The 57,160-nt window shown below is 66.7% G+C and carries 48 protein-coding genes and 2 pseudogenes (1 of these 50 cut by a window edge); 29 read left to right on the forward strand and 21 right to left on the reverse strand.

The features are described 5' to 3' along the window. Positions 1-115 precede the first annotated feature (115 nt). The 4 genes from KY572_RS21055 (at position 116) to KY572_RS21070 (ending at position 4,387) form a co-directional block, all read left to right on the forward strand. Complete coding sequence (locus KY572_RS21055) at positions 116-1,279, forward strand: serine/threonine protein kinase (protein ID WP_224244707.1); 1,164 nt, start codon at positions 116-118, stop codon at positions 1,277-1,279. Between the two features lie 321 nt (positions 1,280-1,600). Further along, a complete protein-coding gene (locus KY572_RS21060; protein WP_224244708.1) occupies positions 1,601-1,945 on the forward strand; it encodes a helix-turn-helix transcriptional regulator in 345 nt (114 codons plus the stop codon). Positions 1,946-2,561: 616 nt separating this feature from the next. Next, positions 2,562-3,209, forward strand: coding sequence for an HNH endonuclease (locus KY572_RS48145; protein ID WP_224245012.1), 648 nt, complete (start codon positions 2,562-2,564; stop codon positions 3,207-3,209). Next, positions 3,206-4,387: a DGQHR domain-containing protein gene (locus KY572_RS21070; protein ID WP_224244709.1), complete on the forward strand. Its 1,182-nt coding sequence runs from the start codon at positions 3,206-3,208 to the stop codon at positions 4,385-4,387. Before KY572_RS48145 ends, KY572_RS21070 begins: the two co-directional genes overlap by 4 nt. Positions 4,388-4,487: 100 nt before the next feature. Here KY572_RS21070 and KY572_RS21075 read toward each other — a convergent pair whose 3' ends face one another. After that, on the reverse strand, positions 4,488-7,049 hold the full coding sequence (locus tag KY572_RS21075) for a type I restriction enzyme HsdR N-terminal domain-containing protein (protein WP_224244710.1): 2,562 nt from the start codon (positions 7,047-7,049) through the stop codon (positions 4,488-4,490). Positions 7,050-7,358: 309 nt separating this feature from the next. On the opposite strand from KY572_RS21075, the pseudogene KY572_RS21080 reads away from it, so the two are divergent. Next, positions 7,359-7,595: pseudogene (locus tag KY572_RS21080) on the forward strand (ATP-binding protein); the annotation flags it as partial. 375 nt (positions 7,596-7,970) lie between these two features. Here KY572_RS21080 and KY572_RS21085 read toward each other — a convergent pair. After that, positions 7,971-9,203, reverse strand: coding sequence for a PIN-like domain-containing protein (locus tag KY572_RS21085; RefSeq protein ID WP_224244711.1), 1,233 nt, complete (start codon positions 9,201-9,203; stop codon positions 7,971-7,973). Positions 9,204-10,303: 1,100 nt separating this feature from the next. On the opposite strand from KY572_RS21085, the gene KY572_RS21090 reads away from it, so the two are divergent. Both KY572_RS21090 and KY572_RS21095 read left to right on the forward strand, forming a co-directional pair. Further along, positions 10,304-11,410, forward strand: coding sequence for a PAAR-like domain-containing protein (locus KY572_RS21090; protein ID WP_224244712.1), 1,107 nt, complete (start codon positions 10,304-10,306; stop codon positions 11,408-11,410). A gap of 52 nt (positions 11,411-11,462) precedes the next feature. Next, the gene (locus KY572_RS21095; RefSeq protein WP_224244713.1) at positions 11,463-12,206 is read left to right on the forward strand and encodes an SMI1/KNR4 family protein; all 744 of its coding nucleotides are present in this window, start codon (positions 11,463-11,465) and stop codon (positions 12,204-12,206) included. Between the two features lie 17 nt (positions 12,207-12,223). On the opposite strand, the gene KY572_RS21100 is transcribed toward KY572_RS21095, so the two are convergent. Beyond that, entirely contained in the window at positions 12,224-12,790 is a 567-nt protein-coding gene (locus tag KY572_RS21100; protein WP_224245013.1) for a LysR substrate-binding domain-containing protein, read from the reverse strand. Positions 12,791-12,908: 118 nt separating this feature from the next. Then, positions 12,909-13,034: pseudogene (locus KY572_RS48150) on the reverse strand (LysR family transcriptional regulator); the annotation flags it as partial. Positions 13,035-13,066: 32 nt separating this feature from the next. Between KY572_RS48150 and KY572_RS21110 the strand changes: the two are divergent. From KY572_RS21110 to KY572_RS21125, 4 genes are all read left to right on the forward strand, one after another. Continuing rightward, the gene (locus KY572_RS21110; RefSeq protein WP_224244714.1) at positions 13,067-13,330 is read left to right on the forward strand and encodes a hypothetical protein; all 264 of its coding nucleotides are present in this window, start codon (positions 13,067-13,069) and stop codon (positions 13,328-13,330) included. A 134-nt stretch (positions 13,331-13,464) separates the two neighbouring features. Then, positions 13,465-14,622: an acyl-CoA dehydrogenase family protein gene (locus KY572_RS21115; protein WP_224244715.1), complete on the forward strand. Its 1,158-nt coding sequence runs from the start codon at positions 13,465-13,467 to the stop codon at positions 14,620-14,622. A 347-nt stretch (positions 14,623-14,969) separates the two neighbouring features. Beyond that, on the forward strand, positions 14,970-17,672 hold the full coding sequence (locus KY572_RS21120) for a hypothetical protein (RefSeq protein ID WP_224244716.1): 2,703 nt from the start codon (positions 14,970-14,972) through the stop codon (positions 17,670-17,672). Between the two features lie 269 nt (positions 17,673-17,941). Continuing rightward, a complete protein-coding gene (locus KY572_RS21125) occupies positions 17,942-19,768 on the forward strand; it encodes a M4 family metallopeptidase (protein ID WP_224244717.1) in 1,827 nt (608 codons plus the stop codon). 53 nt (positions 19,769-19,821) lie between these two features. Here the strand turns inward: KY572_RS21125 and KY572_RS21130 are convergent, their stop codons facing one another. After that, entirely contained in the window at positions 19,822-20,253 is a 432-nt protein-coding gene (locus KY572_RS21130; protein ID WP_224244718.1) for a sensor histidine kinase, read from the reverse strand. 198 nt (positions 20,254-20,451) lie between these two features. On the opposite strand from KY572_RS21130, the gene KY572_RS21135 reads away from it, so the two are divergent. Beyond that, positions 20,452-21,099 (forward strand): hypothetical protein, encoded by a 648-nt coding sequence (locus KY572_RS21135; protein WP_224244719.1) that lies wholly within the window; start codon positions 20,452-20,454, stop codon positions 21,097-21,099. A 131-nt stretch (positions 21,100-21,230) separates the two neighbouring features. Here KY572_RS21135 and KY572_RS21140 read toward each other — a convergent pair whose 3' ends face one another. Next, positions 21,231-22,358: an ankyrin repeat domain-containing protein gene (locus KY572_RS21140; protein WP_224244720.1), complete on the reverse strand. Its 1,128-nt coding sequence runs from the start codon at positions 22,356-22,358 to the stop codon at positions 21,231-21,233. A gap of 110 nt (positions 22,359-22,468) precedes the next feature. Here KY572_RS21140 and KY572_RS21145 point away from each other — a divergent pair, with 110 nt between their 5' ends. After that, positions 22,469-23,548, forward strand: coding sequence for an SMP-30/gluconolactonase/LRE family protein (locus tag KY572_RS21145; RefSeq protein ID WP_224244721.1), 1,080 nt, complete (start codon positions 22,469-22,471; stop codon positions 23,546-23,548). Between the two features lie 65 nt (positions 23,549-23,613). Beyond that, positions 23,614-25,311, forward strand: a complete 1,698-nt coding sequence (locus tag KY572_RS21150) for an acyclic terpene utilization AtuA family protein (protein WP_224244722.1) — start codon at positions 23,614-23,616, stop codon at positions 25,309-25,311. Positions 25,312-25,335: 24 nt separating this feature from the next. Here KY572_RS21150 and KY572_RS21155 read toward each other — a convergent pair whose 3' ends face one another. Both KY572_RS21155 and KY572_RS21160 read right to left on the reverse strand, forming a co-directional pair. Then, entirely contained in the window at positions 25,336-26,178 is an 843-nt protein-coding gene (locus KY572_RS21155; protein ID WP_224244723.1) for an AraC family transcriptional regulator, read from the reverse strand. Positions 26,179-26,341: 163 nt separating this feature from the next. Continuing rightward, positions 26,342-27,163, reverse strand: coding sequence for an alpha/beta fold hydrolase (locus KY572_RS21160; RefSeq protein WP_224244724.1), 822 nt, complete (start codon positions 27,161-27,163; stop codon positions 26,342-26,344). A gap of 314 nt (positions 27,164-27,477) precedes the next feature. Between KY572_RS21160 and KY572_RS21165 the strand changes: the two genes are divergently transcribed. Both KY572_RS21165 and KY572_RS21170 read left to right on the forward strand, forming a co-directional pair. Then, entirely contained in the window at positions 27,478-28,692 is a 1,215-nt protein-coding gene (locus KY572_RS21165) for a serine hydrolase domain-containing protein (RefSeq protein ID WP_224244725.1), read from the forward strand. A 116-nt stretch (positions 28,693-28,808) separates the two neighbouring features. Next, a complete protein-coding gene (locus KY572_RS21170) occupies positions 28,809-29,657 on the forward strand; it encodes an NAD(P)H-binding protein (protein ID WP_224244726.1) in 849 nt (282 codons plus the stop codon). A 308-nt stretch (positions 29,658-29,965) separates the two neighbouring features. Here the strand turns inward: KY572_RS21170 and KY572_RS21175 are convergent, their stop codons facing one another. The 3 genes from KY572_RS21175 to KY572_RS21185 form a co-directional block, all read right to left on the reverse strand. Then, positions 29,966-30,904, reverse strand: coding sequence for a hypothetical protein (locus KY572_RS21175; protein ID WP_224244727.1), 939 nt, complete (start codon positions 30,902-30,904; stop codon positions 29,966-29,968). A gap of 301 nt (positions 30,905-31,205) precedes the next feature. Next, positions 31,206-31,640, reverse strand: a complete 435-nt coding sequence (locus KY572_RS21180; protein ID WP_224244728.1) for a YciI family protein — start codon at positions 31,638-31,640, stop codon at positions 31,206-31,208. 251 nt (positions 31,641-31,891) lie between these two features. After that, the gene (locus KY572_RS21185; RefSeq protein WP_224244729.1) at positions 31,892-32,299 is read right to left on the reverse strand and encodes a type II secretion system protein GspG; all 408 of its coding nucleotides are present in this window, start codon (positions 32,297-32,299) and stop codon (positions 31,892-31,894) included. Between the two features lie 220 nt (positions 32,300-32,519). Between KY572_RS21185 and KY572_RS21190 the strand changes: the two genes are divergently transcribed. After that, entirely contained in the window at positions 32,520-33,920 is a 1,401-nt protein-coding gene (locus tag KY572_RS21190) for a serine/threonine-protein kinase (RefSeq protein WP_224244730.1), read from the forward strand. A gap of 103 nt (positions 33,921-34,023) precedes the next feature. On the opposite strand, the gene KY572_RS21195 is transcribed toward KY572_RS21190, so the two are convergent. The 5 genes from KY572_RS21195 to KY572_RS21215 all read right to left on the reverse strand — a co-directional run bounded on the left by KY572_RS21195 (position 34,024) and on the right by KY572_RS21215 (position 39,515). Next, entirely contained in the window at positions 34,024-34,551 is a 528-nt protein-coding gene (locus KY572_RS21195; RefSeq protein WP_224244731.1) for a GNAT family N-acetyltransferase, read from the reverse strand. Then, positions 34,548-34,886, reverse strand: a complete 339-nt coding sequence (locus KY572_RS21200) for a DUF3817 domain-containing protein (RefSeq protein ID WP_224244732.1) — start codon at positions 34,884-34,886, stop codon at positions 34,548-34,550. The genes KY572_RS21195 and KY572_RS21200 overlap by 4 nt, the downstream gene beginning before the upstream one ends. A 54-nt stretch (positions 34,887-34,940) precedes the next feature. Further along, positions 34,941-35,954, reverse strand: a complete 1,014-nt coding sequence (locus KY572_RS21205) for a cyclase family protein (protein WP_224244733.1) — start codon at positions 35,952-35,954, stop codon at positions 34,941-34,943. 262 nt (positions 35,955-36,216) lie between these two features. Beyond that, positions 36,217-37,845, reverse strand: a complete 1,629-nt coding sequence (locus KY572_RS21210; RefSeq protein WP_224244734.1) for a methyl-accepting chemotaxis protein — start codon at positions 37,843-37,845, stop codon at positions 36,217-36,219. A gap of 221 nt (positions 37,846-38,066) precedes the next feature. Beyond that, a complete protein-coding gene (locus KY572_RS21215) occupies positions 38,067-39,515 on the reverse strand; it encodes a S28 family serine protease (protein WP_224244735.1) in 1,449 nt (482 codons plus the stop codon). 226 nt (positions 39,516-39,741) lie between these two features. Here KY572_RS21215 and KY572_RS21220 point away from each other — a divergent pair, with 226 nt between their 5' ends. The 10 genes from KY572_RS21220 to KY572_RS21265 all read left to right on the forward strand — a co-directional run bounded on the left by KY572_RS21220 (position 39,742) and on the right by KY572_RS21265 (position 50,457). Further along, positions 39,742-40,611 (forward strand): alpha/beta fold hydrolase, encoded by an 870-nt coding sequence (locus tag KY572_RS21220; RefSeq protein ID WP_224245014.1) that lies wholly within the window; start codon positions 39,742-39,744, stop codon positions 40,609-40,611. Between the two features lie 74 nt (positions 40,612-40,685). Then, on the forward strand, positions 40,686-41,816 hold the full coding sequence (locus KY572_RS21225) for a sensor histidine kinase (protein ID WP_224244736.1): 1,131 nt from the start codon (positions 40,686-40,688) through the stop codon (positions 41,814-41,816). Between the two features lie 178 nt (positions 41,817-41,994). Then, a complete protein-coding gene (gene allB / locus KY572_RS21230) occupies positions 41,995-43,347 on the forward strand; it encodes an allantoinase AllB (protein ID WP_224244737.1) in 1,353 nt (450 codons plus the stop codon). A 36-nt stretch (positions 43,348-43,383) separates the two neighbouring features. Beyond that, positions 43,384-44,400: an allantoicase gene (gene alc, locus KY572_RS21235; RefSeq protein ID WP_224244738.1), complete on the forward strand. Its 1,017-nt coding sequence runs from the start codon at positions 43,384-43,386 to the stop codon at positions 44,398-44,400. Further along, positions 44,397-44,909: a 2-oxo-4-hydroxy-4-carboxy-5-ureidoimidazoline decarboxylase gene (gene uraD / locus KY572_RS21240; RefSeq protein ID WP_224244739.1), complete on the forward strand. Its 513-nt coding sequence runs from the start codon at positions 44,397-44,399 to the stop codon at positions 44,907-44,909. Before alc ends, uraD begins: the two co-directional genes overlap by 4 nt. Beyond that, positions 44,906-45,253, forward strand: a complete 348-nt coding sequence (gene uraH, locus KY572_RS21245) for a hydroxyisourate hydrolase (protein ID WP_224244740.1) — start codon at positions 44,906-44,908, stop codon at positions 45,251-45,253. Before uraD ends, uraH begins: the two co-directional genes overlap by 4 nt. 12 nt (positions 45,254-45,265) lie before the next feature. Then, complete coding sequence (locus tag KY572_RS21250; protein ID WP_224244741.1) at positions 45,266-46,627, forward strand: DUF6986 family protein; 1,362 nt, start codon at positions 45,266-45,268, stop codon at positions 46,625-46,627. A 114-nt stretch (positions 46,628-46,741) separates the two neighbouring features. Beyond that, on the forward strand, positions 46,742-47,686 hold the full coding sequence (locus KY572_RS21255) for a trypsin-like serine protease (RefSeq protein WP_224244742.1): 945 nt from the start codon (positions 46,742-46,744) through the stop codon (positions 47,684-47,686). A 34-nt stretch (positions 47,687-47,720) separates the two neighbouring features. Beyond that, complete coding sequence (locus tag KY572_RS21260) at positions 47,721-48,758, forward strand: trypsin-like serine protease (protein WP_224244743.1); 1,038 nt, start codon at positions 47,721-47,723, stop codon at positions 48,756-48,758. A gap of 154 nt (positions 48,759-48,912) precedes the next feature. After that, the gene (locus KY572_RS21265) at positions 48,913-50,457 is read left to right on the forward strand and encodes a urate hydroxylase PuuD (RefSeq protein WP_224244744.1); all 1,545 of its coding nucleotides are present in this window, start codon (positions 48,913-48,915) and stop codon (positions 50,455-50,457) included. Between the two features lie 31 nt (positions 50,458-50,488). On the opposite strand, the gene KY572_RS21270 is transcribed toward KY572_RS21265, so the two are convergent. The 5 genes from KY572_RS21270 to KY572_RS21290 all read right to left on the reverse strand — a co-directional run bounded on the left by KY572_RS21270 (position 50,489) and on the right by KY572_RS21290 (position 55,651). Further along, entirely contained in the window at positions 50,489-51,553 is a 1,065-nt protein-coding gene (locus KY572_RS21270; RefSeq protein ID WP_224244745.1) for a DUF2804 domain-containing protein, read from the reverse strand. A gap of 85 nt (positions 51,554-51,638) precedes the next feature. Then, on the reverse strand, positions 51,639-52,208 hold the full coding sequence (locus KY572_RS21275) for a DUF2378 family protein (protein WP_224244746.1): 570 nt from the start codon (positions 52,206-52,208) through the stop codon (positions 51,639-51,641). Positions 52,209-52,288: 80 nt separating this feature from the next. After that, positions 52,289-53,461 (reverse strand): ABC transporter permease, encoded by a 1,173-nt coding sequence (locus tag KY572_RS21280; RefSeq protein ID WP_224244747.1) that lies wholly within the window; start codon positions 53,459-53,461, stop codon positions 52,289-52,291. Further along, complete coding sequence (locus KY572_RS21285; protein WP_224244748.1) at positions 53,458-54,192, reverse strand: ABC transporter ATP-binding protein; 735 nt, start codon at positions 54,190-54,192, stop codon at positions 53,458-53,460. The genes KY572_RS21280 and KY572_RS21285 overlap by 4 nt, the downstream gene beginning before the upstream one ends. 13 nt (positions 54,193-54,205) lie before the next feature. Then, positions 54,206-55,651, reverse strand: coding sequence for an alpha/beta hydrolase (locus tag KY572_RS21290; RefSeq protein ID WP_224245015.1), 1,446 nt, complete (start codon positions 55,649-55,651; stop codon positions 54,206-54,208). Between the two features lie 191 nt (positions 55,652-55,842). Between KY572_RS21290 and KY572_RS21295 the strand changes: the two genes are divergently transcribed. Next, positions 55,843-56,670: an LEA type 2 family protein gene (locus KY572_RS21295; protein ID WP_224244749.1), complete on the forward strand. Its 828-nt coding sequence runs from the start codon at positions 55,843-55,845 to the stop codon at positions 56,668-56,670. A gap of 104 nt (positions 56,671-56,774) precedes the next feature. Further along, positions 56,775-57,160, forward strand: partial view of a hypothetical protein gene (locus tag KY572_RS21300; RefSeq protein WP_224244750.1) — the 5' portion only. 55 nt of this gene lie beyond the right edge of the window; 386 of the gene's 441 nt are visible here — the first part of the coding sequence; it begins with the start codon at positions 56,775-56,777; the stop codon falls past the right edge of the window.

Consider the following 57,160-nt stretch of genomic DNA (forward strand, 5'->3'; position numbering starts at 1 on the left):
CCACTCCGGGCGCCCGGGGAGTGGGGCCGTCGTGCGACCGATGACCCGATTTCCGCGCTCCACGATGACCGCCAACAACATGGCTACTTCTCGCCAACCCTGGAGCGTCCCGGGGGTGATTCTCTTCTCTCACGGCGATCTCTCGTATGAGGTAGATCTGTCGTGTCCGTTGGTCGAAGAGTTGGCGCAATCCAGGCTCGGGGAAATGACCGTCCCAGCCTGGGAGCGCACCGAGAAGAAGCGCCTGCGGGAAGTCATCGTCCGCAGTTTGCCGCCTAGCTCGTCAGACGATCCCGAAACGCTGGAGAGGATGCGCGCACGGCTCCGGGAAGAGGCGCACCTCGCCACGTACCTGCAACACCCGAGAATCGCCCGCACCCTCGGGCCCTACGAAGTCCAAGGCGTTCTCTTCATCGTGTCCGACCGTGTGGAGGGCACCTCGATCAACACCCTGATCACCTACTCGCAGATGCGCGAACAACTCCTCTCCCCGGCGTTCTGCCTCTACGTGGGCGCAGAGGTTGCGGGCGCCCTGCACTACGCGCACACCTGCAAGGACGAGAACGGCGCCCTGCTGGGCATCGTTCATCGGGACTTGAACCCCGCCCGCATCTTCCTGGAGCCAGAGGGAGGGGTGATACTGACGGACTTCGCCCGTGCGCGCTCCCTGCTGCCGGGCCGAGTGGCATCGACGCTGCCGCGCCCTCATGGCGACGTGTTCTATTGCTCCCCCGAGGCGTTGCTATGCGAGGAGACGGATCCGCGCTCGGATCTGTTCTCACTGGGGCTGGTGCTGCTGGAACTGGCCACGTGGCGACACCTCTACAGCACTGCCACCGTGCGGCCCGATGACTTGGAGGAGGCGCTAACGGAGAAGGTAAAGGGGAAGGTTCTGGACGCGGCGATTACGGCCATGGAGGCAGACCTACCGGATCATGCGGACGACTGCATCCTGCGGGCCGCCACGTTCACCCGGGAAGAAGTGGACGAGATCACCCAACCGCTAGCGCATCCGCTGCGCTCCGTCGTTCGCAAGCTGATCCAGCGGGACCCGGAAGATCGCTATCAGTCGGCGGCTGAGGTGGAGGCCGATCTGCGGGCGGGCCTTGCTGCGCTGGGAGCCCCCTACGGAGCCAAGGCGGCGCTAGACGAGGTGCTGCTCTCTCTGGCGGGGGCCAGCATGAGCCGCAGCGTTCTCGGGCCCACGAGCGAGAGCCAGCTACCGCCCAACATGGTGACGGAACAGGACATCATCAACGAGCGGGACAGCACTCCCTAGCTACCCGCCGCGCCCTCTCTCACGCTCCCCGTAGGCTCTGCTTCGGCGTCGTGTCGAGGAGGGGAGCGGCTTGTCTTCGAGGTGGACGAGAGACATGCCCCCCTGTGCGCGTCTCCCTTTTGACCGTAGCCGTCCGCCGCTGGCCCCTTGGGTCCTTCACCCGTCCGACAGGACAACGCCTGCAGGTTCCGTATGCCAAGAGCCCCCGCGAAACCTCCCGCCGCTGCACGCTCCCGGCGCCCCACGGAGCGCAACCGCAAACCCTCCCCACTGCCGCGACATATCGAGATCCGGCAGCGCCGATTACCCGCCACCCTGAGTGTGGCCTTGAAGCAGGCACGCAAGCGAGCGGGCATGACTCAAGCAGAAGCAGCCGAGGGCATCGGCATCGCTCCCGAGGTGTACGGGCGCATGGAGCGGGGGGGCGTGCTGCCGAGCGTTCCAACGCTGTTGCGCATGTGCCTGATTCTCGGCAGCGGCCCCCATGAACTGATGGGGTTTGCCGAGGTGGAGCCGAGGCAGAGCGCCCCCGGGGTAAACACGGTGCCCCCCGGCCCGAGTGACACGCCCGAGAAGCGCCGCCTCTTGCACCGCCTCGCTCGCCTAGACAGTCCGAAGCTCAAGGCACTGGCGCGGTTGGTCACCTTACTTCTGCCGGGGCGCTGAACGCCAAGGGCTGCGGGGCCGCCATCCTCGTGGGCTTCTACCGAGCCAGCAGCCCAGGTGCGCACTCGCCGTGCGCAACCCCAGGTGCTTCAGAATCGCGCGCACCCCTCGTGTTCCCTTCACGTACGCCAACACTCGGCGCCTGCCTCCACACCTCACGCAGGCGAACACGTCGAAGTCGAACGTCCTCCTCAGCAACTCGGCAAAAGCCCACTCGCGGCGTCCTCTGCTTCATCCGCTCCGTTGTGGCCGCTGACTCCTTCCCCGCTCTCGCCTCCTCCTCACCTGCTTGGGGGAGCACAGGGCGGCCCGTCTTTCCTACGTCTACACACATCCTCAGACAGAGAGCTTGTGCAAGTCGTACAGAATCATCCCTCTGCACAGAAATCGTCGTCACCAACCCTTTAAAATCGTAACCTGCTGCGGATACCTCCGCATGCCTTCTCACAGACTACGGCCCAACCGGATTCCAACACCAGGCGAAGCCCTCTACAAATGGCTACTGGAGCGCTACAACCCTAAGCGAAGCCAAACCCCGACCTGGGTGACAAAAATCTCAGACGAATTCAATGCACTTGAATTAGAGCAGCTGATATATCAAAGCACCATACTAATGATGCTGCGCCGACTGCTCGCAAACGCGCACTGGTACGAGCACAAGTACGACCAACCGGACATACCAATACACGAAGAGAAATTTGAGAACGAATACCTTCGTTATCATCTCTCATTCGAGTCGCGCGACGCAAGACAATTAGCCGCTCTGACATACAAGGCTCTAGATGCTTCAAAAGCAAACTACACAAATCACACATTCAAGACAATTAAAGAGCGGAGTGCACGCCAATCCCTTCGTTGTGAGTTGTGCGGAGGCGAAATCGACTACGCCACCGCAGACTCTAAAGATCCCAAGCGATTCTCACTGGACCATATCTGGCCGCGCTCACTAGGGGGAACGAGCGACGAAGACAACTTGAGAGTCACTTGTGGCGGATGCAATGAATTTAGGCAGAATTACACCAGCGCGGCCGACATGCACTATGAGCACTGGCACGTAAAGGTCCCAGAAGCATCAGAGTCATTCCTCAAAGAGGCCGATAGAAAATTTCGGCTAGCGGTCAATCTCCGCTCGAATTTCGCATGTCAGCGATGCGACCGGCCAGTCTCAGCACTCCCCGACGGACTTCGTCTCGAAGCACGATCCCGAGAAGAGAACCATAACATATTCAACAGCATCTCCGTTTGTATCGACTGCAAGCCATGACGAAACGCTCCACTCGACAGAAACTCGAAAGCAGAACCTTCTACGGCTTTCGCGTCCATCAAAGAGACGAAGGCGGAAAAGCCTTTTTTGTTTTTGCAACCACCGCAAGAGACGTCCTTGCATGGTCATACGTTGCGCGCGTTTCAGAAAAAGAAGGAGGAATTCAACGCCGACTAAATGAGGCAAAGGTCACCTCGATCGCTCGATACTTTGAGTCAGACACGGAAAACACAATCCCCACAAGCACAATTGTGGCCTTCAAGCCAAATGTAACAAAGTTCAAGCGAATTCGGCCGCAACCGCCACAGCCAACGAATGGCGTAGAGTGGGGCTATCTAACATTTGAGTTCAATCCTCTCTCCGCCGAGGACAAGCGACCAGCATTCGTTGTTGATGGCCAGCACAGACTGCACGGCATGAGCAGAATAGAGAACGAGGAACTGCCAGTTCTGATCTCAGCTCTGCTGGACGCAGATCCCAATGAACAAGCGTTTCAGTTCATTGTCATTAACAACAAGGCATCAAAGGTGCCGCCAGATCTTGTCAAGTCTCTAATTGTGGATTTCGATGAGAGCAACCTCAATGAACGCCTTAAGACAGCCAGGGTCTCGTTACAAGGACGGGCTTCTCTTGTGGCCATCATCGATGATGATCCAGAGAGCCCACTCCATCAAATGGTCGATTGGGAACGACGTCGCGGCGAAGGCAATCCTTGCATAAAGCCAGTAGCGCTTGAGGGCGGACTACACTATGCACGGCGGCGCCTGCTGGCACTCGAAGATGACGACGACGCAGTAATTGAGTTCTTTTTCTCCCTTTGGCATGGGGTTCGCGACGCATATCCCCGCCTATGGAAAAAGACGGACAACAATCTCTTCTCAAATGCAGGATTCAGGGCATTTACAGAGCATCTGGTTGACGAACTAGACACGCTCGATCGTGCCGAGTTCGTCAACATCTCCAATCCACGGGATGTTCGCCAGACCGCAACGAAACTCTCATCCCAGATTACACCTGAATTCTGGACCACTGAGTGGACACTCAAAAGCCTAGATACTTCAGCTGGCCGCGAAATCATCCGCAAGGATCTCCGCAGGATTAGGCAGAACTTGAAAGACAAGGAAGATTGGTCCGCTGGCCTCGCAGTGCTTGCACGTCAAGCTGTGGCGTCCGAGTAGGCTCTTACTCAATTCCTTGATGAGCGCCTGTCCCAAGTCTAGGAGTTCACAAGCAATGCAGAGTGCGCGTTCTTCTTCGAGAATCGTCGGTTGACTACTCCTACGCGCGTTTGGGGCGGGATTTTGGAGTCCGAGCCTTGCGCTTGTCTTCTTCTGGTTCGAGATCGTCCAGGAACTGTTGGAGTTCCTGGCAGTCGAAATTCTTGATAATGGGGGAATATATCTGCCGAAGCCTCTGGAACCATTCCCTGTGGCTCTCAAGGTCTTTCTTACGCTCGCGTCGATTACTGCTTCGCTCTTTCAAAGCATCCAGCATGCCGCCTTCTCGCTCGTGCATTGTGTATAGGAACTCATGGATGCGGTCAGTAGCATTGCCCAGCGCATCTAGGATTGCGTCGGTATACTCCTGAGCCAGTTTTCCATCAGATGGCAATTGGGGCGTGAGCCACTCAAAGAAGGCATGAGGTGCGATATACGCAAAGGCCTTCATGGCGATGGCCCGGTATTCCGGAGTGCCTGCCAAGTCTGCCAGGACTCTGGTGACGCTGGAGCCATGATCGAAGTCCCATTCATCAAAGTCTTCCGGTTCAGCACCTTCGGAATGCAGCGCCAAGAATGCTCTTAGCGCGATTTCTCCTGTCGTTCTCGGCTCAAGCGGGAATTGGGAGTCAACCATCAGCAGGTTCTGGATGGATTGGCGATCTTTCGCCAGGGTTGACAAGGGAGAGCGTTCCTCTCCTTCAATGCGCAATCTATCTAAAAATTCTGCTGCCTCGAGTCTAACCTCCATGCTGCCATCCTTGAGTCCGGCACGGATGGCGTAGACTTGCCAGTCTGGATCAATTGGTTCCGCCCAGAAGTTGGAAGCAGCACAGGACATCAGGAGTCGGCGGACAGTTGGGTTGTCGTGACAGGCGAGGTCTCCGAAAACCTTCTTCAGCAGTTCATTGTTGGTGCTCTCCGTCAGGAACCATTCGAGTGAACTGCGCCCGACCTCGGTCTGGACAATATCAGCCAGTTCGGACTTGATTGTACTTACTTCCGTATCCATCCAACGGTCCCAATTTCGTGTCCAGTACGCGATCACGAAGTCACGTTCGCGCTCGTAGTAGAAATCCACTCCGGTTGACTTCCCTGTGCCCGCACGGCGAATCAAGATCGCGGCTTCGAAGAGGCCATCGGGCACTCCTTCTGACAGAGGTATGCCCCACCGCGCGGTCAAACGGTCTTCCCGGATGGGGCTGCCATGCGCGAGCAATTCTTCTGCTGCGGTCGTGAGTAGCGATCGACCTGCCTGAGGAGTGCGCAAGCGAGCACGTCCAAGCTTTGCCTCAATGAGCCTGCCCAGCCAGAGCGGCTCCTCCAGGCTTTCGGGCAGGACTCCTCCCTGGCAGCTCAGCATGGCAGTACGTAGGAGGAGGGGATCGCTTACCTTTCGATGACGGTAAGGGACTTGGACATTCAGGAGGTTGGCGTAATGCTGATACGCCAATTCTGTTTCTTCGTAGTTGTAGTTCTCCAGGCGAACGATGTCCCAATTCCTGTTTTGGAATGATGATCTTAGTTCCAACTGGAGCAGGTCTTGTTGATTGACTCCAGCGGAGTCAGCGATGAACGAGGGATCGCCCGTCTGGTCGGTCAGCAATCGTCGCGCCGCGACTGTCGTCATGCTGATGATGAACGAGATTTGAGACGATACAATCCGTTCGACGTCCTGATCGATGGACCTCGCGGCATCGATCGTGGCCTCGTTCCATCCATCAATGAATACAGCAAGTTGCTTGCCGCTTGCCCTGGCGATGTTTGACAGCCTCTCGGCCAATATCGATTGGGAGGCAACTCCTTGTTTCAGGATCCACTCGAAGTCATCCTGCAACTCCTCAGAAAGGCCGCCGATGGCACTTGCGGGATAGAAGAGCGTAGGTAGCCCCTCGTTCAAGCGTTGCTCAACGGTGTGGCACATCAGGTTCGTCTTCCCGACCTGGGGCGGCCCAATCAGGAGGATGACACGACGACCGCGAGCAATCAGTTCGTGGAGGCGTTTTTGGGCCTCGGGGCGATTAATGTATAGGTCCGGAACGTACTTGCGTCCGCTGAGAAGATTGATGTCGCGGAGTTTCCGCATACGAAGGGCGACCTGCTCCCTACAGAAGAGCATCAGGTTGGCGGGATTCAGGCTGACCAATATCTCCAGTGCTGTGGCGCGAAGTTCCTGGATGTCGCCTGTCGCCACAAAGCCCGCCTTGACATGGCCGTGCTCGGGAGGGATGCCCTCGCTCCCAAGTTCCTTTCCCGAGATCGAATCGAAGATCCGAGTGTTCACTCCGTTCGTCAGAACGACGAATGGGGCGATGCCTCCATTGCGGAGGAGGCGTGCATAGGCAAGGCCTTGCTCTCGTGCATTGTCGTCCAGCGGCTCGCTCGGGGCTTTAACCTCGACGATAAGGAGATTGCGGCCGTCGACGTGACGCACGAGGACATCGGCGCGAGGGTTGAATTTACCAGGATCCCGCTGAGAGCGTGAGTCGGCTTTCAGGACACTGCGGCCGAGTCGCACCTCGAAGGTGGGTTCTACAAGGATGTCTTCAGGAGAAAATCCAAGTCCCGCCAGCCATGTCATGACCACCTTGCTGCGGATCTCTTCTTCCGAGCGTAGCTGCATGAAGGGATTTTATACGGCGGGCTTGCATTGGGAAGGCGCGTCGGGACTGTGACGAGTCCGAGTTCGCTCTCGTGCCATCAGTCGCCGCCGCTGGTCCCGCGCGCGGACCGCCCCAGCAGGGGCTGTGGGACTGAGGCAGCAGTGCGCTAAGAAGTAGCGCGAGCCGGACCTACGGCCCGCCGACAGCAGCGGTGCGCCTGAAGACTGGGGGCAGGCCTTCTTGTCGCCACTCCGCCTCGTGCATGGCATGTCGTCCCGCACTCCTGGCGCCCGCCCCAACCCCACTGCCGCCCCCACCAGGGGCCCAGTCCTTCCTATGTGCCCAACGAGGTACTGGGCCTGCACAACAACTTCATCGTCCACCAAATCACGGACAGCACGGTCATCTCGCGGATGCAGAAGACGGCGGGCAGCATCGACGAGAGCCTGTGGAGCCGGGTGGCGAGGCTCGCGCCGGGCCAGGCGCTCGTCTCGTTCAGCAGATTCACCCGCCCGCTGATAGTCGCGGTGGACCCGGCGCCTGTGGAGCGGTTGCTCGTGGACTGAGCCCGTAGCTCAGTTGGGCAGAGCGGCGGTTTCCTGAACCGCAGGCCACTGGTTCGATTCCAGCTGTGGACACTCGCCCTGCTTTCCAACCCCACGGAAGCAGGGCGGTTTTCTGTCCGATGGCGTTCAGGCGCGTTCGCCCGATTTGGTACCCGTTTGGTACCGGGTTCGCCCCTCATGACGCGCTGTCCCGGTCGCGCCTCGAACCCCCGAGCAGCCAGGGGCCCAAGGAAGGCCGTGGGAGCCCATCCGTAGCATGTGCCCTAACGAGCAGGGCGACCCCACGCGACTGCCGCGTGCCTCCCTTCGTCGGTGACAGACCGTATTAGAGTGCCCCCCTCCGGCAGGCCAGTTCTAAAGTGCGTAACTGCATTTTTACGTTGAGCCTGCCTCGTCGGTGAACGGAATGTCTTGTTCGGAATCAGCGGAACGGAGTTCTCGAATGGTAAAACCCAACTCTTGGACACGCCTGTTTGCTTGATGTCCTCCGGAAAATTCGTAGGTCGGAATTCCAGTGGCAAGAGATATCACCTGCTTCACTGGATAAAGCTTGTTATCATGCTCAATCGCGTATTTATGGGAATGGAAATTTTCGAAGCCTTCCCACTCTTTGCGCCCTCGGAGATTTTCGTCGAATTTTGCTAAAGCCAGCATAAATTCGTCCCGCTGAAGTGGAGGGAGCCCCCGGCGCTTTACCTCGGCAATATCTCGCACCTGCCGGATGGACTCTTTGCTTACCTTCGTGTTGAAAATCCGGCCGGCATGCTCAAGGAATTGCAGGGTGTTATACATGTGAAAATGCGTAACGCCAGCGCATCTATATATCTCCTCGACGAGTTCCGGGCGGGGCCCGATCCTTTGCCCGCTGACGACTCTCCACCAGTCTTCCTTTTCATCATTCGTAATATAGATGACGGCTTTCGGCTTGGCATGCTCCGCATAATCCAAGACCTGTCTCCATAAAATATAATCCCCAAACTCATTACTGTACAGCAGTCCGTTATGAATTACCCTATCTGTCTTTCTCCCCTCTCCATCCAGGTAGCCGGGAGGCTCTTTGCGTTCGTACCTTCGGGCTGCATCTTTCTGGATAGCGTCCAGTACAACTTGCGATTCGGGTGGGGGACCGATCCTGCCGCTCAGGATTTCTCCAATCTGATCTCTAATTGCGTCGGACATGAATTCCATAGGATGATTGCTTCGAAGTTCCTCAATCTCCGCAATGAAATTGTCCGAATGCCTCTCGATCTCCTTTAAAAACTTGCTCGGATTTATAGAGGCGTGCCGTCGGCTAAGCTGAAGTTCCCCGATCTTTTTGCTAAGATTTGCTTTACTCTCAGCAACGATTTTAAGAACATCTTGAAATCGGCGGATTTGATCTTGAATAACGCCGAGACGATTTGCCTCGTACTCCAAGGCCGCCTGAAATGGGACCCATAGCCGGTCTTTGATTTTCGTAAAAATTAAAAGCAATTCTTCTCGGGGCTTTTCAGGGTATCGGTGCAAATCTAGCAAGACATTTGCGTCGAGGACAAAAGTGCAGTCTGCCCAAGATGAATTTAATTCGGTGGTGCTTAGCCGATAGTAGCCCCGGAACAGGTCGCGCATCTGGCTTGACATGAATTGACGGTAGCAGTTCTTGCTCTTGGATTCTAGAGATGAGTCCGGTGAGTTACTCTGGATTTCCCTGCGTCTTTCGCTCGTCATGGCCGGGTTCCCTCAAGCAAGGGCGAAGCCGGAGGCGGGGAGCCTGCCCTGTGCCGCGACGGTGGAGCCGAAGAAGGAGCACACACCACGATGGGACTGGGCCGGGTTGCTACGCAGGACGTTCGCCCTGGACTTGTTGGCTTGCTTGAGGTGTAGAGGCAGGCGGGGGGTCTTGGCGGGCCGTGAAGGGAGCAGGAGGGGTGAGAGCGAGTCTGGAGCACCGAAGCCGTGCGCCAGCACTCCGCACTCCAGGTACCGGGCGTGCGTCCCGCTCCACGTACCGGGGCAGTCCGCGCCCCACCTCGCTCGCCTCCTCCAGCTGCGTGGCCAGGTTGTCCTTCACCACCTCGTACAGCACCGTCCCTTCCGGCTGCCTCCGCCGGTACGCCCACCCGCGCTCCTCCACCTGCTCCTCCCCTGCCACACCTTGCCAGGGCACACGTTCCTGTCCGCCTCCCACGGGGTTCTCGTGAGCCCTGGGCGACCGGGGAGCTCAGGCCGCTGGCGTCCAAGCAGATTGCCCCTGTTGTGCCGCATGTGCCCCCAGTGTGACCCTCCAGCGGGGGATTGAACGGGACGAGACGGGACGAGACGGGACGGAGCAGAGGAACGAGCCGAAGTGAGATCAAGGCGTTAGCCGGTAACAGCGCGACCTGCTTGGGGTTTTGCTTCCGCCTTGACGCGGGTTCGATTCCCGCCGCCTCCATCCCGAGAAGCCCAGCGATCCACCGGGAAATGGGACCTGTGGACGACGAGAGGTCGCATCCACGGTCGAGACGTCCGCGCACACCTTCCCAGCGGGCGCACCGTGCCGATCTGCCTCGAACTGGGCAACCAGGGCGACTTGGGCTCGCCAACGGAACGGTGAAGGGGCCATGATGGGGCACTCTAGAACCGACTCATTCATCCACACGCCATCCACCATCCCCTTCCCGCGATTCTCACTCCCTGTGGCAGTGGGCGTTAACCTGGCCTGGTGACGTTGTGGCTTGGAGAGCCATATGAGCAAAGTCTACGTGAATGGCCGGACTGCCGCGCACAAGGGCGATAATCAGGTCAACACGGGGGCGGTCCCAGACGTATGCAAGACGCCCTCTCCTGGGGGACCCGTACCCATTCCCTATGTGAATGTGGCGCGAGATAGTGACCTCTCCAACGGAAGCAAGTCGGTAAGTATCGCGGGAAACCCTGTTGCTCTCGCAAACTCGAATCTCAGCACGAGCAGCGGCGACGAGCCCGGGACGGCAGGCGGAGGCCTCATCTCCTCGAAAACGAAAGGGAAGATGACCTGGGGCAGCTATAGCATCGACGTCAAGATGGAAGGGAAAGGCGTAGCCCGGTTCCTGGATGTCACCCAGCACAATGGTAACACCTTCAACACAGCCTTCACTCAACAGGGTGGCACAGGATTGGCCTATGGAGACGACCCAGTCGAGGGAAGGACCAAGTGCCCGATATGCAAGAAGCCAAAACCAGACCATCGCATCCTGGAGACACAGGTCGTTCGAGGTAAAGCCCGGGACCTGCTGCGGGCGCTCATGACCGTCGCGAAGGAAAAGGGGCTCGGACACACTCTCAAGCTCGATGATGATGGATTGCCTCGCAACGGCTACATGATTGGAGTTCTCACCTGCAAAGGTGGGCAGAAGATCTACGCCGCCATGTCCGGCAGGGCCCCTTATATTGACGGGTTCAAGGACGCAGTGCGCTTGTTGCAGGCCAAAGACAGCAGATGGACGCTCTGCGAGCCCCTCGGGCCAACCAGTGTCATCCGAAATCCCCGGGGTGACGAGATCCCAATTGCCAAGATGCCGGTGGTTCCGGGTGGCAAGCCAGCAGGCGCCTGCGCAGCCCCGCAGCTCCTCCAAAACGCACAAGACCCACAAGCGGGTGGACATATTCCTGGCGCCATGTCCGAGATCTGGTACCGCCCGCGGGTTCTCAAGCGCCATACTCAAGGGCAGCAGAGCGTCAAAGTGATCTTCTTCAAGAATGGCAAGCAGATTACCTCGGCATTCGCCCATGGCGAGAGTGTTCCCTCATGCAAGACGTGCCAGAATCATCTGACGCAGATGCTATGTGACATGAATGAGAAGACTTGCCCCTGACGCCTCCTGGAATGAAGCAACTGCGACACCTTGACTCCACAATGGGTGAGAGATGATGAAGGAACTCATCGAGTTCATCAGCCGGTACGACGCGGGATATGCCGGCACGATTCGCGGAGCGAGCGCCGGGGAGGTGTCTGAGCTCGAGCGTTTGGTGGGCCGTAGGCTCCCTGGCAGGTATCAGGAGTTTCTGCGACACATGGGGCGCAGCATGGGCGACTTCGTCGTCCCCGAGACAAACTTCCTCATCGACCGGATCCTGCGCTTCTATCGAGGAAAAGCCCGTGACAGGATTCCGCAGCGGTACATCTTCATTGCTGCCCACGAGGAGGACCCTTACAGCAGCTACTACTATGATTGTGGTTCATCCGCGGAGGCGGACGACTACAAGATCATCCGGGCGGAGCTTGGGGAAGACTTCGCGAATGCCGACATGCTCTCGCTGGCCTTTCCGTCACTCCAGGACATGTTGTTCCTGTTCGCCTTCCAAGTGAAGAGAATGTACTTGCTGCCTCATCGAGCGTTCTTGCAGACCTCCTGGGGAACCGCGGCGCACGAGCCAGGAGAAGCGGGGACACTGACTCTGGAAGGACTCGAGGGGATCATGCCTCAGCTCGGCTTCCAGAGGCTTCCTTACACCAGCGTCATGAACCCACTGTTCGATCGGGCTGATGCGGCTTTCTATGCGCATCGTGCCTCTGACACAGGCGGCCTGAGTGCAGAGCTAGCGGCCTCACATGAGAAGGAGCACAGCCGGCTCCTGGAAATCATCAAGGACAATACGTTGCTGACCTGACAGCGTCCCCCGAACAATCAGCCTACCGCCAGGGTCGCGCCAGTTCGCCAGACGTCTTCCAGGGGCAGTTCCACCTCCGGGAGGACGGGCCGCAGCTCCGGGTGGAGCGAGGCCAGCGCGCAAGGCAGCGCCGCCACCCCCTGATGGGCGGCCACCGCGCCCGCCACGGCCACGGCCGCGTTGCTGCGAAAGGCGAAGCGCCCGGCCTCCCACTCCTCCAACCAGCGGAGCTGCGGCATGCGCGAGAGCGCCGCGTCGAAGCCCACCACCTGGTGCTGGGCCAGATCTCCCGGTGAGCGCAGGGGCACGGCGCGCTCCAGGTAGCGTGCGCTGGCGTAGAGCCTCCAGGCGAGCTGCCCCGCCTTGCGTGCCACCAGGGAGTTCCCCTTGGGTCGCACCGTGCGCACGCCCAGGTTCGCCTCCTGGCGCGCCAGGTCCAGCAGCCGCGTGTCGGTGGACTGCTCCACGCGCACCCTCGGGTGGCGCTCCCGGAAGAGCGCCAGCCAGGGATTGAGGAACGCGACGAAGCCGTCTCCGGTGATCAGGCGCACCGGCCCCTCGAGCTGCCCCTCCTCGTGCTTCAGCCCACGCTCGGCGCTGTGGAGCTGGGACTCGAATGGCCGCGGCGGTGCGCACCAGCGCTCGGCCCTCGGGCGTCAGCCGGACTCCTTCGGGGACACGGGCGAGCAGCCGGGTGCCCAGGCGCCGCTCGAGCGCCATCATGCGGCGGCCCACGGTGGAGGTGACGACGCCCAGCGCGCGAGCCGCCGCGGACAGCGAGCCGGCACGCTCCGCGGTGAGGAGGTAGCGGAGATCATCCCAGTTCATTCTGGAGGCCCTTGCATGAGTGCAACACCCGCTTGCCCAAGTGGCGAGTGGTGCAACAGGGGCGATACCAGGGTGCTCACGAGGGCAGCCCACGCCGGGCGGGCTTCCGCACGCTGCGCCGCGAGCGGACGAACACGGCCTTCGACGCCTCCAAGGCCGAGCGGACACTGGGCATCCGCTTCCGGCCACTCGAAGAAACCTTCACGGATGCCGTGGAGTGGTTCGTCAGGCACGGGTACGTGGACCGGGCGCGCCTGCCTCGGGGCGTCGCCTCACCCGCTGCTCGGGTGTCCTGAGCCGAGCTACCGGGGCTGTGCCATGTCTGTACCCAGCAGGCGGATGGTCCCTTGCGGCTCCTGGAGACGCCGTGGCCACGAGCATCCCATGCGGCGCTGCGATAGCCTTCGAGGGGTTCCTTGGGAGGTTGCACATGTCAGCAATGGGTGATCCGTTGAGCGCTGCGCGTGGTCTTCGCGCGACCATTCGAGCCGTCCGTCAGGAGACGGAGCAGGGCCGGCGCTTGCCGCCATCGGTGGTTCAGGGGCTCATCGACAACGGCTTGTGCAGGATGCAGGTGCCGGCCAGCCTCGGAGGACTCGAGGTCGACCCCCTGGTCGCCCTCCAGGTGTACGAGGAGCTCGGCGCGGCCGAGGCCTCGGTGGCCTGGATTGCCTGGAACAACGCGCTCCCGGCGCTCTTGAGCCGCCATCTCCCGGAGGCGGCGAGGGCCGAGCTCTTCAGCGATGGCCGCCGGCTCTTCGCCAACTCGACCCGCCCGATGGGCCGGGCCGTCGTGGCGGAAGGTGGGTATCGGGTATCGGGCCGGTGGTCCCTGGTGTCCGGCTGCGAGCTGGCGGAGTGGATCCCGGTGATGTCCATCATCATCGAGGGGAGCGCGCCTCGGATGATGGCGCCCGGTGTTCCGGAGATGCGGATGGCCTATGTGCCCCGGGGCTCGTATCGCATCGTGGATACCTGGCACGTGGGCGGGCTGCGGGGCACCGGCAGCCATGATGTCGTGGTGGAGGATGTCTTCGTCCCCGCCGAGCGGACGTTCTCCTTCTTCGATCCGGTGCGGATCGACCGGCCGCTCTTCCAGATGCCCTGGGTGAGCACCGTAGGGGCCTGGTGCGCGGGGATCTGCCTGGGGATTGCCCGGACGGCCACCGACACGTTGCTGGAGCTGGCGACGTCCAAGTCGCCGGTGGATCCAGGACCGGGGCTGCGGGATCGGCCCTCGGTACAGGCGATGGTCGCCTCCTCATCCGCGAGCCTGGAGGCCGCCCGGCTGCTCCTGATCGATGCGCTGGGGGATGTGTGGGCCACCTGCAGCCGCGGAGCGGCGTCCACGGAGATGCAGCGCGCCCGCCTATGGGGTGGCACCATCCACGCCGTCCGCACCGCCAAGGCCACGGTGACATCCATGTACGAGGCGGCCGGAGCCACGGCCCTGTACAATGAATGCCTCATCGAGCGGGCCCACCGGGACATCCACGCCGTCACGCAACACATCGTCCTGGCGCAGTCGTGGATGGAGGAGGCCGGTCGGGTCCGGCTGGGGCTCAAGCCGAACCACCCCTTCTTCTAGGTGGATGCCGGCGACTGGCTGGGGGACGCGTCCGTCTGCGGTGGCTCGGCGGACTCGATGCCCATCACCTGGGTGGCCCCATCGCCACCTTCCGCTGCCCTGAGCCGCTTCACCCGCGCGGGACGTGTGCGCCTGCCTCCGCTGTGGGCAGTCAGGCACCTGTCCCATCCAGGGGACAACTGGAGTGCGCCTGCCCGCTCCAGGCGGCCTCCCCCGGATGCCCACCCCCTTGAATCTCCAGGCCTTTTCCCCTGGCACTGCGGTTGCTCCTGCGAACTCCCGAAGAGGGCTCACCTCCAACAGCCCTTCCTTCCGGCCCTGGCTCCGGGAAGGCGAGGAGAACATCCATGTCTATCGGCGGCATCAGCGGTTCCAGTGGTGGTGGAAGCTCCTTCAAGAGCGAGGGCACCAAGGACTCCAAGGCGGACGGGAGCGAGAAGAGCGAGAAGAGCGACAGGAGCGAGAAGAGCGACAGGAGCGAGCGGAAGGACGACTCGCGTGAGGCGGACCGCGCCAATGAGGAGCGTGAGCGGGCCCGCGCCGCGGAGCAGGATCGCGCCCGTCGCGCGGCGGACGAAGCCCGGCGCAAGGCCGAGGAGCACGTCGACCAGCTGCGCAACAGGCTGGACAAGGCCCGCACGCTGGAGGCCGAGACCTTCCGCCCCGCCGCCAATGGGAACACCGAGCGTCCCACCGCCGAGGCACCGCGCCAGACCTTCACTCCGCAGCAACTGCAGAACCTGAGCCACCAGGCCACGCGTGCCTTCAAGGGCCAGACGGCTCCCGGCACCCTGCAGGGCACCAGCACCCAGCAGGCGCCGGGCACGAGCGTGCAGGCCCAGTCCGTCAGCACGTCACAGACGCGGAACACGGCCGCGCCGCTCCAGGCCTTCAGCACCCAGCAGGCGCAAGGGCCGGCGGCTCCAATGGGCCCGCCGACGGTGGCGGAGTCCAACGCCCAGGAGGTGCTGCGCGAGGCCGAGAAGAACCCGGCCGCGGGCGCCAGGAAGCTCGAGGAGTTCATCAACGGCAACTCGGATCCGGCCTACCGCGAGGAGCTGCTCGAGAAGGCGAAGCCCGCGCTGGAGCTGATCGGCAAGCAGACCTCCAAGCTGGGCGCCTCCACCCAGGAGGCGATGGATGGAACCGAGGCCATCGCCACGCTCACCCGCGTGGCCGACACCCTGGGCAACGGCACGGGCGGTGAAGCCGCGCTCGAGGCGCTGGCGCAAGGCGTGGCCAGCGGCGTGACCAACGCGCAGACGCTCCTGGGCGAGCAGCCGATCGACATGGGCCTGCGCATGGGCCTGTCCACCACGGGGAGCGCGGACTTCGCCTTCGCCCTCACCGAGGCGCTGAAGGAGGCGGGCAAGCCGCACGCGGCGAACTCCCTCACCGACGCCACCTGGTCGGCGATCAACGGCGTTCGCGCGGACTTCGATCTGTGGGCCGATCGCGCCAGGTCGATCAATGACGACCTGACCGCCATCCTCTCCCCGGCGGGCCTGGCGCTCAGTCCCGACGAGCTGGGGCGTGTCACCTCGACGTTCCAGGGCCGGCCGGACCGCGCGGAAGTCTTCCGCACGCACGAGGAGATGGCCGGCAAGCTCACCAACCTGATGGACAGCATCGAGCGCGTGGCGGGCAAGCCGGCCTACAAGGACGACCCGCGGATCAGCGCGCGCGTCGCCGCCGCCCTCGAGGATGTGCCCCGGCTGAGCGACACGCAGACCGGAGAGCAGTGGCTCCAGAAGCAGCTGGAGGAGTACGGCAAGCCTGGCGACTCGTTCCTGAAGGTCGCGGTGCCCTACCTGAAGGACAAGAAGGACACGCTCGAGAACATGACGCTGGCGCTCACCAAGGGCGCGGGCCTGGCCGCGATGGACCTTGCGGCCGCCGGCAAGCTCCACCTGCCCGCGGGCCAGCGGCAGATGGATGCCATGCTCGAGGGCATCGCCCAGTGGAGCTCGCACGCCTCGGGCGCGCCAGCCGCGGGCGTGCGTGAGTTCCTGGAGAGCTTCAAGGAGTTCCGCCCGGGCATGAGCGCCCAGCAGATGGCGGACCTCACGAAGAAGATGGACAGCCAGCTCAAGCAGCTGGAGACCGCGGCGCCCGGCATCGGCAAGGAGAGCGTGGGGGGCCAGGCGCTGCGCGGCCTGGGCCTGGCGCTCACCTCCGCCAGCGTCTTCAACACCGTGGCTAGCGCCCGGCAGGACGGAAAGACGTTCAATGCCCTGGAGATGTCCGAGCGGCTCACGCTGATCGGCGACACCGTCGGGGCGGGCGCGGACGCCATGTCCATCGTCTTCAGTGGGCTGGGCAAGTCCAACCTGGCGGCCGCGGCGGGGAAGATTGCCCCCCTGGGTGGCGCCATCGTGGCGGTGGCCGACGGCTTCGCCGCGGTCGAGGCCGCGCGGCTGGGCCAATACGGCAAGGCGGTGGGCAGCGGGCTGACCGCGGTGGGCGGCGGGCTGCTGGCGGCCGCGGCCATCTCTCAGGCCGTGCCGGTGGCGGGGCAGATCGCCGGCGCGGCGCTGCTGGTGACAGGCATCGCGGTGAAGGCCATCGTGGAGAAGCAGCACCAGGATGCGCTGAGCGCCGAGCGCCTGGACCTGTTCCGGCAGGTGGGCATCACCGACGAAGCGCTGGTGGAGACCCTGTCCAACGCGGACAGCGAGCGCATGGGCGAGCTGGCGCGCGAGCTGAAGATGTCCGGCTCGGACATCCGCGACCTGGCGGCGAAGCTGCCCGCGATGCTGCTCGACGGCAGGCACAGAGGGCTGTCGTTCGACAACTTCGTCAGCCTGGCCCAGAAGAGCGGCATGACGGGCGACGAGGTGCACCAGCTGCTCACCGAGGCCATCCCCCAGGGAGGCACCATCGAGGACAGCTACCTGCTGGTGCAGTACATGATGCGGGTGGACAACGGAGCGGAGCTCACCCCCGAGGAGTGGCGCTCGCGAATGGCCCGGGACAGCGACGTGGAGGGGGCTGACGACTACAGCCGGCTGCTCTCCAACATGGTCCACTTCCTGGACAGCCGCGCGTAGGGACACGCGAGGAGGCCCAGGTGGGCTTCTGTAGTAAGACTGGTGACAACTGTCCACAAGGTGGTGACAGGTGTCTCAGAGGGAAGGCGCCCTGCTCCGGTGAGGGCAGTCACCAGCTCGGCGGATTCGCTGGGCGCACCCTCGTCAAAACAAGGGGTTACAAAACGAACCGATGACGCAACGCATGGCACACATCATGCTCCATAGCGCATACATCAGCACACTGGGTGAGGCAATTTCTCACCCCTTCAAACCCGGAGCCCACCGCCATGCAGATCGCCCCCCGTCCCCAGAAGCCCACGCTGTCCTCTCCTTCCACCGCCGCCGCCAACACCCTGCCGCAGCAGAGCCCCGCGGCGTCGTCCGCCCGCCCGCAGGAGTCGGGCTTCGAGGCGAAGTCGAGCTTCGTCGCCTCGAGCACCAGGCCGCTGGTGGCGCTCACGGCGCAGACGGCTGCTCCGGTCGTCGCGAAGCCGGGCCCGCTGGAGCTCCAGAGCCCCGAGGCGCAGGCCGCCGTGCGCAAGTCGCTCGAGTTCATCCAGTCGCAGTCGAGCGTCAACAACCAGGGCATCGTGGCCGGAGGGAGGACGCCGGGCAGCTTCTCGCCCCGCTCCGTCACGCGTGACGAGCTCGGCATGACGCACGTGCGCCTGGACCGGACGCACGAGGGCGTGAAGGTCTTCGGCGAGCAGGTCATCAGCCACCTGGACAAGGAGGGCAAGGTGGCCGGCCTCACCGGCAGCAGCTCCACCATCCCGGCCGGGCTGGGCTCGGAGCCGGTGAAGCTGTCCGCCCAGGACGCGCTGGCCATCGCCCAGAAACAGTTCGCCGGAAATACGGACGCCAGCCGCCCGCCCTCCGCCGAGCGCGTCGTCGTCCAGGACAAGGATGGCCAGTACCACGCGGCCTACCACGTGCAGCTCACCAACGTGGAGGACCTGCGGGGCGACGAGCGCCCGCGCCGGATGAACTACTTCGTCGACGCCAACAGCGGCGAGGTGGTGCGCAGCTTCAACCAGATGGGCGGCATCGAGCTGCCCCATGCCGATGAAGCCGCCGCGAAGGGCGCGCCGGCGGCGGCCACCCCGACCTCCAAGCCGGCCACCGCGGGCACCGCGGCGACAGGCCCGGGCAATGACACCACGCTCTACAGCGGCAAGGTGGACATCAGCACGACGAAGCAGGCCAACGGCAGCTACACGCTGGAGGACTCGACGCGCGGCGGAGGAATCGCGACGTACGACGCGAAGAACCGGACGACGCCCACCGGCAAGGCGGCCCTCACCGACAAGAACGACGTGTGGGGCGAGGCGTCGGACGACCCGCGCACGAAGGCGGCGGTGGACGCGCACTACGGCGCGGCGATGACGTACGACTTCCTCAAGGACGTGCTCGGCCGCGACTCGCTGGATGGCAAGGGGGAGAAGCTCGTCTCCTACGTGCACGTGGACCGCAACTACGTGAACGCCTACTGGGACGGCGAGAAGATGAACTACGGCGACGGCGACGGGAGGACCGCGGGCCCGCTGACCACGCTGGACATCGCCGGCCATGAGATCGCCCACGGCCTGACCGAGCGCACCGCGGGCCTCATCTACGAGGGCGAGTCCGGCGGCCTCAACGAGGCGATGAGCGACATCCTGGGCACGGGCGTGGAGTGGTACGCCAGCCAGAAGAACCAGGCGGTGGAGTTCGACTGGAAGATGGGCGAGGACGCGTGGACGCCGGCCAACGGCACGGGGGACGCGCTGCGCTACATGGATGACCCGACGAAGGACGGCTACTCCATCGACAACTACAAGAACTACCCGAAGCAGACGGAGGTGCACGGCTCGAGCGGCATCGCGAACAACGCCTTCTACCTGCTGGCCAACGGCGGCACGAACCGGACCTCGGGCGCCCAGGTGGCGGACGGCATCGGCATGGAGAAGGGCCTGAAGGTCTTCTACCGCGCGCTGGAGCACTACATGACGCCGGACACCACCTTCGCGCAGGCGCGCCAGGCCACCATCAACGCGGCCACGGACCTGTACGGCGCCAACTCGCCCGAGGTGGGCAAGGTGAAGGAGAGCTGGGCCGCGGTGGGCGTGAACTGAGCGCCCTCCGATGAGCAGGAGCGAGCCCTGGTTCCGGCAAGGAGCCGGGGCTCTCATCTCCCTCGGGGCAGGACGATGAGGCACTCGGTGAAGTGGCCCTCCTCGGACTCGAACCGGATCTCCCCTCGGTGCTGCCGGACGACGATGTCATAGGCGATGGACAGGCCCAGGCCCGTTCCCGCGCCCGTGGGCTTGGTGGTGAAGAAGGGGGTGAAGATCCGGTCCTGGAGCTCGCGCGCAATCCCGGTGCCGTTGTCGCGGATCCGGATCTCCACCCGGGCGTCCACGCTCTGGCTGCTCAGCGTCACCTCCGGAGAGAAGCCAGCGCCCGCTGACCTCCTCTTCTCCTCCACCGCATACAGGCTGTTGGCGAGGATGTTCAGGATGGCCCGCCCGAAGTCCTGGGGCACCAGCGCCACCTCACCCACCGAGGGGTCCAGCCTCCCCCGGAGCGTCACCTCCAGGCCCGGGTACACGGACCGCATCTTCTCGGAGGCCGGTATCGGCGGTGAGGACCTTAGCCGCGACGCAGCAGCACTTCCATGGTGGCATCGAGCATGGCTTCATCGCTGTGCAGTCTGGGCCGGGGCACGGCCACGGTAACTCTCACGTAGCGGAAGCGAGGGTTCGATTCCCGCCGGAGCTCGCGCCCTGGCCATGAAGGCGACGAAGATGGAGGAGTCATGTACTCACCTCGTTGGGCGATGACGATATGCCTTGCAGTGACGTTGTCCGCGTGCGGCCTGCTCCGCGGTGAGGATGACGAGGAGAGCCTGCAGCCGGATGGCGGGCCCACGGGCGATGGCGGAACCACGTTCACCGGCGTCAACGCGGTGAACGTGCCCCTGTCCTCGGGGGCGCTCTCCTTTGCCGGCGCGGCGGCGGCGCTGAACCCCACGATGCCGGACGCCACCCGCTTCCGCGTCCAGCTCCTCGAGGGAGCCGGGGCGTGCTCCGCCACCGTCTCCCCCGGAGGCCACATGCTGGAGTTCTTCGTCTACGCGTCCGGGCCGGGCGCCACGCCCGTCACCGTGGGCACGTACGACGAGAGCGGGCTGCTCCGGAGCCCGCCCATCTCGGTCGAGGCGTACATCAGCCGGTGGGGTTACCCCACCCCCTCCAGCCCCTGCGGGACCTACGGGTCCGGCTTCTCCATGCACTACGTGGTGAGCCAGCCGCGCTCGGTCACCATCACCGCGATCGACGCCACCCGGGTCACCGGCACCTACCGCTTCAAGCTGGAGGGCCTTCGGGGCGAGCGGGTCGATGTCAGCGGGACCTTCGACGCGCCCCTGTGCGACACCTCGGATTTCAGGGTCATCTGCCAGTAGGTTGTCTGAGGTGAGAGCGCCGCGGCGAGCTCGAGAACTGCGACAGCACCAAGTACTTCATTGGAGAGGGCGAGAACCGTTACTACTCCTTCTCGGCCGTCTCGAAGTGCCCCAACGACTGACGCATGCGGCTACCGGGAGGCCCTGGCTTCCTCGAGCAGGGCCTGGATGGTGGCCGCGTGCTTGCCACGGGTGGGCGCCCAGTCCGCCGGTGCGCGCCCCGCGCGGTCACGAAGGAAGGGGTCACCGCCAGCCGCGATCAGCGCCTTCACGATGTCCGGGATGGCATGGCTCAGTGCCATGTGCAGTGGGCGCTGACCTTCTTGATCGGCCGCGTTGGGGTCCGCCCCCGCCGCCAGCAGCCGCTCCACCACCGGGGTATGCAGGCGCGCCGACGGCTTGAACAAGGCCATGTGCAGCGCGGTGAGTCCCTTCTCGGTGCGATGGCCGGGCCTGGCTCCCCGGGTCAGCAGCAGCTCGACCATCGCCAGCTCGCCAGCGCGCGCGGCCTGCATCAGCGCCGTCGCATGGCCCTTGAACTGGGTCCAGTCGGGGTCGAGACCGGCATCCAGCATGGCCCGGGCCAGCTTCAGATTGCCCTGGCTGGCGATCGACGGAAAATCCTGCGTCGCCCATGGGCTGCGCGCGATGCCACCGGAGAAGGTCCATTCCGGCTCCGCCGGGGCGCCGCCCGCGGCCTCCTTCTGTACGGCATCCCGCCTCGCCTGTGCGGCCTTGCGCGCATTCTTCTTGCTGCTACGCCAGAAGGCATGCGTGGCCGGATAGCGCGTCGGGTCGGCGAGGTAGTTCGCCAGGGCTGCGTGACCGTTCTCCAGCGCCACGTCCGCCGGCGACTGTCCGTCGTGGTCCGCCTGCTCCCGGTTGGCGCCGGCTTCGACCAGACACCGCGCGATGTCCGCGAAGCCATTGGCGGCGGCGATCCACAGCGCCCCAGTCCCCGTCTCGTCCGCATCATTCACGCTGGCGCCGGCCTTCAGAAGGATCTCGACGAGCTCGGCGAAGCCGTGCGTGGCCGCTGCCACCAGGGGCGGCGCATAGGCGGACACATTCGGATCCGCCCCGGCGGAGAGCAGGATGCGCACGGCCCCCGTCTCGCCGCGATCGCAGGCGTAGGACAGTGGGGTGGCCTGGTAGGCATGGACGTCGGCCTCGTCCGGGTCGGCGCCGGCGGCGAGCAAGCGTTCCAGCGCGGAGAGATCGGCGTGCTCGATGGCCTCGAACAGGTTGGTGGGTGTCATATGGTGTTGAAGGAGGAAGGTTCATCTTCATTACGCCATCTCCCGGTATGTTTGTCCGCAAGAGTCGGGCAGCGCTTCCACCAAAGCCCCCCCACCCTCGGAGGCACTTCATGCGTCTGTTCCTTCCGGTTGTCACAGCCCTGATGCTGGCGGCCTGTGCCACTACCCCCACGCGTTCCGAGCCCACCGCGGGCGCCCCGGAGACGGCACCGTCGGCGGCGTCCCGGAGCCCTCCCCTCGAGCTCGTGGCCCAGTCACCGAGGCAGTGGACGGGCATCACCGTCTCGAAGGCGGGCCGCATCTTCGTCAACTTCCCCCGCTGGTCCGAGGACGTGCCCGTCTCGGTGGCCGAGCTGAAGAACGGCACCGTCACGCCCTGGCCGGATGCCACCTGGAACACGTGGGCCCCGGGCGCTCCGGCGGACAACCGCTTCGTCGCGGTGCAGAGCGTCGTCATCGATGACCAGGACCGGCTCTGGGTCGTGGACACCGGCAACCCCCAGTTCAAGGGCGTCATCGCCCCGCCTCGACTCCAGCAGTTCGAGCTCACCGGGCGGCTGGTGCGCACCTATGCATTCCCGCCGGAGGTCTCCTCCGGGGACAGCTACCTCAACGATGTCCGCATCGACACGGAGAACGGGGTGGCCTACCTCACCGACTCGCAGGCGGGCGGCCTGGTGGTCCTCGACCTGAAGAGCGGGAGCGCGCGCAAGGTGCTGCGCAATCACCCCTCCACCCACGCGGAGGCCGACAGCATGGTGGTGATGGGCCGCCCCTTCCCGCGCGCCGTCCAGAGCGATGGCATCGCGCTCAGCCCGGACCGGAAGACGCTCTACTGGACGGTGCTCACCGGCCACACGCTCTGGCGCATTTCCACCGAGGCCCTGCGCGACGCGAGCCTGGACGACCCGGCGCTCGCCGGCCGCGTCGAGCAGGTGGACACCATCGTGGCCACGGATGGCATCGAGTTCGATCGCCAGGGAAAGCTCTGGCTCGGTGGCCTGGAGGACAGCTCCCTCGCCGTGTATGTGCCGGGCGGGAAGTACAAGCAGGTCCTCCAGGATGACCGCCTGCGGTGGCCCGACACCTTCGCCGTGGGGCCGGACGGGAGGATGTACGTCACCACCACGCAGATCCACCTGCCGCCCGCGGAGCGGGGACCCTATGAGATCTACCGTTTCGCACCGTGAGCTTGTGAAGACGCTGGTGTAGAGAGAGTGGCCGTCTGAAACCGCCGTAGCTGCGTGGAGAACCCATGGCCGCGTCCCCCCTGCGTGTCGGCAATGCCTCGGGCTTCTATGGAGACCGCTTCTCGGCGGTCCGCGAGATGCTCGAAGGAGGCCAGCTCGACGTCCTCACCGGCGACTACCTCGCCGAGCTGACGATGCTGATTCTCGGCCGCGACCGGATGAAGGATCCGGAGCTCGGCTACGCGAAGACCTTCCTGCGCCAGATGGAGCAGTGCCTGGGGCTCGCCCTGGAGAAGAAGGTCCGCATCGTCGCCAACGCGGGGGGACTGAACCCCGTGGGGCTCGCCGCCGCGCTCCGTCAGCTCGCGGAGCGCCTGGGATTGAAGGCCCGGGTGGCGCACGTGGAGGGTGACGATCTCTCCGGCAACGCGGATGCGCTGGGGCTGGGCTCTCCCATCACCGCCAACGCGTACCTGGGTGCGTGGGGAATCGCCGAGTGCCTGCGCGCGGGAGCGGACATCGTCGTCACCGGGCGCGTGACGGACGCCTCGCTCGTCGTGGGCCCGGCGGCCGCGCACTTCGGCTGGCGGACGGATGACTGGGACCGGCTGGCGGGCGCGATGGTCGCCGGCCACGTGCTGGAGTGCGGCGCCCAGGCCACCGGAGGCAACTACTCCTTCTTCACGGAGGTGGATGCCCGCCGTCCCGGCTTCCCGCTCGCGGAGCTCCACGAGGATGGGAGCTCCGTCATCACCAAGCACCCGGGCACGGGCGGCGCGGTGACGGTGGACACGGTCATCGCGCAGCTCGTCTATGAGATTACGGGAGCCCGGTACGCGGGGCCCGACGCGACGGCCCGCTTCGACACCATCTCGCTGGCCTCGGACGGCAAGGACCGCGTCCGCATCACGGGTGTTCGCGGCGAGCCGCCCCCGCCCACGGTGAAGGTCTGCCTCAACCACCTCGGCGGGTACCGCAACGAGGCGACGTTCATCCTCGTCGGGCTCGACATCGAGGAGAAGGCTCGCCTGGTCCGCGAGCAGCTCGAGGCGGCGCTGCCGCGCAAGCCGAAGGAGCTGCACTGGACGCTCGTCCGGACGGACCGGGAGGACGCGCCCACGGAGGAGCAGGCGGCGGCGTTCCTGCGCGTGGTGGTGAAGGACTCGGACGCGAAGGTGATCGGCCGCGCCTTCAGCGGAGCGGCGGTGGAGCTGGCACTGGGCAGCTACCCCGGCTTCACGATGACGGCGCCCCCGGCGGACAGCGCGCCCTATGGTGTCTACACTCCGGCCTACGTCGACGCGACGAAGGTGGAGCATGTCGCGGTCCTCCCCGATGGGACGCGCTCCGTCATCGCGCCTCCAGCGAAGACGTTGGCCCTCGGGCCGGCGGAGCTCCCCGCCCTTCCCGAGCCGCTGCCCGCGGGTGCGACGCGACGTGTGCCGCTCGGCCGCATCGTCGCCGCGCGGAGTGGCGACAAGGGAGGCACGGCCAACATCGGGGTCTGGGCCCGGACGGATGAGGCGTGGCGGTGGCTCGCGCACGCGCTCACGTCGGACAAGCTGCGCGAGCTGCTCCCCGAGGCCGCCGCCTTCCCCATCGAGCGGCACGTCTTCCCCCAGCTCCGGGGGCTGAACTTCGTCATCGACGGGCTGCTCGGCGAGGGTGTCTCGTCATCGACCCGCTTCGATCCTCAGGGCAAGGCGCTGGGCGAGTGGCTCCGCTCCCGCCACGTCGATGTTCCCGAGTCCCTGCTCCGCTGAGCGGAGCGACTGGCCGACTGGGGGTCACCGCAGCGGCAGGAACACGTCCGTGATGGCCTCGTGCTCCGGTACGTCCGGGAAGAAGCGGACGCGCTGGAAGAACAGCGGGCAGTCCCGGACCTCCTCGCCGCTGCGCGGCAGCCACTCCGCGTAGAGGTACCGGACGCTCGCCCCGAGCGTGTCGTCCGAGCCGATGTGCCGCAGCACCGCGCACCGGCCCCCCGGGATGCTCTTCCCCACGACGCCGAACGGGTTCTCCTTCACCTCGAGGTCCGTGGCGGCGCAGATGTCGAAGCGGTGGTCCTCCGGAGCGATCTCCTCGGGGTTGTCGTGGACGATGTTGAAGGTGGCGCTGAACCTCGGTGACAGCCCGACCTGCTTGCGCCAGGTGATGAACCTCCGCACGGAGTCGCCGATGCGTCGTGGGTCGCCCCGATGCTCGAGGGCGGCGACCTTCGTCTCCGGGAAGAGAACGATCTGGACCTGCGCCGGCTGAAGGGTGGGTTTCATGTGGTGGATCCTCAGCTCACTCAAGGGTTGGTACGTCGCGTGCCAAGGTTCCCACCGCGGCTGCTTCCTGAACTCCGAAGGCGTCTGCCCCACGCGCCGCTTGAAGGCACGCGCGAATGCCTCGGGTCCCTCGTAGCCGCTCGCCAGCGCGACATCGATGATGGAGTGCTGGTCGCGGAAGGCGAGCAGGAACGAGGCGCGCTTCAGGCGCTGCAGCTGGACGTACTCATGGACGCCCATCCCGAAGAGCGCGGAGAACTGCCGGTGGAAGTGGAACTTCGAGAAGGCCGCCACGCGGCTGAGCCGTTCCACGCACAGGTCTTCGTCCTCCAGGTGCGCGTCGATGAACTCGAGCACCCTTCGGAATCTGGCGAGGTATGCGTCCGCGTCCGCTGCAGTCAACGAAGTGCCCCCTTGACGCTCGACACCGTACCGACCCGCCCTCCGGGTGACCTGACCGATCTTGCGGAAGTGGAGCGGTGAAGCACGAGCGCCTCCGGGGCAGCCTGATGGGAGCGGCTCAACCCCTGGCGAACGCCAGCAGATCGCCGCTGAGCTGCTCCTTGTGGGTGGCGGCGAGGCCATGATCGCCGCCGGGGTAGATCTTCAGCGTCGAGCCCTTCACGAGCCTGGCCGAGAGGCGGGCCGAAGCGTCGATGGGTACGATCTGGTCGTCGTCCCCGTGGAGGATCAGCGTCGGCACGTCGAACTTCTTCAGGTCCTCGGTGAAGTCCGTCTCGGAGAAGGCCTTGATGCAGTCGAGCTGGCCCTTGAGGCCGCCCATCATGCCCTGCAGCCAGAAGCTGTCGCGCATGCCCTGAGAGACCTTCGCGCCCGGGCGGTTCGCGCCGAAGAAGGGCGTGGTCAGGTCCTTGTAGAACTGCGAGCGATCAGCGGCAACGCCCTTGCGAATGTCGTCGAAGACCTGGCGCGGCAGTCCGCCGGGGTTGGCGGCGGTCTTGAGCATGATGGGCGGTACCGCGCCGACCAGCACCGCCTTGGCGACACGGCGCGTGCCGTGGCGACCGATATAGCGCGTCACCTCGCCGCCGCCGGTCGAGTGCCCCACGAGGATGACCTTCTCGAGCTTCAGCGTCTCGATCAGCTCGGAGAGGTCATCCGCGTAGGTGTCCATCTCGTGCCCGCCCCAGGGCTGGCTGGAGCGGCCGTGGGCGCGCCGGTCGTGGGCGATGGCTCGGAAGCCATGGGAGGCCAGGAAGAGCATCTGGTCCTCCCAGGCGTCCGCGGTGAGCGGCCAGCCATGGCTGAACACCACGGGCTGACCCGAGCCCCAGTCCTTGTAAAAGATGCGCGTGCCGTCCTTCGTCGTGATCGTCGTCATGGCGAGACTCCCTTGGGGAAATGGCTCGCCCCATCTTGCGCACGAAGCACGCTGCACTCAGCCGAGACACAGTCCCTCGGTCATCCACTGCACACCCGGGCTTGCTCCTACCCCCTCCGCTGCTCCAGGAAAAACCGGTTGCATTCCCGCATCAGCGCTCCTACTCTAAAACTGGTTGCAACTCACAATCGGTTCATCCAAAGGGGCGGACGATGCAGGACCGAGGGAATGACGAGAGGCTCAGTCGCCGCAGTGTGCTTCTGGGCTCCGCGACGGTCGGGGCAACGCTGGCTTGGGGCTGCAGCCAGGCGGACGTGCGCAAGACGGGCCCGTCCGCGGGGTTCTCCAAGACGCGGCTCGACCGCATGCATGCGGCCATGTCCGCCCATGTCGAGCGCGGCGAGCTGCCCGGCGTCGTGACGCTGCTCAGCCGAGGCGACGAGGTGCACGCGGCCGCCGTGGGCCTGATGACCTTCGGCGGCACTGCTCCCATGCGGCGTGACACCCTCTTCCGGATCGCCTCGCTGACCAAGCTGGTCTCGGGGGCCGCGGCGATGATGCTGGTCGAGGAAGGCAAGCTCCGCCTCGACGAGCCGGTGGATCGCCTGCTGCCGGAGCTCGCCCACCGCAGGGTCCTCGAGCGGCTCGACGGCCCGATCGCTGACACCGTGCCCGCCAACCGGCCCATCCTCGTCAGCGATCTGCTGACGCTGCGCATGGGCACGGGCGCCATCATGGCACCGGGCGAGTACCCCATCGTCCAGGCCATGACCGAGAAGGGGGTCGGCGTCGGGCCCTGGCTGCCCAAAGCCCCGAGTCCCGATGCCTGGATCCGCGAGCTGGGCTCCCTCCCGCTGATGCGCCAGCCGGGCGAGGCCTGGCTGTATGACACCGGCCTCACCGTGCTGGGCGTGCTGCTCGCGCGAGCCTCGGGCCAACCGCTCGAGGCCTTCTACCGGGAGCGCATCTTCGAGCCGCTGGGGATGAAGGACACCAGCTTCAGCGTCCCGGCCGAGAAGCTCGAGCGGCTGCCCACCTGCTACTTCCGCGATCCCTCGACGGGGACGTTCGAGGTCTTCGACGCCGCTGGTCCGCGGAGCCAGTTCAGCCAGCCTCCAGGCTTCCCCTCCGCGTCCGGCGGCCTGGTCTCGACGGCCGACGACTTCCTCGCCTTCGCCCGGATGATGCTGAACAGGGGGGAGTACGGCGACAGGCGGCTGCTCTCGGAGCAGTCGGTGGAGCTCATGACCACCGACCACATCACCGCGGAGCAGAAGGCCGTGTCTCCCTTCTCTCCCGGCTTCTGGGACAAGCGCGGCTGGGGCTACGCGCTCTCCATCATCAAGCAGCATGAGCCCGGAGAGCCTCGCGGCTTCGGCTGGGATGGTGGCTACGGAACCTCCTGCTACTGGGATCCCGAGACCGGTCTGATCGGCATCCTGATGACCCAGCGCATGATGGACTCTCCGTCGGCTCCCGCGGCCTTCGTGGACTTCTGGCGCTCGGCCTACGAGGCGATCGAGGCCTGACGCCGGACCCTGGCGGAGGGCTGCCGTGACTTTCCCTTGACCTCAAGTGCACTTGAACTTGTAGGTCTCAGGCCATCTGCGAGCTCCAGCCAACCCGCTGGAGCAGGGAGAGGCTCATGAGCTCACAACGCGTTCTGGTGACGGGGGCGACTGGCAATGTCGGTCGCCATGTCGTGTCCCAACTGTTGCGCACGGGTACCGCGGTCCGCGCGCTGACCCGAAACCCTGGCTCCCCCGGCCTGCCGCCCGGCGTCGAGCTCGTTCGGGGGGATCTCTCCGCGCCGGACAGCCTGGGCTCGGCCATGAATGGGATCGATGCCGTGTTCCTGCTCTGGCCCTTCTTCACGGTCGACGCCGCGCCCGCCGTCCTCGAGGTCATCCAGAAGCACGCGCGCCGCATCGTCTACCTCTCGGCGGCCAGCGTGCGCGATGACCTCGAGGCGCAGCCCGGGCTGTTCCACGCGGACATGGAGCGCTTGATCGCCAGGTCCGGGCTGGAGTGGACCTTCCTCCGGCCCACCGGCTTCGCGACCAACACCCTGATGTGGGCGCCGCAGATCCGCGCCGGCGATGTCGTGCGCTGGCCCTATGGAGCGGCCGCTCGATCGCTGATCCACGAGCGGGACATCGCGGCCGCGGCGGTCCACACCCTGACCAGGGACGGGCATGCGGGGGCCCGGTATGTCCTCACGGGTCCCGAGACACTGACCCAGGTCGAGCAGGTGCGCCTCATCGGCGAGGCGATCGGCCGACCGGTGCGCTACGAGGAGCTGTCTCCGGAGGAGGCGCGGCGGCAACTGCTCCAGGCCTGGGGCAGCCCCTCGTTCGTGGAGGCCGCGCTCTCCGGCTGGGCCCAAATGGTGGAGGAACCCGAACGAAGCACCCGCACGGTGGAGGAGCTCACGGGAGCGCCCGCGCTCGCTTTCCGCGAGTGGGCGCGCGACCACGCGGGCGACTTCCGGTAGGCCCGGGAGCAGGCAGACGCTCCTTGCCTGGAGTGGCTCCGTCAGGGGCGCGCGCCAACCGCTCCCGCGCCACGCTCGAGGAGCTCAGCGAGGCGGACCTGCTCCTCCACGTGGTGGAGGTCTCGGCCCCCCGAGCAGATCGAGGCCGTGGACCACATCCTGAAGGACCTGGGGCTGCACGAGAAGCCGCGCCTGCTCGTCTTCAACAAGAGAAATCTCCCGGAGGAGGGCATGGTCGGTGCGCGCCGCCGAGACCCTGCGGGCGCTGCCCTGAAGCCCTCGAGGCTCACGCCGGGTGAGCGTGTCGGTCATTGGCTCGCCGCCGGTCGGCGCGGCGGGCGCCAGCTCAGCGACATGCGGGCATAGGGAGCGGGGCGCGTGGGGATGCGCCCCAGCTCCAGGCGGTCGCGGTGACGGTCGAGCAGCGCGTGGTCATTGAGGAAGTCGAGCCCCACCGAGGAACTCAGCCAGAGGCCTCCGCTCCCCAGCCGGACGTTGAGGGTGGGGGCGAAGCGCAGGGAGGTCGCCCGCACGTAGTACGCCCCCTGCGCCCAGGTCTCCTCCGGAAGCCGGGCATGGAAGACCTGCTGGTCGAAGACCCCCACGAGTCCCAGCTCCAGTCCGTCACCGAACTGCCGCAGGAGGGTGAGGCGGGGCACGCCGATCTCCACGATGTAGGGCTCCTTGCGGTAGGTGAAGCCCACCATGGGGATGACCGGGAGCACGTCGAAGGGCCACAGCGCGACGAGCCCGAACATCAGCCGCCGTCCGGGGTCTCCGCCAATCTTGTAGCTCGCCATGGCGTAGCCCACCCAGGACGTGTCCATGCCGAGCTCGAAGGGCCTTCCGAAGTCGGTGCGCGTGCTTCCGAGCGTCCCCGCGATCAGCATCCACCGAGGGTTGAGCGGGCGGATCAGCGTGAGCCCGAGCTGGACGCGGTAGAAGCGACGGCGCAGCTCGGTTTCTGGCAGGTGCTCCACGGGCCCTTGCGTCTCCAAGCCCAGCCAGTGGGTCTCGAATCCCACGGAAGGGACGAGGATGAACTTCCCCATGAAGAGCGGGAGCAGCGGCACCCGAAGGTCCACCAGGGCCCGATCATGGAGCTTGCCGCCCGCCGTGCCGATGGCGGTGCCGCGCGCCAGGCTGAAGCCGACGTAGGCGCGGTCCTCCGAGGTCTGGGCGCTCGCCGGGACGGCCAGCAGGAGCGCGACGGCGACGGCCCACCCGAAGCTTCTAGAGGATGACATGGTCACCTCGCGGCCTCCTTTCCTCGACGGGTGCCAGTGTACCCGGTTTCGGGCCGGTCGGTCGCCCGCGGCCGCGTCGAGCATCCGACACGCACCGCGCACGGCCCATGGAGGTCGGGCATCGAACCGGTGCGCGGGCGCACGGCGGCTCAGGCCGATTTCCGCTCAAGCTCGTCGTGGAGGTTCACGACACCACTGGGATAGGGCGTCGCCGCCTTCATTCGCTTTCCGCTCCCGAGGATGTGCGGGGTTACTCAGACACAATGAGCTTGCGCATGCTCGTTCGCCCCCCGTGCCTGGCCTACTTGCCCGCTCGCTTCTCGAGCTCGGCGCGCAGGCGCTCTTCCTTCTCTCGGAGCTCGGGGGTGAACTCCTGGCCGAAGTCGTCCGCTTCGAAGACAGGACGGATCTCGAGCTCGGAGTCCTCGCCCGGCATCGGAGCGGGGCACCGGCGAGCCCACTCGACCGCCTCCTCCATCGACTTGACCTGCCAGAGCCAGAAGCCGGCGATGAGCTCCTTGGTCTCGGCGAACGGTCCGTCGACGACGGTGCGCTTGCTCCCCGAGAACTGGACTCGCTTGCCCTTGACGCTGGGCTGGAGCCCTTCGCCGGCGAGCATGATGCCGGCCTTGACCAGCTCCTCGTTGTACTTGCCCATGTCCTCGAAGAGCTGCGCGCTCGGCATGACGCCTGCTTCCGAGTTCTTCGTCGCCTTCACAATCACCATGACTCGCATCGTTTTCTCCCGGGTTTGAGCTCGGCCTCGCGCCGCGCTTCTAAAATGGCGTCGAATGAGCCCAGGCGGGATCGACACGCGCACCCGTTTTTTGTGTTCCCTGGGTACTTTTCGGGGAGGTCCTTTGATTTCAGTGGGTTACCCCCCCAGTCCACCCCCGTGTCGGGCGAAGACTGTCCGAACTGGTCTGCTTGTCATACCAGTTCGGTACCAGTCCGAGCACAGGGTGCCTCCCCGTGCGACCTGGGGGGCTATCGCGTGGCGACCTGGGGGGCGTCCTTGGACGAAATGTCCGCGTCGTTGCCCTCACCACCCGAGGTGCCGTCGGCGCCGTAGGACAGGATGACAGGCTGGCCACCTTCGTTCATGTACACGTAGTCGTTGCCCCACGGATCCTTCGGGACCGCCTCGAACACTCCGAGCGCCACCAGCGCACGCAGTCCCGCGCCTGTATCCGGGTACTGCCCCTTGCGCGTGTAGTAGATCTTCATCCCGTTCTGGATGTTCTTGATGTCGAGCCCGACACGGTCGCGGCGGGACTCGTTGAGCATCGGGATGACGGCCACACCCACCGCCGCGGCGATGAGGCCGAGGATGGTGATCACCACCATGATCTCGATCAGGGTCATGCCGCGGCGGCGCTGCTGCTTCCTCGTCATCCTCGCCATCTTGGAATCCATCGGCTTGCCTCTCGTGACTTTCTGGCAGGGCGCGTGGCCATGCCGTGAGGTGTCGTTGCTACCTTCCCCGAGGACCGAGCCACCACGGCATCGGCCATCGGTTGAAGAGTCACAATTGCAAGCACCGCGCCGAGGCTCACCGGGCTCGGAGCGCTGACGTGCCCCTACTCCCGAGGTAGGCTGCCGGCAAGGCAGGCCCATGGACACTCCGTCTTCCTTCGCACGCAACCCCACGCTGCTTCCCACTGGCTCGGTGGTGGGGACGTGGCGGGTGGAGGCGTGGGCTGGCTGCGGTGTTCACGGAGCGGTCTACCGGGCCGTCTCCGTGCACGACCCGCGCTCCGCTCCGGTGGCGCTGAAGCTCGCCATGCACCCCGCGGACCCTCGCTTCGAGCGCGAGGTGGAGCTGCTCTCGCGCTGCCAGCACCCCAGCATTCCTCGCCTGCTGGACCAGGGCTCCTGGCGCGCTCCCTCCGGGACGCTCCATCCCTTCCTGGTCATGCAATGGGTGGATGGCGTCTCCTTATATGAGCAGGCTCACATCCAGCCTCCCGATTCATCGCAGGCGCGGCGCTGGCTGGCCCAGCTGGCGCAGGCCCTGGCGACCCTCCATGCCCAGCAAGCCCTTCATCGGGACCTGAAGGGGGACAACATCCGGGTGCGCCGCTCCGATGGCCGAGCCATGCTCCTGGACTTCGGCACGGGCCTCTATCCCGGCGCCGCCCCTCTCACCCCGGCCATGATGTTTCCGGGCACTCCGATCTACCGCTCCCCGGAGGCCTGGCTCTTCGAGGTGCGGTTCTACGGTTCGTCCACCGCTCGCTACCATCCGACGCCCGCCGATGACCTCTATGCCCTGGGCGTCACCGCCTGCCGGCTGCTCACCGGTGAGTACCCGCAGCCCGCCCAGCCCTTCCGGGATGAGCACGGTGCCTGGCAGGTGGATGACGTGCTGCTACCTCCCGCGCTCCTGAAGTACCCGCACATCGATCCCGCGCTGCGCGCCTTCACGCTGCGCCTGCTCTCCGTGAGGCCCGAGCAGCGCGGGACGGCGGCTCAGCTCGCGGAGGAGCTGGAGCAGACGCTCAGGCCTTTTCAGGGAGGCGGCGCCAGCGTCCGTACGGAGGCGCCCAGGAGGCGCAAGCTCCCACGCAACGCCTGGCGCTGGGGAGCCTTGGCGGCTGCGGGCCTGGCGGTGGCGGTGTGGGCTTGGAGGACGATTCCAGGCACGGCTCGGGAGCCATCCTCCGTTGCGCACGAGGAGGCTTCGGCGACGGGGGCACCCGAGGCGGGGACGGTGGGGCTGGGGGACTCGTCCATGGCCACGGCACTGGAGGGAGCGCCCGCTGCCTCCACCGAGGAGGGGTTGCGCGGGAACACTCTGCCTCAGCCTGTCCCCGGCCAGACGCGAGCCGATGCGAAGGGGCGTTGTCCCAAGGGCCTGGTCTCGCTCAACGGAGCGTGCTGGACGGAGTACTCCTGGGAGTCGGAGGCCTGCCTAACCCTCGGAGGGGAGATGCTCAAGGGCGTCTGCTACGTGCCCTTCATCCCTCCCGGCCGCAGGCATCCCCCGACCTCGGATCCTCCGCGAAACCCGTGAGGGCTCCGCGAGAGGGCTCTGTGAGCGGACCGGTACCGAACTGGTATGACAAGCAGACCAGTTCGGAAAGTGTGACCGGCAGGAGGGCGGACCGGACTCATCATCAGAGGTGCTTGAAGAAGAACGTCGTCGCGCAGAACTCTCCGTCCGGCATCAAGGCGTACTTGGGGACGACGCCCACGCGCTGCCACCCGGCTCGCTCGTAGAGCCGCTCCGCGGAGCTCCCTGTCACCGTGTCCAGCACGAGGACGGTGCGGCCTTCCTTGCGCGCCTCGTCCTCGATGGCCGCCATCAGGCGCTGCGCGACGCCGCGCCGTCGGGCCTCGCGGTGGACGAGCATCTTGGCGATGTCGCCCCGGTGCTGCTGGTTGTCGGGCATCGATAGAATCAACTGCACCGTGCCGAGGATGCGCCCTGCTCCATCCTCGGCCACGAGCAGCACCCGCTCCCCGCGCACGACGCCTTCGGCGACCTTCCTCCAGAACGCCACGGCTCTCTCGCGCGGCAGGGGCCGCATGAAGCCCACGGACGCGCCTCCCTCGACGCAGTCGATCAGCACGTCGGCGAGGGGCTCCACGCAGGCGGCGACCTCGCTGGCGCCGACACGCCGCACGAGCACGTCCTCGGTCATCCCGTGCTCCCGGGTGGCACGACGGCGCCCGGCTGAGCCGCCGCCCGAGCCTCACGACGCAGCGACGCCTCGAGCACGAAGGTCCCGAAGGGGACCAGCGACGCGGCGAACGCGACCACTCCCCGCAGGAAGGACCAGCGGTGGGCCACCGCCACCTCGAACAGCGCGGGGAGGTACAGGAGGAACAACACGCCGTGCGCCATGCCCACCAGCCTCACCGCCAGGGGCATGTCCGCCAGGTACTTCAGCGGCATGGCGATGAAGAGGAGGACGACGAAGGACAGGCCTTCCAGCAGCGCGACGGCACGGAACCGCTCCAGCGGAGTCTTCAACATGGGGACCTTGATACCCGATGAACCATGGCTCCCCATAGCCCCCCCCCGCAGCCGTCACCTGCCATGCCGATCGACCAGCGCGAAGGCGCGCAGGGCCGAGCCGGTCGCCCCCAGCACCTTGAGCGGCGGCACCACCGCGACGAACTCGTAGGCCCGGGCCGCGGACAGGTCCTCCAGCTGGACGTTCTCGATGATGTAGATGCCATTGTCCGGCACCAGCAGCAGGTGCACCGGGAACACCTGCAGCTGCGGGATGTAGACGGTGGCCGGGCGCTTCTCGAAGGTCAGCGTGTCTGCCCCCACCACGCGCGCCCCCTTCTCCAGCAGGTACTGCGCCGCGTCCAGGCCAGGACCGGGTGAAGCCACGCCCTTGTAGAGCTCCGGGTCGCCCTTGAAGTGCTGGCCCCAGCCGGTGCGGATGAAGACGGTGTCTCCCGGCTGCAGGTGCACCCGCTGGAACGCGGCCGTCTGCCTCAGGTGGTGAGAGGTGATCTCGAACCCCGCGGGCAGGGGCTGGCTGTTGCCCATGACGAAGCGGGCCACGTCCAGCAGCACCCCCCGGTTGACCAGCAGGTCCATCGGGTACTGGTCGATGGCGAGCTCCGCGCCCACCCCGCTGCGGCCCAGGCCTCGCGGATCGCTCGTGGCCGCCTCCGCGTCCACTCCCCCGTAGAGCAGCCCATCGTGGCCGATGTGGCCCACGGCATCGATGCTCGGGGCGCCGTGCTGCCCGCTCCACTGCATGCCATCGGAGGTGAACGAGAGCTGCCCGCCATCCCCGAAGGTGCCGCGCGTGTTGGCATGCGTGAACGGCAGCGACATGGCGTAGGGCGGGTTGAGGGCCAGCACCGGAGAGTTCTCATCCCACGTGTGGCTGAGCTCGATCACCTTCGCGCGCTTCACCTCCCGGATGAGATGGCCGGTGAGTCCTTGAGGCGCGGGCTCCTCGGCCATCGCGGTGGGCGCCAGCAGGAGCGCGGCTCCGAGAGCGCTCCAGGAGCGCAGCCTCCGCGACGCATGGGTGCACTGCATGAACAGGCTCTTCGAAGGAGAGATCGCCAGGTGCATGTTGAGCCTCCGGAATGGAGTGACGGTGGCCGTCGGCAATCCTGATAACAACATCAGAATTGCTTGCAACCTTTCACCCGGTGGCTCGACAGGAATTCGAGTCAGCCCATGCGCTCACATGACATGAAGACTCTCACCCGTCCTGTCTTTGATTGCAACACTTTCACGCATCCCAGACACGGCTTGATTCCTTGCATGAGAGGGTCGAGCGTGCCCCCAGGGCGGTCCAATCGCACCCAGGCATTTCCAGGTATTGCGCGCGCTACCGGCTTCTCGAGCCGGCGCCACGTGGGTGCGAGGGCATTGCTCCGAGCACGTGCACCAGGGGAGTGAGTCCTTCCTCGCGAGGTGGACGCGACATCGGGCCGGGACCTGGCTCGATGCGTTCACCCACCCGGAAGAAGGCCACCAGCTGGTGGAGCGCCTCCGACTGGGCGGACATCTCCTCGGCCGTCGAGGCGAGCTCCTCGGAGGCCGAGGCATTGCGCTGTGTCACCTGCTCCACGTGCGCCATGGCGCGGCTGATCTGGGTGACACCGCTGGCCTGCTCTCCGGAGGCCGCCACCACCTCCTGCACCAGCCGCGCCGTCTTGTGGATGGACGGCACCAGCTCCTTCAGCAGCTGGCCCGAGCGCAGGGCCACCTTCGCGCTCTGGGTGGCCATGACGCTGATCTCCTGCGCCGCGCTCCGGCTGCGCTCGGCCAGCTTGCGCACCTCGGTGGCCACCACGGCGAAGCCCCTGCCATGCTCGCCCGCGCGGGCCGCCTCGATGGCCGCGTTGAGCGCCAGCAGGTTCGTCTGGTAGGCGATCTCCTCGATGATGGAGATCTTCTCGGTGATGGCGCTCATCGCCTCCACCGTCTCCTGCACCGCCTTTCCGCTCTCCTCCGCATCGCGGGCGCCCTGGACGGCCATCTGCTCCATCTGCCGGCTGTGGTCCCGGTTCTGCTGGATGGAGCCGCGCATCTGCTCGAGGTTGGCGGTGGTCTCCTCCACGCTGCTGGCCTGCTCGCTGGTGCCCCGAGAGAGGCCCTGCGAGGAGGCGGACACCTGGGAGGAGGCGGAGGCCAGCGAGCGGGCGCCCTCGCGCACCTCGCCGATGATCTGCCCGAGCCTGAGCGTCATCCCCCGCATGGCCGACAGCAGCTGGCCCGTCTCGTCCCGCGTCTCCGCCGAGATGCGCATCGTGAGGTCACCCTCGGCGACGCGGTGGGCCACCGCCACCGCCTCGCCCAGCGGCCGGCCAATGCTCCTCGCCAGCACCAGGGACGCCAGGAAGCCCAGTCCCCCCGTTCCCAGCAGCACGCCGATGATCCACACCCGCGACGAGGCGTAGGTCGCGTCCGCATGCGCCGCCGCCTCATCCGAGCCCTTGCGGTTGAGGAGCACCAGCGCGGCCAGCTTCGCGGTGCACGCGTCGAACTCCTGGAGGAGCGAGCCCAGCGCCAGCGCGATGGCCGCGTCGTCCTGGTTCTGCCGCGACAGCTGCAACAGTTTGGGATTCTGGGAGACATAGGCCTCCCACATCCGCTTGAAGTCCTCGTACAGCACGCGCTCCTGGTCGGACGCCGTCAGCGTCTCGTAGTGCGCCATGAGCGACCGGATGTGCGCCACGTTCTGCGCCTGGATCTCCTCGATGGCGGCCATCCGCTCGGGCGAGGTGACCAGGATGTGGTCGAGCTGCTTGAGCCGGAAATCCGCCGTCCGCTCCTTGAGGTCCGCGAGCATCTCCACGCTCGGCAGCCAGTTGGTGGAGATCTGCTGGGAGGCCGAGCGCACATCCGACATCTGCGCCAGCGAGAAGATGCCGATGAAGGCAGTGAAGGCCAGCAGGCCAAGAAACACGACAAGGATCTTGGAGGCGATCCTCAGGTTCTGAAACCAGATCATGGAGCTTTCTTGGGCGAGAAAGCTCTCGCCCGTTCCTCGTCCCCCCACCTCGACGAGCTGGCTCGATCATGAGGTGGGGAGAAGCCCCGGGACAAGCTCCAGACAGGATCCCTTCAGGCCATGTCCTGCCCGCCCCCTCGGCCAGGCCAGCAGGGCTCGCAGCCACGAGCCACTGCCGTCCACGCACTCCTGGTGAAGAGAGTGCCCGAGAGGCGCGTCGCTCAGAGGCGAGGGCGACGCATGAGGGCGGTGTTCACCACGGGCAGCTCCTCCGCGCCACGCGCCGCCGCCGACGGGAAGGGCCGGGTGGGCACGCCCATCCAGTCCGACAGCTTCCGCAGCGCCTGGCTCCTCTGGGCCTCGGGCAGGTCATAGATGGAGGCGCCATGGTTGCCACCGGCCACGAAGTAGCGGACCGAGTCGTTGGACGGGCTCACCTCGAAGGCACCCGTGGACCACGGGTCGTTCTCGCCGTAGATGAGCATCATCCGCTGCGCGCTCTTCTTCATCCAGCGCTCCACCCAGTACATGGTGAGGAAGTCGAAGTCCTTGTCCACGCCGTAGGGAGGGAAGCTGCGCGACACGTCCTGCCCGGGGTACTTCAGCCACGGCCACAGGTGCGCCTCCGGGTAGCGGGGGCCGCCCAGCTGCGTGGCGCTCTGGTAGTAGTAGGCCGCGTACGGCGCCAGCGACTGGTCCGCGTAGAAGTCCAGGGAGTTGGTGTCGGTGAGGAACTGGAAGAGCTCCGCGGCCGGCGCGTTCGCCCCGGGGATGTACTCGCAGGCATCCACCCCGCTGCCGTACTGCCAGAAGGTGAAGGGCGCCTCGAGGACGGCGAACTCATAGGCCTTCTCCAGCCCCAGCCCGTCGAAGGTAACCCCATACGAGAGCAGCTCGTCGATGAAGGGCTGCATCTCCGCGCGCCGCGTGAGCAGGCCCCGCTGCACCTGGCGCAGCCGCTGGCGGCAGTCCTCGGTGCCCACGTGGTTGAGGAAGTGCACGTAGCGCGGATCCCCGTCGAGGTAGCTGTTGGGCGCCACGTAGGCCACCGTCGCGTCCACGTCGTCGGGATAGAAGTAGCGGTGGTAGATGGACGTCATGCCGCCCTTGCTGCCACCGGTGGTCAGCCAGCTCGCCGGATACAGCGGCTTGAAGGCCTGGACGATGCGGTGATGGTCCGTGGCGGCCTGATAGATGTCGAGCAGCTTCCAGTTGCTCGAGGCCGGCGTCGACGTGTTGAAGAAGCGGTGCTCCACGTAGAGGACGTTGGCGGTGAGCAGGTACGAGGGCTCGGTGTTGACCGGCTGGTACGTGTAGAGCCCATAGCCGGTGCTGGCGAGCACCACGGGCGCGCTGGAAGCGCGGTGCAGCAGCGTCATCCGCTGCTGGAAGCGCTCCCGCTGCGGGTGGCGGTGGTCCGCCGGCTGCTCGTAGTCCAGCACGAAGTAGCGCAGCGACGGGTTGCCCGGCACGGGCTTCTCCTGCAGCACCGTCATCCCGGGAATGGCCTGGAGCTGCGCCAGGATGTCGCCCGAGTCCGCGGCCTCCAGCCTGCTCCGGGCCGAGCCGGTGTCCACCGCCTCCGGGATGCCTTCGCCACAGGCTTGCAAAAGCCATGCGCACAGCAGCAGCACCGTGCCGCGCCAGTTCCCGCTCACTCTCAAGTTCATGGTGTCTCCGGGTCAGGTCATCAGCGGAAAATCCGCACGTCATGAAAACGCAGGATTCACCGGGGCATATCGGACCTGGAGGTGGGAAAAATCAACCCGAATCGGCGGAAGCCTCACTTCGGCCTCGTGGCGAGCACCTCCAGCCGTGGCCTTGCTTGCGGTGGCACGCTGGCGCTGACGGGCTCCTCGTGCGCATGAGACGCTGCGCGGCATGAGCACACCGGTGATGGAGCCCGAGCGACTCGGGACGACGCAGCTGCCCGACGGGCGGCTTCTGGGGTGGGGTGAATGGGGTCCGACGTCCGGCCCTCCCGTGCTGTTCTGCACTGGAGCGGCGATGAGCCGCTGGCTGGGTCTGGGCGCTGGCGTCCTCGAGAGAGCGAAGGTCCGTCTCATCTCGGTCGATCGGCCCGGGCTCGGTGTCTCCACCCCGGCCCCGGGCAGGGGGCTGCTCGACTGGGCCGCCGACATCCAGCACCTCGCGACGGCCAGGAAGCTCGAGGGGCTCTTGGCGGTCGGCTTCTCCCAGGGGGCGCCGTTCGCGCTGGCCTGCGCGGCCCGCGGGGTGGTGAAGGGCGTCGCCATCGTCGCGGGCGGCGACGAGCTGGCTCACCCCGTCACGCGACGGCTGCTCCATCCGGAGGTCGCGAAGCTGGTGGACCTCGTCGCCGCCGAACCGGCCCGCGCCGAGGCGTTCTTCGCCGGGATGAGCGCGCGGATGCTCTGGGACATGGTCATCGGCATGAGCTCCGAGGCCGACCGCGCCGTGTTCACCGAGCCGCGCTTCGCCGCCGCCTACCAGCGGGCCCTGGATGAAGGCTTCTCGCAGGGCTCCGCGGGCTATGCGCGAGACACCGTCCTGCACATGTCCCGCTGGCCGTTCGAGCTGGAGTCCCTCCGTGTCCCCGTGGACCTGTGGTACGGCGGCCTCGATACGAGCACCGTCCACTCTCCCGACAACGGCGAGACCCTGGCCCGGAGGATTCCCTCGGCACGGCGCCAGGTGCTCCCGCATGTCGGCTCCGCGCTGCCGTGGCTCCACGGCGAGGACATCCTCGGGTCGCTGCTCGCGCGGACGCAGTCGGCCTCGGGCTGAACGGTACACTCCGAGTCACAGCGCTCGCGTCCGGGCCGATCGTCCGCGAGAGGAAAGCTATATTGCCGCCCTCCATGTCCGGTCAGCCTCTACGCCTGCTCCTCATCGAGGACTCCGCGGATGACGAACTGCTGCTGCTGCATGAGCTGCGCTCGTGTGGCTATGACATCTCCCATGTCCGCGTCACCTCACGCGAGCAGCTCTCACGCGCCCTGGATGCCGGGCCCTGGGATGCCATCATCTCCGACTATGTGCTCCCGGGGTTCGATGGGCTGGCGGCCTTCTCCGCGGTGAAGCAGCGCGGGCTGGATGTGCCCTTCCTCATCGTGTCGGGAGTGATTGGCGAGGAGACGGCCGTGGCGGCCATGAAGGCCGGCGTCCACGACTTCCTGCTCAAGGACAAGCTGGGACGCCTGGGCCCGGCCCTGGCCCGGGAGCTGCGCGAGGCCGCCGGGCGCGCCGAGCGTCGCCACATGCAGGAGCAGCTCCTGCTGTCGGACCGCCTCGCCTCGCTGGGCATGCTCGCCGCGGGTGTGGCCCATGAGATCAACAACCCGCTCACCTCGCTGCTCATGTACCTGGACCTCGCCTCGAGCGCTCCTTCCGAGCGGCAGGTTTCCCAGGAGGACCAGCAGGCGCTGCGCAACGCCTTCGAGTGCGCCCTGCACATCCGGGACATCGTCCGGGACATCAAGATCTTCGCCCGGCCCGATGAGCAGCGGCTGGGCACGGTGGACGTGAACCAGGTGCTCGACTCCGTGCTGCGCATGGCGTGGCACCAGGCCCTGCACCGGGCCAGTCTGGTCAAGGACTATGGACAGGGCGCGCTCGCCTACGGCAGCGAGGCGCGGCTGGCCCAGGTCTTCCTCAACCTGGTCATCAACGCGGCGCAGGCCATCCCCGAGCACCCCACGGGCCCCCAGGAGATCCGCGTGGTGACGCGCACGGAAGGCACCGACGCCGTGCGCGTGGAGATCCACGACACCGGCGCGGGCATTCCGCTCGAGCTGCGGGAGCGCATCTTCGAGCCCTTCTTCACCACGAAGCCGGCGGGGGTGGGCACCGGGCTCGGGCTGGCCATCTGCCGCCGCCTGGTGACCGAGATGGGCGGCCGCATGGGCGTGGAGAGCCAGCCGGGCCAGGGCAGCACGTTCTGGGTCCACCTGCGCGCCGCCCAGCAGCCCGCCACCGTGACGAGTCCCTGACAGCCGCCAGCCGAGCCAGCAGCACGGAGCAGGCCTGGGGTAGAAACGGACCCGGCCCCCTTCTCTCCTGCCGAGCCTGGGAGCACCCCACTCCCTGGGTTGGCGGAGAGGGGGCGGAGCATGATTTGACTCCCCCAGGCTTCTTGGGTCCCTCACCCCAGGGAAGGAGTGCAACGCCGTGAATGGAGGACACTGGGTGCTGGCCAGCCGCCGCGTCGTCACCGACAGCGGAGTGCGCGAGGCCGCGATCGTCATCCGCGACGGGAAGATCTCCGCCGTCCTGCCCCAGCGCTCGGCGCCCGTGGGGCTGCCCGTGCGCGACGTGGGCAGCAAGGTGGTGATGCCGGGCGTGGTGGACTGCCACGCGCACATCAACGAGCCCGGCCGCACCGAGTGGGAGGGCTTCGACACGGCCACGCGCGCCGCGGCCGCGGGCGGCATCACCACCGTGGTGGACATGCCGCTCAACTCCATCCCCGCCACCACCAGCCTGCAGGCGCTGCGCACCAAGGCCGCCTCCGCCGAGGGCCACTGCGCCATCGACTATGGCTTCTGGGGCGGCGTCATCCCCGGCAACGCGGGCGAATTGGAGGCGATGATCGACGCCGGGGTGACGGGCTTCAAGTGCTTCCTCATCCACTCGGGCGTGGACGAGTTCCCCCACGTCACCCGCGAGGATCTGGATCGCGCCATGCCCATCCTCGCCCGGCGCGGCGTGCCGCTCATCGTCCACGCGGAGCTCACCCCGGACGAGCGCCCGCCCCAGGGCGACACGCGCACCTACCGCAGCTACCTGGAGTCGCGCCCGCGCCGCTGGGAGGATGACGCCATCCGGATGATGGTGGAGCTGTGCCGCAAGCACGGCTGCCGCGTCCACATCGTCCACCTCTCGTCCTCGGACGCACTGAAGGACATCGCCGCCGCCAGGAGCGAGGGCCTGCCCTTCACCGTGGAGACGTGCCCGCACTACCTGACGTTCGACGCGGAGCACATCCCCGACGGCGCCACGCACCTCAAGTGCGCCCCGCCCATCCGCGAGGCGGAGAACCGCGAGGCGCTGTGGGCCGGGCTGGCGCACGGCGACATCGACATGGTGGTGTCGGACCACTCGCCGTGCACGCCCGCGCTCAAGCACCTGGACCGTGGAGACTTCGCCGCGGCGTGGGGTGGCATCGCCTCGCTCCAGTTCAGCCTGCCGGCGGTGTGGACGGGGATGCGCGAGCGCGGCCATGGCCTGGAGCAGCTCGTCCGGTGGATGTGCCACCACCCGGCCCGCCTCATCGGCCTGGAGAAGGTGAAGGGCACCCTGACGCCGGGTGCGGACGCGGATCTGCTCGTCTTCGATCCGGATGCGGCCTTCACGCCGGAGCCCTCGGGTGTGCTCCACCGCCACCCGCTCACGCCCTACACGGGCCGCACGCTCCACGGCGTGGTGGAGCGGACTTTCGTACGGGGCGCTCCGGCCTACACGCGTGGTGAAGTGGTGTCCCGTCCCGCGGGCCAGTGGGTGCGTCGCCCTGGCACGGCGTGAGCGGTGGCGTAAGGTATTGGGAGGAGGAGTACCTGCATGCAGACCCCCGAGGAAGGCAAGGTGCGAGTCGCCTTCGCCGAACTCATCGATCTGGCCGCCGAGAAGGTGGGCGGCCTGGCTCTCATCGCCAATGACGAGTTCTTCGCGCCCAAGGAGAACCTGCTCAAGCCCGGGCGCGGCGTCTTCATCCCGGACAAGTACACGGAGTTCGGCAAGTGGATGGACGGCTGGGAGACGCGGCGCAAGCGCGTGCCCGGCTACGACTGGTGCATCCTCCAGCTGGGGCTGCCGGGCGTCATCCGCGGCGTGAACGTGGACACCAACCACTTCCTGGGCAACTTCCCCGAGTACGCCTCGGTGGACGGCCTGGAGGTGCAGGGCACTCCCACGCCCGAGTCGCTCACGAGCGCGGCGTGGACGGAGATCGTCCCGAAGACGAAGCTGGTGGGCGGCACGCAGAACTACCTGCCCGTGGCCAGCGAGCGGCGGTTCACGCACGTGCGGCTCAACATCTACCCGGACGGCGGCGTGGCGCGCTTCCGCGTGCACGGCGTGGTGAAGCCGGATCCGGCGAAGCTGCGCTCGGGAGATTTGGTGGACCTGGCGGCGGCGGAGAATGGCGGCATCGTCGTGACGACGAATGACGCGTTCTTCGGGCCCAAGGACAACCTCATCCTCCCGGGCCGGGCCACCACCATGGGCGAGGGCTGGGAGACGCGGCGCAAGCGCGTGCCGGGCTTCGACTGGATCGTCGTCAAGCTGGCGGTGCCGGGCACGGTGCACAAGGTGGAGGTGGACACCAACCACTTCAAGGGCAACTTCCCGGACATGTGCTCGCTGGAGGGGTGCTTCCTGAAGGAGGACATCCTGGACTTCGCCAACGCGAAGGACATCGCGTGGCAGGAGATCCTCCCGCGCACGAAGCTGCAGGCGCACCACCGGCACTTCTACGAGTCGGAGCTGCGCGCGCCGGGGCCCTTCACCCACGTGCGGCTCAACATATTCCCGGACGGCGGCATCAGCCGGCTGCGGGTGCACGGGCGTCCGGCGTGACGAGGATCGACTGGCTCAATGGCCTGCCCTACGAGGAGGCCAAGGCGGAGTTCATGCGCTGCTGCGGCTCCAGCCGCTGGGCGGACGCCATGGCCCGGGCACGGCCATTCAAGGACCTCTCCGCGGTGTTCGCGGAGGCCGGCTGGCTCTGGTCCCAGACGGGGCCGGAGGACTGGAAGGAGGCCATCTCGCACCACCCGCGCGTGGGAGACGTCTCCAAGCTGCGCGAGCGCTTCAAGGCCACCGGGGCCTGGTCCGAGCAGGAGCAGAAGGGCGTGCAGGGCGCGAGCGAGGACGTCATCCAGGGGCTGGCGGATGGCAACCGCGAGTACGAGGCGCGCTTCGGCTTCATCTTCCTCATCTGCGCCACGGGGAAGAGCGCCCAGGAGCTCCTCGAGCACCTGCGCGAGCGCATGAACAACCCGCCGGCGCTGGAGCTGCGCATCGCGGCGGGAGAGCAGGCGCAGATCACCCGCCTTCGGTTGGAGAAGCTCCTCACATCGCCATGAGCACCCTGTCCACGCACGTCCTCGATACGCAGTGGGGCCGCCCGGCGGCCGGAGTTCCCATCCTCCTGGAGGCGCAGGAGCGCTCGGGCGGCGGCTGGCGCGAGCTGGCCCGCGGCACCACCAACTCGGATGGCCGGGTGAGGGACTTCCTGCCCGCGGGCACGAACCTGGAGCCCGGCATCTACCGGATGACGTTCGACACGGCGGAGTACTTCCGAGCGCACTCGGTGCGGGGCTTCTACCCGTACGTCTCGGTGGTGTTCGAGATCCACTCCTCGGGCGAGCACTACCACGTGCCGCTGCTGCTGAGCCCCTTCGGCTACTCCACGTACCGTGGTAGCTGAGCCGCACTCCTTATGACGGCGAAGCTCTCCTCCCGTATCCCCGCCGCGCGCGCGGCGCTGACGAAGTCCAACCAGGAGTACGCGCGGGCCTACCCGGGTGAGTCTCCGCGCCGCCAGCCGGTGCACACCGTGTACGGCGGCGCCCAGCTCTTCAAGGCGGAGACGGCGCGGAAGATGGGGCAGGTAGCGCTGGCCACGTTCCGCGAGTACGCGCCGGACGCGAGCACGCTCGCCGGGTGCCTGGAGCTGCCGCGGCAGGGCGACTTCGCGCAGCGGGTGTACGAGCGCGTGGTGGCCAAGCTCGAGCACGAGGCGGTGGAGGACTTCCGCATCGACTTCGAGGACGGCTACGGCAACCGGCCGGACGCGGAGGAGGACGGGCACGCGGTGTCCACGGCGGAGCAGGTGGCGCGGGGGATGGCGGAGGGCACGCTGCCGCCGTTCATCGGCATCCGCATCAAGTCCCTCACCGAGGAGCTGTTCGAGCGGGCCGCGCGCACGCTGGAGCTGTTCGTCACCACGCTGCTGGGGCGCACGGGCGGAAAGCTGCCGGAGAACTTCGTCGTCACGCTGCCGAAGGTCATCTCGCCCGAGCAGGTCTCCGCGCTGGTGCGCATGCTGGAGGTGCTGGAGCAGGATGGTGGACTGCCGGCCGGAGCGCTGAAGCTGGAGCTGATGGTGGAGACGCCGCAGTCCCTCTTCGATGCGCAGGGGCGGCTGGCGCTGCCGGGGCTGGTGGCGGCGGCGGAGGGACGCTGCGTGGGGGCGCACCTGGGCGTGTATGACTACACGGCCTCGCTCAACATCACGGCGGCGTACCAGAGCATGACGCACCCGGCGTGCGACTTCGCGCGGCAGTTGGTGCAGGTGTCGCTGGCGGGTACGGGGGTGGCGCTCTCGGACGGAGCCACCAATGTCATGCCGGTGGGCCCGCATAAGAAGGAGGGCACGCAGGCGCTGACGGCGGCGCAGCAGAAGGAAAACCGCGAGGTGGTACACCGGGCGTGGCGGCTGGCGTACGAGCACACTCGGCACTCGCTGGCGCTGGGATACTACCAGGGGTGGGATCTGCACCCGGCGCAGCTGCCCGTGCGCTACGCAGCGGTGTACGCGTTCTTCCTGGAGGGGATGGATGCGGCCTCGCGCCGGCTCAAGGGCTTCGTCGAGAAAGCGGCCCAGGCGACGCTGCTCGGGGACGTGTTCGACGACGCGGCCACGGGACAGGGGCTGTTGAACTCCTTCCTGCGCGGCATCGCCTGCGGGGCCATCACGGAGGAGGAAGCCCAGGCGAGCGGGCTCTCGCTCGAGGAGCTGCGCAGCCGCTCGTTCCTGAAGATCCTCGAGGGCCGGCGCAAGGTGGGGGCGGCCCGATAAGGGCCAGGGGACCGCCAGGTGAGCGTCTCTCCTGCATCCAGAACATGGCCCGCCCTCGCCACGCTGGCCCTGCTCCTGGCTGGCGGCGGATGCAAGGAGCGCGCTTCGTCGCAGGTGACCGACGCGGGCATTTCCTCGCGCGAGAGCGTCCCAGTTCCAAGCGCGCGCCTGGACGAGGATGCGCTCGACGCTCCCGTTCCCCTGGAAGAGGTAACGGACGGTGGCTGGGAGGTCCTCGACCTGGTGGGACCCGCTGTAGACCTGCCCATCGAGACCCATCTTCTTCCGTTGGCAGGTAGGGTGGATGTGGCGAACCGCTACGTGTCGGTCGTTCTGGTCACGGTGGACCTCAACGAGAAGAAGAGAAACTTTTGCAGCGGGACCATCATTGGCCACCGTCTCGTCCTGACCGCAGGACACTGTGTGTGTCTGCAACGGAAGGAGCCCTCTGAGCCCAGCGGCTCCCAGAGCATCATCGATGGCTCTGCATGTGCGAGGACCGCAACCGTGGCTACGACCGCATATGGTCCTTTCGCGGATACAAATGAGAGGGTGGCTTGGCGTAGAGCGACCTATGACGGAATGGTCCGGCCCCATCCAAGGCTCCGAATCGTCCTGGATGGGCAAGGCCATGTGGTGTCCAGCGATGCGGACCTTGCAGTCATCGTTCTGGATGAGCCCTTCGAGAAGGAGTTCCGCCCCATCCCGCTGGCGGACAAGGACATCCAGCTCAACGAGTCCATCGTCATCGTCGGTTCCGGCTATGACGAGACGGCCAATGCCTACGACGGGGAGCGGCGCTCCAGCACTAACACGATCATCGAAGTGCTGGCATCAGGAGGCGGGCGGCTGCGCATCCGGCAACCCGATGGCCACCACTACAAGGGAGATAGCGGAGGACCCTGCCTGCGAGAAGGGTCCGAGGGCGCCGTCCTTGTCGGTGTCTCCAGCCGGAACCTAGGCGAGGGAGAGGCCGTCACGAGTACGTACCCATACCGGGACTGGCTGCGCGGCGAGATCCAACGAGCAGAGGGAAGACAGCAGACGCGTCCGAAGTAGCAGCCACCCTCGGAATCAGAGCTGGAGTGGACCGATGCTTCAATCCTGGAGAGTGAGGCTCCTTGAATCTGCCTTCCTGACAGTGCTCCTCGCCAGCGGAGGCTGTGCGATCAGCGCATCTACCGAGCATCCTGACCTCGAATACGTCCCCGCGGAGCTGCAGCTCGGCAGCGCGAGTCCGGTCGTGTCCGAGGGCTGGATCGATAGTCTGAATCGCTACCTGTCCACCGTATTGGTGACCACGACCTTTCTCGTCCCGAAGAAGGGAACCCAGGTCAAGACGTGCAGTGGAGTGATCATCCACCCGCGAGTGGTGCTGACCGCCGGACACTGTGTCTGTGCGGTTCGGCAGCCGGTTCCTCCCGAGGCGAGTGACACAACGCTCACCGACAAGTCGACGTGCGCGAAGACGGCTCAGGTCACGCTGCTCCGATACGAGCCCTCGGACAGTCCGGCTCAGGACGTGCCGCGCTCTGGCTCCTCTGGCCCGCCTGCCGCGAATCTTGGGCCGTACAGCGGAAAGGTCCAAGCACACGAGGATCTTCACATCGTCTACAAGGATATCGATACGGGCACTGGCTGGGAGACGAACACGGAATACAGCCACGCGGATCTCGCGGTCATCGTTTTGGAAGAAGCCCTGCGAGGCCCTGCTCGCCCCATCAAGCTGGCCGACGAGCCCGTCCACCTCAAGGACAGGATCGTCCTTGTGGGATATGGAGCCGGAATTCTCGGCAATGCGTTGGGCGCTCCCGTGCGGCGCTACGGTGAGAACACCGTCGTTTCCATCAAAGCGGACGGCTCGACCTTCCACGTCGGCAGAGGGCTCGAGATTGAGCCCAGCTATCTTGGAGAGAAGCCAAGTGTCGTGCGACAGCGAGGCTCATATGCCGCCGCAGGCGACAGCGGAGGGCCCTGCTTCCGCGAACGCAAGGGGGCCCTGGAGCTGGTAGGCATCGCTCGATCGACGCACGGCCCGCCGCTCGTGCTGTCCGTGTACACCAGCACCCACGCCTACCTCGGGTGGCTCCGCCAGAAGATCGCCGGCGTGGAGGCGGACCCTACGGATTAGGCCGCCCCTCCTGCCCTCTCCATCAGCAGCCCTCCGGGACATCGACCACGGCACACAACCTGGGGGCCGGGTTGTCCCCCGGGCGCCGGTTCTCTATGGTCCCACCTCAGCACCGCGCCCTGGCGCGCTCCGCCGCCCCTTCTTCCGAGATCTGATGAGCCCCGTCGTCCAGGAATGGCTGAACCTCGTCGTCCGCTGGGCCCACGTGATCGCCGCCATCATGTGGATCGGCGACTCGTTCCTCTTCATGTGGCTGGACTCCCAGCTCCGCAAGCCCGACCGCCCCCTCGAAGGCGAGGTCGTCGGCGAGCTGTGGATGGCTCACAGCGGCGGCTTCTATGAGGTCGTCAAGCGCAAGAGCCTCCAGGCCCTGCCGCCCCAGCTCCACTGGTTCAAGTGGGAGTCGTACTCCACGTGGATCAGCGGCTTCCTCCTGCTCATCATCGTCTACTACATGGGCGACCGGGCGATGCTCACGGACGCCAGCTCGCCCCTGTCCCACCTCCAGGCGGTGGGCATCAGCTTCGGCCTCATCGCCGGAGGCGTCGTCCTCTACGACGTGCTCTGCCGCACGCCCCTCATCCGCAACAACCGCGTCTTTGGCGCCGTGGGCTTCGTCCTCATCACCGCCGCCGCCTATGGCATCACCCAGGTCTTCAGCGCCCGCGCCTCCTTCCTCCAGGTGGGCGCCATGCTCGGCACCATCATGGCGTCCAACGTCTTCTTCCGGATCATCCCGGCCCAGAAGCACATGCTAGCCGCCACGCGCGCGGGCACCCAGGTCGACACCTCCTATGGCGTGCGCGCCAAGCAGCGCTCGACGCACAACCACTACCTGACGCTGCCCGTGCTGTTCACCATGGTGTCCAACCACTTCCCCGTCCTCTTCGGACACCCGGAGCCGTGGGCCGTGCTCGCCCTCCTGTTCCTGGCCGGAGCCGGTGTGAAGTACATCATGAACTTCCGCACGCGCACGCACCCGGTGGTGCTCGGCGGCACGGTGATGGCTCTTGCCGGCGTGGCGGTGATGACCGCTCCGAAGTCCATGGAGATCGATCCCGCGCTCGCCACCGGACCCAAGGTCTCGTTCGCCACGGCGCAGGCCATCGTCCAGACGCGCTGCGTGACGTGTCACGCCGAGAAGCCCACCAACCCGTCCTTCACCGCCCCGCCGCTCGGAGTGATGCTCGACACGCCCGAGCGCCTGCAGGCCCACGCCCAGCGCGTCTTCGTGCGCTCCGTGCAGACCCAGACCATGCCGCTGGGAAACATGACCTCCATGAGCGACCCGGAGCGGAAGCTGCTCGGCGCCTGGATCGCTCAAGGCGCGGACATCAAAGCTCCCGGCCCGGCCGACGTCCCCACCACGGTGGCCGCCCCCACGAAGGTGTACGCCAGCGCGGCGGAGGAGGCTCGCGCGGTGTTCGCCCAGCGCTGCGCCCCGTGCCACGGCCCCGAGGGACGCGGCAACGGCCCCTCCTCCGCGGCGCTCAACCCGAAGCCGCGCAACTACCACGATGTCGAGTGGCAGAAGAGCGTGACGGACGAGGGCATCGCCAAGACGATCCTCGAGGGCGGCATGGCCGTGGGCAAGTCGGAGATCATGCCGGCCAACCCGGACCTCGAGCAGCGGCCCGAGCTCGTCACCGAGCTGGTGAAGCTGCTGCGCTCCTTCGGCAAGGAGGGCGGCAGTCCGTAAGCCCCTCCGGAGTCCACCCGAGCCGTAGGGCTCACCAGAGCATGTCCTGCTCCTCGGTCACGCCCGGCAGGTTCGCCAGCGTGTACGTGCGGCCCTGCACTCGCACGGTGCCCTCGAAGAGCCCCACTGGCTGCGCGAAGTGGCTCACCACCAGGCGCAGGTCCTTCTCCTCGCGGTGGACGTAGATGGGCTTGAAGCGCAGATCCACCGCGCCGTCGTCCGTCCTCACCCGCCACGGATCCAGCAGCTCCTTCGGGTCGTACTCGAAGCGCGCGCTCCCCAGCGGGTAGATGCGATCTCCCACCCACAGCGCGTTCTCGGTCTGCCCCGAGCCCTCGTTGAAGCCCTCCGCGAAGTTGAAGCCCACGGGCGTCCCGTCCGCCAGCCGGCCCGCCGCGAAGGCCCAGCGCCACGCGGTGTGTCGCGCCAGGTAGCCCTGCGTGTAGTCCAGCCCGCCCACGCCTCCATCCATCCGGAAGCGCTTGCCCCCCGCCTCCAGGCTCCCCAGCGCCAGCAGCCCGCTGCGCTTCTGCGTCACGTTCACCAGCCCGTCCTGCTCCACCGGGGCAATCAGCGTGAGCGCGGGAGGCCCGCCGGCCACCAGCAGCTCGCCCCGCCACTGGAAGGACTGGAGGCTCCCGGTCCGCACCCGGCTGACGTCCACCTCCAATTGGTAGCGCTCGTCCTCCTCGCCCCGCCGCGCGGAGAGCCGGCCTCCAATCGTCCTGAACGAGGCGGCCAGCCCGGCGCCTGGCCGGTCGCTCACCGCCACCTGCGGTCCGGGTGCTCCGAGGAAGCTCACGTCGGCCAGCGGCCGGCGATCCTTCAGGTCCACCGCGACGGCGAAGGCGCTCGAGGTGTAGCCCAGGTCGATGACCGCGAAGACGGCGGCCACCTCGGGCGTGGCGGCGAAGGTGTAGAGCCAGCGCTTGCGCTTGAGCAGCCGAGCCGCCGCCGCGGGCGCCCACCGGCCCTGGAGCCGCCCCAGGTCCACCTCGGGCAGCTCGCCCTGGTACTTGCCGAAGCGAGGCTCGCCCTGGCTCGTGGCCACGGAGTTCGGGACGGGAGGAAGCGGCATCTCTCGCTCGGGTGTCATCTCTCTCATTGTGGAGAGTTGCCCGCGCGCGCGCCACGAAACCGGCTCCGGGAGGATCGATCCCGGACAGACCCGCCCCCCAGGACTACCAGGTGATGTGCAGATCGAAACTGATGGGCGAGGACTGCGTTACACGGATGGTGGGGGTGACCTTCGTCATCCGCAGCCCCTCCTCCAGCAGGCCTCGGAGGAAGTGGGGCGACAAGCCCACGCCGGTGCGGAACTCCATGCGGTAGCCGCGCTCGTGTATCTCCACGGCGTTGACGACGATGGGCGAGGAGTCGAACCGCAGGTGCTCCGGGAACTTCTTGAGGAAGCGCGCGGGCCCCAGCAGCGGCAGGTTCACCGACACCACGCGCCCCAGCACCGTCTGCGAGAAGCCCTGGGCGAACTGCTGGCCCAGCCTGCGCCGCCCCTCCTCCACCGTCAGCCCCGGGTAGAAGTGCTTGCAGGCGATGTCCAGGCAGCGCCGGAACAGGCTCAGCGGGTACTGGGGGACCAGGTCGTCCCGATCAAAGCCTGCCTCGCGCAGCTCCGCCTCGAAGGCCTCGTTGCGCGGCAGCCCGAGCACGAACAGCCCTTCGAAGAGGATCGCGCGCGACATGGGCTCCACCCCGAGCGGGGGCGGCGTCAACGGGCTCGTCCGCTTCTGCATGGCCCGAAGACTCACACCAAAGCGACTCGGAGTGAAAGTCCTGAACCCTACAAACAACCCTTGACGTTGGATGCACCGCGTCACGAACGGCCGAAGATGATGCGCTCCTCGCTCAGCAGCCGCGTGGTGAGCGTCAGGCACAGGGCCGCCGCGGCCACGCACCCCAGCGCGCCCAGGAGGAAGGGCAGCGGGCCGACGGCCTGGCCCCGCATCACCTCGCCCACCAGGAGCTGCTGGCTGAAGATGGGAATGGCGTACATCCACAGCTGGCTCTGGATGGGCGAGACGGCCAGCAGCATGCCGGGCACCATGGGCAGCAGCAGCAGCAGCTGGATGTACGTCTGCGCTTCCTTGAAGGAGCGCGCATAGGTGGACACCAGCATCTGCCCCGCCGAGGCCACCAGCGCCAGCGGCACCACCGTGGCGAGCATGCCGAGCACCGCCGCCACATCGAAGCGCGCCTTCACGCCCAGGTCCTGCAGCGGCACGTGGCTGGCCGCCAGGAGGAAGGCCGTGAGGCACACGCCGATGGCCACCCACGCGAGCACCACCGTGGTGAGCCACTTGCCCAGCACCACCGCGCCGCGGTGCACCGGGTTGAGCAGCAGGGGTTCCAGCGAGCCGCGCTCGCGCTCTCCCGCCATGGTGTCGATGGCCACGTTCATCCCGCCCATGAAGGCGGCGAAGACCAGGAAGATGGGGATCATGTTGAGGATGTTGGCGGCCATGCGCTCGGGCGTGGCCAGGTCCACCTCGTCCACGCGCACGGGGGTGGCCAGCTCGGGCGAGACGCCTCGGGCGAAGAGGCGCTGGGCGCCGATCATCCCCGAGTAGCCCTCCAGCAGGGGGCTCAGCCGCCGGACGGTGGCGCGCGCCTGGTTGCGCGAGTTGTCCACCACGAGCTGCACCGCGGCGGGGTGTCCCGAGGTGAAGTCCTTGCCGTAGTCCGCCGGGATGATGAGCACGGCGTCCAGCTCGCCGGCCTGGATGAGCGCCTCGTAGTCCTTGGGCGTCTCCTTGAGGATGGCGCCGTGGCGCTCCAGGAAGGCCATGAGGCTGGGAGCGTTCTCGCGGCCGATGACGGAGACCTCCAGCGGCTTGCCCTCGCGGAACCACGAGGCCATCAGCGTGAACATGACGGCGAAGATGAGCGGGCCGATGAGCGGACCGGCCAGCGCGCTCATCACCGAGCGCCTGTCGCGCAGGTGGTCCTTCATCTCCTTGCGGAAGACGGTGGCGATGAGCCTCCTCATTGCATCAACCCCTGGTCGGTGCCGATGACGGACACGAACGCCTCCTCCAGGCTCTCCTTGCCGGTGCGGGCGCGCAGCTCATCCGGGCTGCCCTCGGCCACCACGCGGCCCCGGGCGATGACGACGATACGGTCACACAGCGCGGCCACCTCCTGCATGACGTGGCTGGAGAAGAGCACGCAGTGCCCCTCCTCCTTGAGCCGGCGGATGAGGGTGCGCACGGCGCGGGTGCTCATCACGTCCAGGCCGTTGGTGGGCTCGTCCAGCAGCACGTTGCGAGGGCTGTGCACGAGGGCGCGCGCCAGGGCCACCTTCATGCGCTCGCCCTGGCTGAAGCCCTCGGCGCGCCGGTTGGCGATGTCCTTCATGTCCAGCAGGGCGATGAGCTCGTCCACGCGCTTGTCGAGCGCCGCGCCGGACAGCCCGTGGAGCTCCCCGGCGTACCGGGCGTGCTCGCGGGCGGTGAGGCGCGGGTAGAGGCCGCGCGCGTCCGGCAGCACGCCGATGGCGCGGCGCACGTCCATGGGGCGCTCGGCCACATCCAGGCCGTCCACGCGAGCGGTGCCGCGGTCCGGCTTGATGAGGGTGTAGAGCATCCGCAGCGTGGTCGTCTTGCCGGCGCCGTTGGGCCCCAGCAGGCCCGTGACGACGCCGTCCGCGGCGGCGAAGGACACATCCTCCACCGCCGTCACCGCGCCGAAGCGCTTGTGAAGGTTGCGCACTTCAATCATCGACGGCTCCCCATCAAGGTACCGGGCCCGCGAACGAGGTGAAGAACGGAGGGCGCGTCAGGTCCGAGCCACACCCGGGCTTCAAGCCGTCCACGCTGCCCTTCGTCACGAAGTCCGCCATCAGCGCCTGGATGCAGCCCAGCACCATCGTGTTGTGGCCCACGCCGGGCACCACCACGTGCAGGCTGCGGGAGAGCGTCTTCTTCGCCTCCTCTCCCCACACGGGCGGCGTCACCGGGTCCAGCTCTCCGGACAGCAGCAACGTGGGCACCGAGGACGTCACCGGCTCCCGGTAGCCCTCCGGCACCGTGCCGCGCGGCCACACCTTGCACGGCTCGAGCATGTTGCGGACCATCTGCTCGCCGAACCAGGTGCCCTTCGCCTCGCGGGTGATGGCCTCGTCGGTGATGAAGGGCGCGTCCTCCGCGCACACCACCGAGAAGAACATGCCGTGGCTGATCGTCTCACTCATGCCTCCCGAGACGCCCTGGCTCAGCGCGACGAACGGAGTCCAGTCCCCCTTCGTTGCCCGGTCCAGCATCAGCGGCACCAGCGTGGCGATCTCCGGCACGTAGAGCTGGCCGAACAGCATCTGCAGGAAGACGGTCCGCGAGAGGGTGATCTCCTCCGGCACGCCGGTGAGCGGGTGCTCCACGCTCACCTTCACCGGCGCCTGCCCCATCTGCTCCACCATCGCCTGCACCCGGGAGCGCAGCTCGGGGAACGCCTTGGCGCAGCTGGCGTCCTTCTCGCAGTGCTCGAAGAGCAGGTCCAGCGCCCGCTGCCCGTCCCGAGGCATGTACAGCGGCAGGTACAGGCTCATGGGCGCCACGCCGTCCAGCACCACCGTGCGCACGCGCTCCGGGTGCTGGCGCATGTACACGAGCGCCGCCCTCGTCCCGTACGAGATGCCCCACAGGTTGAGCTTCTCGTAGCCCAGCGCCTCGCGCACCTCGTCCAGGTCATCCATCGCGATGGGCGTGGTGTACAGGCGAGGGTCCGCGTCGTAGCCCGCCACGCACTTCTTGAACTCCTCCTCGCGGTAGGCGTCGTCGAACTTCGCGGCCAGCCCCTCGTTGATGGGGTCCGGGTGGCACTTCAGCGGCCGCGACGCGCCCGTGCCGCGCTGGTCCACCAGGACGATGTCCCTGTTGCGGTGCAGCCGGTCCACCATCTTCAGGACCTTCACCTCCGTGGCCGCCTGCCCCGGCCCGCCCGCCAGCAGCACCACCGGATCCGGCTCCGCCGTGGCCGCCAGCGCCGGCACCACCACCACGCGCAGCGGCACCTTGCGCCCCTGCTTCGCCGCCCGGTCCTCGAAGACTTCGTATGTGCCGCAAAGGGTCTGGTACTCGATGCCCTCCACGCGGCAGGAGCTCAGGTTCACCCGGCGTCCGGACTGCTGCCCACCGCCCCGGCTGCACGCCCCCGTCAGCACCACCGCGAGCGCCAGGAGCATGGTGAGTCGGAAGTGCCTCACTCCTCCCGGCCGCAGGCGTGGATCAACGTTGAGGGTTTCGCCGGGCACGCGCTTCCTCCATGAGTCTCGGGCCTACCGGGACTTACCACCCCAGCCCTCCTGGCGCACCTCGCTCCCGGTGCTCGCGGCCTTGAATCCCATCCCCCTGGGGCCCGTCCACTGCTAAGCCCATGCCCACCATGAAACGATCCCTTCTCGTCCTCCTGGCCCTGTCGCTGCTCACCCTCACCGGCTGCGCCACGCTCAAGAAGCTCTTCAAGAAGCCGCGCGTCACCTTCAAGACCGCGCGCCTGTCGAGCGCCTCGCTCTCGGACGCCACCGTGGACGTCGTCTACCAGGTGGACAACCCCAACACCTTCGGCCTCTCGCTCGCCAAGGTGGACTACGCCTTCTTCGTCGAGGGCAAGCAGGTGGTCGCCGGCAGCCCTCGCAAGGGCCTGCAGCTGAAGGCCCGCGACAGCAGCGAGCTCGTCTTCCCCGCCAACGTGAAGTTCGCGGACATCGTCCCCGTGGTGGAGACGTTCCTCACCAAGGACGCGGCCGCCTACAAGGTGCAGGGCGAGCTGGGCATCGACACGCCCATCGGCGTCATCAGCTTCCCCCTCACGCACGAGGGCACCTTCGAGGTGCCCAAGGTCCCCAACGTCCAGTTCGAGGCGCCGCGCATCAGCAACATCTCCCTCACCGGCGCCACGGTGGAGTTCCCCCTCAGCATCACCAACCGCAACAGCTTCCCCCTGCCCATCGCCGGGCTGGCCGGAGACCTCAAGGTGGCCGGCGCCAGCGTGGGCACCCTGTCCACGGGTGACCTCGGCATGCTCGATGGCAAGGGCAGCCGCCAGGTGACGCTCCCCCTGCAGATCAACTTCGCCCGCGCCGCCTCCGCCGCCTCGGCGCTGCGCTCGGGTAACGCCCAGGTGACATGGAACGCGCGCGTCACCTCCGGCAGCCAGAACCTGCCGATCAACATCGGCCAGCTCCTGCAATTCAGACGCTGATCGGCGGGCCCCCCGAGCGGTGTGCTTTACCCTCCGGCTCGCGCTCTGCCATGCTCGGGGCATTCCCCGAGACTGTGGGGCCGAGCCCCCGGAGGAACGACACGATGACGCGGATGTGGGTGGTGAGCGGCCTGATGCTCGCGCTGGTGGGCTGCTCTCGCATCGAGACCCGGCCGAATCCCCAGGACGAGGACACCCTCTTCGGCTCCAACGTCCCCCTCATCAAGGCGCCGGCGAAGGACCGCTGCGCCGCTCACGGGAAGTCCTCGGTGCGCGCCTCCTGTGACGACGCCAGATACCTGGGCACCGAGTACACCCGGCGGCTCTCCGTGGGTGACGATGTGTGCATCGAGGGCGGCTACGGCGACGAGCCTGGCCCCTCCTGCAACGCCCGGGCGGCCGTCATCGACACGGGCCCCAACGGGGTGAAGCTGGAGATCCGCAGCGCCAGGCCGGACTCCCGCTGGTTCAAGTCCGAGATGCGACATGC

The organism is Hyalangium gracile, assembly GCF_020103725.1.
GTDB lineage: Bacteria > Myxococcota > Myxococcia > Myxococcales > Myxococcaceae > Hyalangium > Hyalangium gracile.

What these genes read in the sequence shown, in the direction of transcription:
- KY572_RS48145 (WP_224245012.1), top strand. Translation starts at nt 2,562, where the DNA reads ATGCTGCGCCGACTGCTCGCAAACGCGCACTGGTACGAGCACAAGTAC.
- KY572_RS21070 (WP_224244709.1), top strand. Translation starts at nt 3,206, where the DNA reads ATGACGAAACGCTCCACTCGACAGAAACTCGAAAGCAGAACCTTCTAC.
- KY572_RS21075 (WP_224244710.1), bottom strand. Translation starts at nt 7,049, where the DNA reads ATGCAGCTACGCTCGGAAGAAGAGATCCGCAGCAAGGTGGTCATGACA.
- KY572_RS21085 (WP_224244711.1), bottom strand. Translation starts at nt 9,203, where the DNA reads ATGCGCGACCTGTTCCGGGGCTACTATCGGCTAAGCACCACCGAATTA.
- KY572_RS21090 (WP_224244712.1), top strand. Translation starts at nt 10,304, where the DNA reads ATGAGCAAAGTCTACGTGAATGGCCGGACTGCCGCGCACAAGGGCGAT.
- KY572_RS21095 (WP_224244713.1), top strand. Translation starts at nt 11,463, where the DNA reads ATGATGAAGGAACTCATCGAGTTCATCAGCCGGTACGACGCGGGATAT.
- KY572_RS21115 (WP_224244715.1), top strand. Translation starts at nt 13,465, where the DNA reads ATGTCAGCAATGGGTGATCCGTTGAGCGCTGCGCGTGGTCTTCGCGCG.
- KY572_RS21120 (WP_224244716.1), top strand. Translation starts at nt 14,970, where the DNA reads ATGTCTATCGGCGGCATCAGCGGTTCCAGTGGTGGTGGAAGCTCCTTC.
- KY572_RS21125 (WP_224244717.1), top strand. Translation starts at nt 17,942, where the DNA reads ATGCAGATCGCCCCCCGTCCCCAGAAGCCCACGCTGTCCTCTCCTTCC.
- KY572_RS21130 (WP_224244718.1), bottom strand. Translation starts at nt 20,253, where the DNA reads ATGCGGTCCGTGTACCCGGGCCTGGAGGTGACGCTCCGGGGGAGGCTG.
- KY572_RS21135 (WP_224244719.1), top strand. Translation starts at nt 20,452, where the DNA reads ATGTACTCACCTCGTTGGGCGATGACGATATGCCTTGCAGTGACGTTG.
- KY572_RS21140 (WP_224244720.1), bottom strand. Translation starts at nt 22,358, where the DNA reads ATGACACCCACCAACCTGTTCGAGGCCATCGAGCACGCCGATCTCTCC.
- KY572_RS21145 (WP_224244721.1), top strand. Translation starts at nt 22,469, where the DNA reads ATGCGTCTGTTCCTTCCGGTTGTCACAGCCCTGATGCTGGCGGCCTGT.
- KY572_RS21150 (WP_224244722.1), top strand. Translation starts at nt 23,614, where the DNA reads ATGGCCGCGTCCCCCCTGCGTGTCGGCAATGCCTCGGGCTTCTATGGA.
- KY572_RS21160 (WP_224244724.1), bottom strand. Translation starts at nt 27,163, where the DNA reads ATGACGACGATCACGACGAAGGACGGCACGCGCATCTTTTACAAGGAC.
- KY572_RS21170 (WP_224244726.1), top strand. Translation starts at nt 28,809, where the DNA reads ATGAGCTCACAACGCGTTCTGGTGACGGGGGCGACTGGCAATGTCGGT.
- KY572_RS21175 (WP_224244727.1), bottom strand. Translation starts at nt 30,904, where the DNA reads ATGTCATCCTCTAGAAGCTTCGGGTGGGCCGTCGCCGTCGCGCTCCTG.
- KY572_RS21180 (WP_224244728.1), bottom strand. Translation starts at nt 31,640, where the DNA reads ATGCGAGTCATGGTGATTGTGAAGGCGACGAAGAACTCGGAAGCAGGC.
- KY572_RS21185 (WP_224244729.1), bottom strand. Translation starts at nt 32,299, where the DNA reads ATGACGAGGAAGCAGCAGCGCCGCCGCGGCATGACCCTGATCGAGATC.
- KY572_RS21190 (WP_224244730.1), top strand. Translation starts at nt 32,520, where the DNA reads ATGGACACTCCGTCTTCCTTCGCACGCAACCCCACGCTGCTTCCCACT.
- KY572_RS21195 (WP_224244731.1), bottom strand. Translation starts at nt 34,551, where the DNA reads ATGACCGAGGACGTGCTCGTGCGGCGTGTCGGCGCCAGCGAGGTCGCC.
- KY572_RS21200 (WP_224244732.1), bottom strand. Translation starts at nt 34,886, where the DNA reads ATGTTGAAGACTCCGCTGGAGCGGTTCCGTGCCGTCGCGCTGCTGGAA.
- KY572_RS21205 (WP_224244733.1), bottom strand. Translation starts at nt 35,954, where the DNA reads ATGCACCTGGCGATCTCTCCTTCGAAGAGCCTGTTCATGCAGTGCACC.
- KY572_RS21210 (WP_224244734.1), bottom strand. Translation starts at nt 37,845, where the DNA reads ATGATCTGGTTTCAGAACCTGAGGATCGCCTCCAAGATCCTTGTCGTG.
- KY572_RS21215 (WP_224244735.1), bottom strand. Translation starts at nt 39,515, where the DNA reads ATGAACTTGAGAGTGAGCGGGAACTGGCGCGGCACGGTGCTGCTGCTG.
- KY572_RS21220 (WP_224245014.1), top strand. Translation starts at nt 39,742, where the DNA reads ATGGAGCCCGAGCGACTCGGGACGACGCAGCTGCCCGACGGGCGGCTT.
- KY572_RS21225 (WP_224244736.1), top strand. Translation starts at nt 40,686, where the DNA reads ATGTCCGGTCAGCCTCTACGCCTGCTCCTCATCGAGGACTCCGCGGAT.
- alc (WP_224244738.1), top strand. Translation starts at nt 43,384, where the DNA reads ATGCAGACCCCCGAGGAAGGCAAGGTGCGAGTCGCCTTCGCCGAACTC.
- uraH (WP_224244740.1), top strand. Translation starts at nt 44,906, where the DNA reads ATGAGCACCCTGTCCACGCACGTCCTCGATACGCAGTGGGGCCGCCCG.
- KY572_RS21250 (WP_224244741.1), top strand. Translation starts at nt 45,266, where the DNA reads ATGACGGCGAAGCTCTCCTCCCGTATCCCCGCCGCGCGCGCGGCGCTG.
- KY572_RS21260 (WP_224244743.1), top strand. Translation starts at nt 47,721, where the DNA reads ATGCTTCAATCCTGGAGAGTGAGGCTCCTTGAATCTGCCTTCCTGACA.
- KY572_RS21265 (WP_224244744.1), top strand. Translation starts at nt 48,913, where the DNA reads ATGAGCCCCGTCGTCCAGGAATGGCTGAACCTCGTCGTCCGCTGGGCC.
- KY572_RS21270 (WP_224244745.1), bottom strand. Translation starts at nt 51,553, where the DNA reads ATGACACCCGAGCGAGAGATGCCGCTTCCTCCCGTCCCGAACTCCGTG.
- KY572_RS21275 (WP_224244746.1), bottom strand. Translation starts at nt 52,208, where the DNA reads ATGCAGAAGCGGACGAGCCCGTTGACGCCGCCCCCGCTCGGGGTGGAG.
- KY572_RS21280 (WP_224244747.1), bottom strand. Translation starts at nt 53,461, where the DNA reads ATGAGGAGGCTCATCGCCACCGTCTTCCGCAAGGAGATGAAGGACCAC.
- KY572_RS21285 (WP_224244748.1), bottom strand. Translation starts at nt 54,192, where the DNA reads ATGATTGAAGTGCGCAACCTTCACAAGCGCTTCGGCGCGGTGACGGCG.
- KY572_RS21290 (WP_224245015.1), bottom strand. Translation starts at nt 55,651, where the DNA reads ATGCTCCTGGCGCTCGCGGTGGTGCTGACGGGGGCGTGCAGCCGGGGC.
- KY572_RS21295 (WP_224244749.1), top strand. Translation starts at nt 55,843, where the DNA reads ATGCCCACCATGAAACGATCCCTTCTCGTCCTCCTGGCCCTGTCGCTG.